Annotated in this window: 48 protein-coding genes and 1 pseudogene (2 of these 49 running past the window's edge); 28 read left to right on the top strand and 21 right to left on the bottom strand. The window is 67.6% G+C overall.

Going from position 1 to position 56,749, the window contains the following annotated elements; translation table 11 throughout:
* From ACFSCU_RS11205 to ACFSCU_RS11195, 3 genes are all read right to left on the bottom strand, one after another.
* On the bottom strand, positions 1 to 887 hold the 5' portion of the coding sequence (locus ACFSCU_RS11205) for a Bug family tripartite tricarboxylate transporter substrate binding protein (RefSeq protein ID WP_180551272.1). Its footprint begins 109 nt before the window's first position; 887 of the gene's 996 nt are visible here — the first part of the coding sequence; its start codon is at positions 885 to 887; the stop codon falls past the left edge of the window.
* A 39-nt stretch (positions 888 to 926) separates the two neighbouring features.
* Positions 927 to 2,135: a CaiB/BaiF CoA transferase family protein gene (locus ACFSCU_RS11200; protein ID WP_180551271.1), complete on the bottom strand. Its 1,209-nt coding sequence runs from the start codon at positions 2,133 to 2,135 to the stop codon at positions 927 to 929.
* Between the two features lie 125 nt (positions 2,136 to 2,260).
* On the bottom strand, positions 2,261 to 3,196 hold the full coding sequence (locus ACFSCU_RS11195; protein WP_377560707.1) for a hydroxymethylglutaryl-CoA lyase: 936 nt from the start codon (positions 3,194 to 3,196) through the stop codon (positions 2,261 to 2,263).
* Positions 3,197 to 3,299: 103 nt separating this feature from the next.
* Between ACFSCU_RS11195 and ACFSCU_RS11190 the strand changes: the two genes are divergently transcribed.
* A complete protein-coding gene (locus ACFSCU_RS11190; RefSeq protein ID WP_180551270.1) occupies positions 3,300 to 4,208 on the top strand; it encodes a LysR family transcriptional regulator in 909 nt (302 codons plus the stop codon).
* Between the two features lie 71 nt (positions 4,209 to 4,279).
* Here ACFSCU_RS11190 and ACFSCU_RS11185 read toward each other — a convergent pair whose 3' ends face one another.
* The 6 genes from ACFSCU_RS11185 to ACFSCU_RS11160 form a co-directional block, all read right to left on the bottom strand.
* Positions 4,280 to 5,263, bottom strand: coding sequence for a CobD/CbiB family protein (locus tag ACFSCU_RS11185; protein WP_180551269.1), 984 nt, complete (start codon positions 5,261 to 5,263; stop codon positions 4,280 to 4,282).
* Between the two features lie 194 nt (positions 5,264 to 5,457).
* Positions 5,458 to 6,201, bottom strand: coding sequence for an NUDIX hydrolase (locus ACFSCU_RS11180; RefSeq protein ID WP_180551268.1), 744 nt, complete (start codon positions 6,199 to 6,201; stop codon positions 5,458 to 5,460).
* Between the two features lie 153 nt (positions 6,202 to 6,354).
* Positions 6,355 to 6,750: a 50S ribosomal protein L19 gene (gene rplS / locus ACFSCU_RS11175; protein WP_180551267.1), complete on the bottom strand. Its 396-nt coding sequence runs from the start codon at positions 6,748 to 6,750 to the stop codon at positions 6,355 to 6,357.
* 110 nt (positions 6,751 to 6,860) lie between these two features.
* Positions 6,861 to 7,625 (bottom strand): tRNA (guanosine(37)-N1)-methyltransferase TrmD, encoded by a 765-nt coding sequence (gene trmD, locus ACFSCU_RS11170; RefSeq protein ID WP_180551860.1) that lies wholly within the window; start codon positions 7,623 to 7,625, stop codon positions 6,861 to 6,863.
* Between the two features lie 118 nt (positions 7,626 to 7,743).
* Positions 7,744 to 8,733 (bottom strand): Hsp33 family molecular chaperone HslO, encoded by a 990-nt coding sequence (gene hslO / locus ACFSCU_RS11165; RefSeq protein ID WP_180551266.1) that lies wholly within the window; start codon positions 8,731 to 8,733, stop codon positions 7,744 to 7,746.
* Positions 8,734 to 8,883: 150 nt separating this feature from the next.
* A complete protein-coding gene (locus ACFSCU_RS11160; RefSeq protein WP_180551859.1) occupies positions 8,884 to 9,405 on the bottom strand; it encodes a gamma carbonic anhydrase family protein in 522 nt (173 codons plus the stop codon).
* 48 nt (positions 9,406 to 9,453) lie between these two features.
* On the opposite strand from ACFSCU_RS11160, the gene ACFSCU_RS11155 reads away from it, so the two are divergent.
* Both ACFSCU_RS11155 and ACFSCU_RS11150 read left to right on the top strand, forming a co-directional pair.
* A complete protein-coding gene (locus tag ACFSCU_RS11155) occupies positions 9,454 to 10,263 on the top strand; it encodes a ferritin-like domain-containing protein (RefSeq protein WP_377560705.1) in 810 nt (269 codons plus the stop codon).
* Between the two features lie 99 nt (positions 10,264 to 10,362).
* Positions 10,363 to 10,851 carry a cupin domain-containing protein gene (locus ACFSCU_RS11150; protein ID WP_180551265.1) on the top strand — a complete coding sequence of 163 codons (489 nt, stop codon included), beginning with the start codon at positions 10,363 to 10,365 and terminating at the stop codon, positions 10,849 to 10,851.
* Between the two features lie 171 nt (positions 10,852 to 11,022).
* Here the strand turns inward: ACFSCU_RS11150 and ACFSCU_RS11145 are convergent, their stop codons facing one another.
* From ACFSCU_RS11145 to ACFSCU_RS11130, 4 genes are all read right to left on the bottom strand, one after another.
* Complete coding sequence (locus tag ACFSCU_RS11145) at positions 11,023 to 12,225, bottom strand: AAA family ATPase (RefSeq protein ID WP_333707200.1); 1,203 nt, start codon at positions 12,223 to 12,225, stop codon at positions 11,023 to 11,025.
* A 77-nt stretch (positions 12,226 to 12,302) separates the two neighbouring features.
* On the bottom strand, positions 12,303 to 13,289 hold the full coding sequence (locus ACFSCU_RS11140) for a Bug family tripartite tricarboxylate transporter substrate binding protein (protein ID WP_377560704.1): 987 nt from the start codon (positions 13,287 to 13,289) through the stop codon (positions 12,303 to 12,305).
* 412 nt (positions 13,290 to 13,701) lie between these two features.
* Entirely contained in the window at positions 13,702 to 14,616 is a 915-nt protein-coding gene (gene xerD, locus ACFSCU_RS11135) for a site-specific tyrosine recombinase XerD (RefSeq protein WP_308645880.1), read from the bottom strand.
* 230 nt (positions 14,617 to 14,846) lie between these two features.
* Positions 14,847 to 15,818, bottom strand: a complete 972-nt coding sequence (locus ACFSCU_RS11130; RefSeq protein ID WP_180551263.1) for a tripartite tricarboxylate transporter substrate binding protein BugE — start codon at positions 15,816 to 15,818, stop codon at positions 14,847 to 14,849.
* Between the two features lie 166 nt (positions 15,819 to 15,984).
* Between ACFSCU_RS11130 and ACFSCU_RS11125 the strand changes: the two genes are divergently transcribed.
* The 8 genes from ACFSCU_RS11125 to arsB all read left to right on the top strand — a co-directional run bounded on the left by ACFSCU_RS11125 (position 15,985) and on the right by arsB (position 26,686).
* Positions 15,985 to 17,535, top strand: coding sequence for an AbgT family transporter (locus ACFSCU_RS11125; protein ID WP_377560703.1), 1,551 nt, complete (start codon positions 15,985 to 15,987; stop codon positions 17,533 to 17,535).
* A 150-nt stretch (positions 17,536 to 17,685) separates the two neighbouring features.
* Positions 17,686 to 20,595, top strand: a complete 2,910-nt coding sequence (locus ACFSCU_RS11120) for a UvrD-helicase domain-containing protein (RefSeq protein WP_377560702.1) — start codon at positions 17,686 to 17,688, stop codon at positions 20,593 to 20,595.
* Between the two features lie 497 nt (positions 20,596 to 21,092).
* The gene (locus tag ACFSCU_RS11115) at positions 21,093 to 22,004 is read left to right on the top strand and encodes an AEC family transporter (RefSeq protein WP_180551856.1); all 912 of its coding nucleotides are present in this window, start codon (positions 21,093 to 21,095) and stop codon (positions 22,002 to 22,004) included.
* 71 nt (positions 22,005 to 22,075) lie between these two features.
* On the top strand, positions 22,076 to 22,444 hold the full coding sequence (locus tag ACFSCU_RS11110) for an ArsR/SmtB family transcription factor (RefSeq protein ID WP_180551259.1): 369 nt from the start codon (positions 22,076 to 22,078) through the stop codon (positions 22,442 to 22,444).
* Between the two features lie 42 nt (positions 22,445 to 22,486).
* On the top strand, positions 22,487 to 22,915 hold the full coding sequence (gene arsD, locus ACFSCU_RS11105) for an arsenite efflux transporter metallochaperone ArsD (protein WP_180551258.1): 429 nt from the start codon (positions 22,487 to 22,489) through the stop codon (positions 22,913 to 22,915).
* Positions 22,916 to 22,948: 33 nt separating this feature from the next.
* A complete protein-coding gene (gene arsA, locus ACFSCU_RS11100) occupies positions 22,949 to 24,736 on the top strand; it encodes an arsenical pump-driving ATPase (RefSeq protein ID WP_180551257.1) in 1,788 nt (595 codons plus the stop codon).
* A gap of 164 nt (positions 24,737 to 24,900) precedes the next feature.
* Complete coding sequence (locus tag ACFSCU_RS11095) at positions 24,901 to 25,398, top strand: arsenate reductase ArsC (RefSeq protein WP_180551256.1); 498 nt, start codon at positions 24,901 to 24,903, stop codon at positions 25,396 to 25,398.
* 223 nt (positions 25,399 to 25,621) lie between these two features.
* Complete coding sequence (gene arsB, locus ACFSCU_RS11090; protein WP_180551255.1) at positions 25,622 to 26,686, top strand: ACR3 family arsenite efflux transporter; 1,065 nt, start codon at positions 25,622 to 25,624, stop codon at positions 26,684 to 26,686.
* A gap of 221 nt (positions 26,687 to 26,907) precedes the next feature.
* Here the strand turns inward: arsB and ACFSCU_RS11085 are convergent, their stop codons facing one another.
* Together ACFSCU_RS11085 and queG are read right to left on the bottom strand one after the other, a co-directional pair.
* On the bottom strand, positions 26,908 to 27,873 hold the full coding sequence (locus ACFSCU_RS11085) for a hypothetical protein (protein WP_180551254.1): 966 nt from the start codon (positions 27,871 to 27,873) through the stop codon (positions 26,908 to 26,910).
* 239 nt (positions 27,874 to 28,112) lie between these two features.
* Positions 28,113 to 29,210: a tRNA epoxyqueuosine(34) reductase QueG gene (queG, locus tag ACFSCU_RS11080; protein WP_377560701.1), complete on the bottom strand. Its 1,098-nt coding sequence runs from the start codon at positions 29,208 to 29,210 to the stop codon at positions 28,113 to 28,115.
* Between queG and tsaE the strand changes: the two genes are divergently transcribed.
* Positions 29,190 to 29,696, top strand: a complete 507-nt coding sequence (gene tsaE, locus ACFSCU_RS11075) for a tRNA (adenosine(37)-N6)-threonylcarbamoyltransferase complex ATPase subunit type 1 TsaE (protein ID WP_180551253.1) — start codon at positions 29,190 to 29,192, stop codon at positions 29,694 to 29,696. The two genes, queG and tsaE, sit on opposite strands and share 21 nt — an antisense overlap.
* On the top strand, positions 29,693 to 31,165 hold the full coding sequence (locus tag ACFSCU_RS11070; RefSeq protein ID WP_377560700.1) for an N-acetylmuramoyl-L-alanine amidase: 1,473 nt from the start codon (positions 29,693 to 29,695) through the stop codon (positions 31,163 to 31,165). The genes tsaE and ACFSCU_RS11070 overlap by 4 nt, the downstream gene beginning before the upstream one ends.
* A 352-nt stretch (positions 31,166 to 31,517) precedes the next feature.
* On the opposite strand, the gene ACFSCU_RS11065 is transcribed toward ACFSCU_RS11070, so the two are convergent.
* Both ACFSCU_RS11065 and ACFSCU_RS11060 read right to left on the bottom strand, forming a co-directional pair.
* On the bottom strand, positions 31,518 to 32,177 hold the full coding sequence (locus ACFSCU_RS11065) for a DedA family protein (protein ID WP_377560699.1): 660 nt from the start codon (positions 32,175 to 32,177) through the stop codon (positions 31,518 to 31,520).
* A gap of 41 nt (positions 32,178 to 32,218) precedes the next feature.
* Entirely contained in the window at positions 32,219 to 32,860 is a 642-nt protein-coding gene (locus tag ACFSCU_RS11060; RefSeq protein WP_180551251.1) for a lysoplasmalogenase family protein, read from the bottom strand.
* 36 nt (positions 32,861 to 32,896) lie between these two features.
* Between ACFSCU_RS11060 and mutL the strand changes: the two genes are divergently transcribed.
* From mutL to ACFSCU_RS11030, 6 genes are all read left to right on the top strand, one after another.
* Positions 32,897 to 34,726, top strand: coding sequence for a DNA mismatch repair endonuclease MutL (mutL, locus tag ACFSCU_RS11055; RefSeq protein ID WP_377560697.1), 1,830 nt, complete (start codon positions 32,897 to 32,899; stop codon positions 34,724 to 34,726).
* A 141-nt stretch (positions 34,727 to 34,867) separates the two neighbouring features.
* Positions 34,868 to 35,389, top strand: a complete 522-nt coding sequence (locus tag ACFSCU_RS11050; RefSeq protein ID WP_180551250.1) for a pyridoxamine 5'-phosphate oxidase family protein — start codon at positions 34,868 to 34,870, stop codon at positions 35,387 to 35,389.
* 164 nt (positions 35,390 to 35,553) lie between these two features.
* On the top strand, positions 35,554 to 36,855 hold the full coding sequence (locus ACFSCU_RS11045) for a putative DNA modification/repair radical SAM protein (RefSeq protein WP_377560696.1): 1,302 nt from the start codon (positions 35,554 to 35,556) through the stop codon (positions 36,853 to 36,855).
* Positions 36,856 to 36,870: 15 nt separating this feature from the next.
* Complete coding sequence (locus tag ACFSCU_RS11040) at positions 36,871 to 38,454, top strand: UdgX family uracil-DNA binding protein (protein ID WP_377560695.1); 1,584 nt, start codon at positions 36,871 to 36,873, stop codon at positions 38,452 to 38,454.
* Positions 38,451 to 39,572, top strand: coding sequence for a ligase-associated DNA damage response exonuclease (locus ACFSCU_RS11035; RefSeq protein WP_377560694.1), 1,122 nt, complete (start codon positions 38,451 to 38,453; stop codon positions 39,570 to 39,572). Before ACFSCU_RS11040 ends, ACFSCU_RS11035 begins: the two co-directional genes overlap by 4 nt.
* Before the next feature lie 84 nt (positions 39,573 to 39,656).
* Entirely contained in the window at positions 39,657 to 41,459 is a 1,803-nt protein-coding gene (locus ACFSCU_RS11030; protein WP_180551249.1) for an ATP-dependent DNA ligase, read from the top strand.
* A gap of 12 nt (positions 41,460 to 41,471) precedes the next feature.
* On the opposite strand, the gene ACFSCU_RS11025 is transcribed toward ACFSCU_RS11030, so the two are convergent.
* Both ACFSCU_RS11025 and ACFSCU_RS11020 read right to left on the bottom strand, forming a co-directional pair.
* A complete protein-coding gene (locus ACFSCU_RS11025) occupies positions 41,472 to 41,783 on the bottom strand; it encodes a helix-turn-helix domain-containing protein (RefSeq protein ID WP_257645857.1) in 312 nt (103 codons plus the stop codon).
* A gap of 7 nt (positions 41,784 to 41,790) precedes the next feature.
* Positions 41,791 to 42,102: a type II toxin-antitoxin system RelE/ParE family toxin gene (locus ACFSCU_RS11020; protein WP_180551247.1), complete on the bottom strand. Its 312-nt coding sequence runs from the start codon at positions 42,100 to 42,102 to the stop codon at positions 41,791 to 41,793.
* A 50-nt stretch (positions 42,103 to 42,152) separates the two neighbouring features.
* Here ACFSCU_RS11020 and ACFSCU_RS11015 point away from each other — a divergent pair.
* Positions 42,153 to 42,462: pseudogene (locus ACFSCU_RS11015) on the top strand (ATP-dependent DNA ligase); the annotation flags it as partial.
* A gap of 164 nt (positions 42,463 to 42,626) precedes the next feature.
* Here ACFSCU_RS11015 and ACFSCU_RS11010 read toward each other — a convergent pair.
* Positions 42,627 to 44,597: an ATP-dependent nuclease gene (locus ACFSCU_RS11010; protein WP_377560693.1), complete on the bottom strand. Its 1,971-nt coding sequence runs from the start codon at positions 44,595 to 44,597 to the stop codon at positions 42,627 to 42,629.
* Positions 44,598 to 44,752: 155 nt separating this feature from the next.
* Between ACFSCU_RS11010 and ACFSCU_RS11005 the strand changes: the two genes are divergently transcribed.
* The 7 genes from ACFSCU_RS11005 to ACFSCU_RS10975 all read left to right on the top strand — a co-directional run bounded on the left by ACFSCU_RS11005 (position 44,753) and on the right by ACFSCU_RS10975 (position 55,213).
* On the top strand, positions 44,753 to 47,572 hold the full coding sequence (locus tag ACFSCU_RS11005) for a ligase-associated DNA damage response DEXH box helicase (protein WP_377560691.1): 2,820 nt from the start codon (positions 44,753 to 44,755) through the stop codon (positions 47,570 to 47,572).
* An 86-nt stretch (positions 47,573 to 47,658) separates the two neighbouring features.
* Positions 47,659 to 48,441, top strand: coding sequence for a ligase-associated DNA damage response endonuclease PdeM (gene pdeM / locus ACFSCU_RS11000; RefSeq protein WP_377560689.1), 783 nt, complete (start codon positions 47,659 to 47,661; stop codon positions 48,439 to 48,441).
* Positions 48,442 to 48,485: 44 nt separating this feature from the next.
* Positions 48,486 to 49,364 carry an alpha/beta hydrolase gene (locus ACFSCU_RS10995; protein ID WP_180551246.1) on the top strand — a complete coding sequence of 293 codons (879 nt, stop codon included), beginning with the start codon at positions 48,486 to 48,488 and terminating at the stop codon, positions 49,362 to 49,364.
* 92 nt (positions 49,365 to 49,456) lie between these two features.
* Positions 49,457 to 50,653 (top strand): multidrug effflux MFS transporter, encoded by a 1,197-nt coding sequence (locus tag ACFSCU_RS10990; protein WP_377560688.1) that lies wholly within the window; start codon positions 49,457 to 49,459, stop codon positions 50,651 to 50,653.
* A gap of 133 nt (positions 50,654 to 50,786) precedes the next feature.
* The gene (gene miaA / locus ACFSCU_RS10985) at positions 50,787 to 51,740 is read left to right on the top strand and encodes a tRNA (adenosine(37)-N6)-dimethylallyltransferase MiaA (protein WP_377560687.1); all 954 of its coding nucleotides are present in this window, start codon (positions 50,787 to 50,789) and stop codon (positions 51,738 to 51,740) included.
* A gap of 174 nt (positions 51,741 to 51,914) precedes the next feature.
* On the top strand, positions 51,915 to 53,798 hold the full coding sequence (locus tag ACFSCU_RS10980) for a DUF1800 domain-containing protein (RefSeq protein WP_377560686.1): 1,884 nt from the start codon (positions 51,915 to 51,917) through the stop codon (positions 53,796 to 53,798).
* Positions 53,799 to 53,809: 11 nt separating this feature from the next.
* The gene (locus tag ACFSCU_RS10975; protein WP_180551245.1) at positions 53,810 to 55,213 is read left to right on the top strand and encodes a DUF1501 domain-containing protein; all 1,404 of its coding nucleotides are present in this window, start codon (positions 53,810 to 53,812) and stop codon (positions 55,211 to 55,213) included.
* Between the two features lie 233 nt (positions 55,214 to 55,446).
* Here ACFSCU_RS10975 and ACFSCU_RS10970 read toward each other — a convergent pair whose 3' ends face one another.
* A complete protein-coding gene (locus ACFSCU_RS10970) occupies positions 55,447 to 55,875 on the bottom strand; it encodes an Hsp20/alpha crystallin family protein (RefSeq protein WP_180551244.1) in 429 nt (142 codons plus the stop codon).
* A gap of 192 nt (positions 55,876 to 56,067) precedes the next feature.
* On the opposite strand from ACFSCU_RS10970, the gene ACFSCU_RS10965 reads away from it, so the two are divergent.
* On the top strand, positions 56,068 to 56,749 hold the 5' portion of the coding sequence (locus ACFSCU_RS10965; RefSeq protein WP_377560684.1) for an inositol monophosphatase family protein. 281 nt of this gene lie beyond the right edge of the window; the window shows 682 of its 963 coding nt (coding positions 1-682); the start codon lies at positions 56,068 to 56,070; its stop codon lies beyond the right edge, outside the window.

The following is a 56,749-nucleotide window of genomic DNA, read 5'->3' as shown; positions in this document are numbered from 1 at the left end:
TGCTTGGCCATGGCTTCCTTCACCTCGGGCGCGTCGAAGGCGGCCACCAGCGCGTCGTGCATGCGCTTGACCTGCGCGGCGGGCAGGTTCTTCGGCCCCAGCACGGCGATCCAGCCGTCGACCACGTAGCCGGGCAGGCCCTGTTCGGCAAAGGTGGGCAGGTTGGGCGCGGCGGGGCTGCGCGCCGCGCTGGACACGCCGATCGCCTTCAGCGCGCCGGTCTGCATGTGCGGCAGTGCCACGTTGATGCCCAGCACGCCGAAGTCCACCTGCCCGCCCAGCAGGTCGGTCACCATCTGGCCCACGCCCTTGTAGGGGATGTGCCGGGCCTGCACCTTGGCTTCGTCCAGGAACATCTCGGCCGCCAGGTGCAGGATGGTGCCGGTGCCGCCGCTGGCAAAGTTGTAGCCGTCGGGCCTGGCCTTGAGCAGCGCGACGAACTCCTTGCTGTTGCTGGCCGCCACCTTGGCCGGGTTGGCCACCAGCACCAGCGGCGTGGCGCCGATCACGGCAATCGGCGTGAAGTCGTCCGGCATCCTGAACGGCACGCTTTTGAGCACGTGCGGCAGGATGACGACGTTGTTGCTGACGATGGAGAAGGTCTGCCCGTCGGGCGCGGCGCGGTTCAGCGCCTGCAGGCCGATCACGCCGCTGGCGCCGGGCTGGTTGTCGACCACCACCGACTGGCCCAGCGCCTTGGCCAGCGCGGCCTGGGCGGCGCGTGCGATGGTGTCGACGCCCGAGCCGGCCGCGTTGGGCAGCACCAGCTTGACGGTGTTGGCCTGCGCCTGCGCGGCCAGCGGCAGGCCGCCACCGGCCAGTGCGGCCAGCGCGGTCAGTGCGGACAGCGCGGCGCGGCGCGTGGGGTTTGAACGATGGGTGCTCATGTTCGGTGTCTCCAGGTGGTTATTTGAACGAAATCGGCCTCAGGCGACCGCGTGGCCGGCGCGAAGCGCTTCTATTTCTGAAGCAGCGTAGCCGATCTCGGCCAGCACCGCCGCCGTATCGGCACCCATGCGCGGCGGCTGCGCGCCGACGCCCAGGCGTTCGCCCGCCAGGGTGAAGGGCAGCAGCGTGGTCTGCGTGGTCTGGCCGGCGCGCGCACCGTCGGTCAGCGTGATGTCGGCCAGCCCGCCGGTGGCCTGCAGGTGCTCGTCGTCGAACAGTTCCTCGGGCTTGCGGATGGGTGCGAACGGCAGGCCGGCGCGCTCGAACAGCGCTGCCAGTTCGGCCGCGCTGCGCGTGGCCAGGCGCTCGCGCAGCACGGGCAGCAGCGTCGGCCGCTGGCGCACGCGCTCGTTGTTGGTGGCGTATTCGGGCCGGTCGCGCAGGTCGCCAAAGCCCAGCGCATCGCAGAAGGTGCGCCACTGCGCATCGCTCACCGCGGCCAGGAAGATCTGCTCGCCGTCCTTCACCGTGAACACGTCGTACACCGCCCAGGCGCTGATGCGCTCGGGCATGGGCGCGGCCGGCTGGCCGGTGATGGCGTATTGCAGCATGTGCTGGCCGACCAGGAACACGTTGTTCTCGAACAGCGCGCTCTGCACTTCCTGCCCCTTGCCGGTGATGCCGCGCTGCACCAGCGCGCCCAGCGCGCCGATGGCGCCGAACATGCCGCCCATGATGTCGTTCACGCTGGTCCCGGCGCGCAGCGGGTCACCCGGGCGGCCCGTCATGTAGGCCAGGCCGCCCATCATCTGCACCACCTCGTCGAGCGCGGTGCGGTGTTCGTAGGGGCCGGGCAGAAAGCCCTTCAGGCTGACGTAGATCAGGCGCTCGTTCACCTGCGACAGCGCGGCGTAGTCGAGCCCGTATTTCTTCATCGTGCCGGGCTTGAAGTTCTCGGCCACCACGTCGGCGCTGGCGGCCAGCCGGCGCGCCACGGCGGCGCCCTCGGGCTGGTGCAGGTCGATGGCAATGCTTTTCTTGCCGCGGTTGAACATCGGGAAGAAGCCCGCGCCCGCGCCCAGCAGGTGGCGCGTGCGGTCGCCCTCGATGGGCTCGACCTTGATGACCTCGGCCCCCAGATCGGCCAGCACCAGCCCGCAGGTGGGGCCCATGACCATGTGGGTGAATTCGACCACGCGCAGGCCTTCGAGGGGTCGGCGTGCCGTGTGCGGGGTGGATGGGTTCATGCGCTGGTCGGGTTCCGGGTGGTGGTCAAACTTGAAGAAAATGATAGCTGCTTGCGCCCTGCTCAAGCCATTTTCATATAAAAAACCATCTGAATTTCTTATATATCAAGCGCAAGCAGCTATCTTTATTGATGCGCCTGCAATGTCTTGGGCAAACCCGCGCGCCACAGCGTGCCGTGCAGCGCCTCGCCCTGCAGCCAGCCGGCCACCTGCTGGCGCAGCGCCAGCAGCGCGTCGATGTCCAGGCCCGTGTCGATGCCCATGCTGCGCAGCATCCAGGCCAGGTCTTCGGTGCTGACGTTGCCGCTGGCGCCCGGCGCGTGCGGGCAGCCGCCGATGCCGGCCAGGCAGGCGTCGAAGCGCGTGATGCCGGTCTGCAGCGCGGCGTACACGTTGGCCAGGCCCAGCCCGCGCGTGTCGTGGAAGTGCGCGGCCCACAGCCTGTCGCCCGCCAGCTTGCGCGCGGCCTCGAACAGGCGCGCCACCGCCGCCGGGTCGGCATAGCCCACGGTGTCGGCCAGGCTCACGCGGTCGCAGCCGGCATCGAGCAGGGCCTGCAGCAGGCGCAGCACTTCGCTGTGCTTCACCTCGCCCTGGATGGTGCAGCCGAAGGCCGTGCTCATGCCGCCTTCCAGCAGCGTCTTCGAGCCCGCCGCATCGCGCGCGGCGCGGATGCGCGCCACCTCGGCCACCACCTCGTCGGGTGTCTTGCGCAGGTTGGCCAGGCTGTGCGCGTGGCTGGCCGACAGCGGCAGCAGCATCAGGTCGGCCTGCGCGGCGATGGCCGCCTCGGCCCCGCGCAGGTTGGGCACCAGCACCGACACGAACAGGCCGGGCAGCGTCTTGCCGTAGGCCACCAGCTCGGTCGTGTCGGCCAGCTGCGGCAGGTATTTGGCCGGCACGAAGGAGCCGACCTCGATCTCGCGCTGGCCGGCGGCGTGCGCACCGTGCAGCCAGGCTTTCTTCTGCTCGGTCGGCAGCGTGCGGGCAATGGCCTGCAGGCCGTCGCGCAGGCCGACTTCGCGGATCACGGCGCGGGCGGGGAGCGTGGAGGCGCTCATGGTGTCTCCTTCATCTTCTGGTTTGCGCAGAGTCTAGGTATTCCCTGATCAATCACAAAATCTATTCTGGAAGCCTTAAAGTTCCGATCTGGAACATCACACCATGCGCGACCTCGACCTCACATCACTGCGCCTGTTCGTTGCGGTCTGCGAAGCGCGCAACATCGCCCGCGCGGCCGAGCAGCAGGCCATCGTCGGCTCGGCCATCAGCAAGCGGCTGGCGGCGCTGGAAGACACCGTGGGCACGCCGCTGCTGGTGCGCCGCCGCCACGGCGTGGCGCCCACGCCCGCCGGCGAAACACTGCTGGAGCACGCGCGCGCCCTGCTCGCCCGCGCGGCGCAGATCGAACGCGACATGGCCGGCTACGCGGCGGGCGTGCGCGGCCACGTGCGCGTGCTGGCCACGCAGTCGGCCATCGCCGAATCGCTGGCCGACGACGTGGCGGCCTTTCTGAAGGCGCCCGGCCACCAGCACATCCGCATCGACATGGAGGAGGCCGTGAGCACCCAGGTGCTGCGCGCGGTGCGCGAAGGCAGCGCGTCGCTCGGCATCTGCTGGGACGCCGCCGACCTGCGCGGCCTGCACCACTGGCCCTGGCGCGGCGACCGGCTGGCCGTGGTGATGCCGCCCGGCCACGCACTGGCGCGCCGCAAACGCCTGGCGCTGGCCGACACCCTGCCCTACGAACAGGTCAGCCTGCCGCCCGAAAGCGCGGTGCAGGTGATGCTGCAGCGCGCCGCCGCGCTGGCCGGGCAGCCGATCCGCTACCGCGTGGTGGCCGCCACCTTCGACGCCGCGCTGCGCGTGGTGCGCTCGCGCCTGGCCATCGCCATCCTGCCGGCCGAGCTGTCGGCACCGTATGCCGAGGCCTTCGAGCTGCGCGTGACCCCGCTCACCGACGCCTGGGCGCAGCGGCGCTTTGCCATCGCCTGCCGCGACCCCGAGGCGCTGACGCCGGCGGCGCGGCTGCTGGTGGAGCATCTGGTGGCGGCGGCCAAGGCCGCTGGATAGCTATTATTAACATAGCTGCTCGCGCTTTATGGACGGGCGCTGAAGCCCGATTTGACCCCAAGAACCGGCCATCAGGCCAGCACGCGCGCCAGCGTCAGCAGCACCAGCAGCAGCAGCCACAGCGCCACCGTGCGCCACACCAGCCCCACCACCTGGGTCAAGTGCGCGGTGCGGGCAGCCACGCCCGGCAGGCCCTCGCCGGCCGCGGCGCCGGGCGCCGACAGCGGCTGGCCCACGGCATCGGCCGACAGCGGCCGCAGCGACGCGCCGCCCAGCCGCACGCCGATGGCACCGGCCGTGGCGGCCAGGATCACGCCGTCGTTGCCGTCGGCAAAGCGCATGGCGTGGTTGCGCCACACGTCGATGGCGTCCTCGAAGCTGCCGACGATGGCAAAGCCCAGCGCCGTGGCGCGCGCCGGCAGCCAGTCGATGGCGTGCCAGGCGGCGTCGGCCACGGCGCGCAGCGCGGGGCTGGTGGGGTGGTCGGCCGCCTCGGACTTGCGGCGCCAGTAGCGCGCGCCGTACTCGGCATTGCGGTAGAACACCGCGCCCGCCGGCCCCAGGCCCAGCATGGCGCCGATGCAGTACCACACCAGCACGCCGAACACGTGGCGGTGCGCGGCCAGCACCGACACCTCGATCACGTGGCGCACGATCTCGCTGCGCGGCACGCTGCTGGCGTCCACCTGCTGCCAGCGCGCCAGCAGGGTGCGGGCACGCTCCTCGTCGCCCGCTTCCAGCGCGTCGCGGATGCCGGTGAAGTGGTGGCTGAACTGGCGGAACCCCAGCGTGAGGTACAGCACCGCCACGCTCCACAGCAGCACCAGCGGCCAGCCGCCCAGCCAGTTCAGCAACCCGTGCACGGCGATCACGCCCAGCGTGGGCACGCCCACCGCCAGCGCCCAGGCCAGCCAGCCGTGCTGCAGCCCGCCCGCGTCGACGTTGCGGCCCACCAGGCGCAGCCAGCGGCGCAGGCTCTGCACCGCCGGGTGGTCCTCGGCCAGCGGGCGCACCTGCTCGAGCAGCAGGGCGAGCGCTATGGCAAAGAAAGCCATGTCAGGCGCCCCCAAGCCGCTGCGCGGCCTCTTCCCGCAAGGGAGGGCAACGCCAGCCGCCAGCGCGCGTCGAGGTCACGGCGTTGGCTGGCGTGGCCAGGGGATGGGCGCAGCTCATGAAGATGCGAAAGCCGTGTGCGTCATGTCGGCCTTCATGATAGCCAGCGTGCCCCGCGCCGCCCCGCGGCGCGTGGTCACGCCGAGAGGAACCTGTAGAAGTTGCGCAACATGCCCGCCGTGGCGCCCCAGATGTAGCGCTCGATCTCGCTGTCGGGCGTGGGCGGCGATTCGCCGGTGCCGGGCTCGACACGCACGCGCTCGACGTAGGGCATCGAGTACCACTCGCGCACGTGGCCCTGCCATTCGAGCCGGTGGCGGCGGTGGTGCGCCGGGTTCATCAGAAAGGACAGCGGCACCTCGAACGCGTGCGCCACCTCGTCGGGGTTGGGGTGCAGCACGAAGCCCGGCCGCACCACCGCCACCACGGGCGTGATGATGAACTGCGTGCCCGTCACGTACACCGGCAGCTGGCCGATCACGTCGACGTGGCCGCGCGGCAGGTCCACCTCTTCCTGCGCCTCGCGCAGCGCGGCGTCGACCACGTCCACGTCTTCCGGGTCCACCCGCCCGCCCGGAAACGCCACCTGCCCGGAGTGCGTCGACAGCTTGTGCGAGCGCTCGGTCAGCAGCACCGACAGGCCCGACGGCCGGTTCACCAGCGGCACCAGCACGGCGGCGGCGGCCGGCGCGCGGTCGGCAAAGCGCGGCTCCTCGCGCAGCTCGGGCTGCCAGGCCGGCGGGTGCACGAAGCGCCGGCGCAGCGCGTCGGGCGTCAGGCGCTCGGTCGGCACGGCGGGCAGGTGCGTGTCGATGCCCGTCACCGGCACGTCGCGCGGGTTGAAGTTGGGCAACTGGGACAACAGGGTCTGGGTGTTCATGAAGCGCGAAGGCCGTGGGTGGCCGCAACCGGGCTTATTGTGCGCAAACGGCCGGGCAACACGCGCCGGGCCATGAAAAAACCGCCTGGGGAAAGGGCCGCAGGCGGTTTTTTGGGCCGGGCTGGCGGCCCCAGGGCCGCCGGCGCGCCGGGCTTACTCGGCAGCAGCGGCTTCGCCGATCTGCTTGGCCACGCGGCCGGGCAGCTTTTCCTTGATGCGGGCCTTCTTGCCCGACAGGCCGCGCAGGTAGTACAGCTTGGCACGGCGCACGTCGCCGCGGCGCTTGACCTCGATCTTGGCGATCAGCGGGCTGTAGGTCTGGAAGGTGCGCTCCACGCCTTCGCCGCTGGAGATCTTGCGCACGGTGAAGCCGCTGTTGAGGCCACGGTTGCGCTTGGCGATCACCACGCCTTCATAGGCCTGCACGCGCTTGCGGCTGCCTTCGACGACGTTGACGCTGACGATGACGGTGTCGCCAGGGGCGAATTCGGGCACGTTCTTGCCCAGGCGCTCGATTTCTTCTTTTTCGAGCTGTTCGATCAGGTTCATGGTTTCCTCATCTCTCGATCATGCGCGCGCTACGCTAGGGGCGGCAGCCTTGAAACCCGTTCAAGACCTTGTTCTGGGCCGCGGCCGGCAGAGGATCGAAAAGCCTTTGATTATAGCCCGGCGGCGCCAGCCTTGGCCAGCACGGCCTCGTCGGCGCGGTTCAGGCGCCCGGCAGCGCGGGCGGCGGCGATCAGCTCGGGCCGCTGGCGCGCGGTGAGCGCCAGGCGCTGGTCGCGCCGCCAGCGCTCGATCTGCGCGTGGTGGCCGCTCAGCAGCTCGGGCGGCACGCGCTGGCCTTGCCATTCTTCCGGGCGGGTGTAGTGCGGGCAGTCCAGCAGGCCGTCGACGGCGGGGTTGAAGCTGTCTTCAAGGTGGCTGCCCTCGTCGTTCAGCACGCCGGGCTGCAGGCGCGCCACGGCATCCAGCAGCGCCAGCGCAGCGATCTCGCCGCCCGAGAGCACGAAATCGCCCAGGCTGATCTGGTGCGTGACGTGGGCATCGATGAAGCGCTGGTCGATGCCCTCATAGCGGCCGCAGATCAGGATGGCGCCCTGCCCCGCCGACCAGTGTTCGACGGCGGCGTGGTTCAGCGGCTGGCCGATGGGCGAGAACAGCACCACCGGCCCCGGGTCGTTGTCAGCGCGGTCGGCCTGCACCGCCGCCAGGCAACGCGCCAGCGGCTCGGCCAGCATCACCATGCCGGGGCCGCCGCCGAAGGGGCGGTCGTCGACGCGGCGGTAGTTGCCTTCCGCGTAATCGCGCGGGTTCCACAGCTTCAGCACGATCTGGCCGCTGGCATAGGCGCGGCGGGTGATGCCGGCCTCGACGAAGGGTGCGAACAGCTCGGGGAACAGCGTCAGCACGTCGAAGCGCAGCGGCGCGCGGGCGGGCGCCGCTGGCGTGCTCTCGGATTCAGGGCTGTTTATCACATACTCCCCCTACATATGGCCGCCAGCGCCCGATCAGCAAGCGCTGAGACCATATACTCCCCCTCTATTGAACCGATCCCGGCTGAGGCGATTGCTGCGCGGCGGGCGTGAACAGGCGCCCCACGTCCACCGCGTCGAAGCGCTCCTGCTGGCCGCAGAAGTCGCAGCTCACCTCGATCTGGCCCTGCTCGGCAATGATCGAGTCGGCCTCTTGCTGGCCCAGCCCCTTCAGCATGGCGGCCACGCGCTCGCGGCTGCACGAGCAGGCAAAGCGCGGCCCGCTGGCGCCGGCCTGCGGCTCGAAGCGCATCAGGTTCTCTTCCCAGAACAGGCGGCGCAGGATGGTGTCGGCGTCCAGGCCCAGCAGTTCCTCGCGCTTCAGGCTCTTGGCCAGGATGGCGATGCGCTGGTAGTCGTCCTCGGCCGCTTCGCCGGCATCGTCTTCGCGCGCCACGCTGCTTTGCGACAGGTTGTCCTGCCCCTGCACCGGCAGCCGCTGGATCAACAGGCCGGCGGCCACCTGCTCGTCGGCGGCCAGCACCAGCGTGGTGTCGAGCTGCTCGGACTGGCGCATGTAGTGCTCCACCACGGCGGCCAGGTCCATCAGCGGCGCGCCGCCTTCGTCGGCCAGCGGCACCACGCCCTGGTAGGGCTGCTGGCCATCCTGGCGGTTCTTGGGGTCGAGCGTGATGGCGCAGCGGCCCTGGCCGTGCGCGTTCACCATCTCCGGCAGGCGCGCGCCGGGCGGCACGGCGCCGACGATGGAGGCCGTGGCACGCAGCCGCATGTCGGGCTGCACCTCGGCCACGGCCACCTTCACCGGGCCGTCGCCGAAGATCTGCATGATCAGCGCGCCGTCGAACTTGATGTTGCTCTGCATCAGCACCGCGGCGGCGGTCATCTCGCCCAGCATCTCGGCCACCGGCGGCGGGTAGGCGCCGGTCTGGGTGTTGGCGGCGCGGCGGCGCAGCACCTCTTGCCAGGCGTCGGTCAGGCGCACCAGTTGGCCGCGCACCGGCAGGCCGTCGAAGATGAATTTGTGCAGTTCGGACATCCGGGGTATTTTGGGGCAGGCCCGGGTTTGTCAACCGGGCGTGCAAGCTGTGGGAGCGGGCTTGCCCGCGATGACAGCGCCTCGCGTTGGGCTGGCGCCCCATCGCGGGCAAGCCCGCTCCCACACCAAAAAACGGGACTACCAGCCGATTTACAGCTTCTTCAGCGTCGCGCGGAACTTGCGCGCGTTGTCGATGTAGTGCTGCGCGCTCTGGCGCAGGCCCTCGATCTGCTCGGGCGTGAGCTGGCGCACCACCTTGGCCGGTGTGCCCATGATCATGCTGCCGTCCGGGAACTCCTTGCCCTCCGTCACCAGCGAGCCCGCGCCCACCAGGCAGTTCTTGCCGATCCTGGCGCCGTTCAGCACCACCGCGCCGATGCCGATCAGCGACTCGTCGCCGATGGTGCAACCGTGCAGCATCACCTTGTGCCCCACCGTCACGTGCTTGCCGATGGTCAGCGGCAGGCCAAGGTCGGCGTGCATCACCGTCAGGTCCTGGATGTTGCTGCCCTCGCCGATCGACATGCTCTCGGTGTCGCCGCGCAGCACGCAGCCGAACCACACGCTGGCATCGGGGCCGATCGTCACGTTGCCCATCACCTGGGCCGAATCGGCAATCCACGCCGTCGCGTCCACCTGCGGCGTCATGCCGTCCACTTCATACACCGCCATCGCTTCGTCTCCTGGGTTGTTCGGGTTGGGGTTCATAGAATTCTACGAATGGACCTGCGCCCCCTTGCCCTTCAAGCCCTTTGCGAAGCCGATCTTGAACAGAAACTGGCCCAAGTCGCCGCCCTCAAAGCGCAGGCAGCTGCGCTTTCGATAGCTCCCGAGTCGCTGCTGCCAGAGCCTGCCGCCCTGCCCGGCCGCCCCGCCCGGCCCGCACTGATCGACCCCGCCAAGGTGCCCCAGCGCAGCGTGCACACGCCCGAAGGCCGCGCGGCGCTCATCCACGCCATCTGCCACATCGAGTTCAACGCCATCAACCTGGCGCTCGACGCGATCTGCCGCTTTGCCGACATGCCCGAGGATTTCTACCGCGACTGGCTGCGCGTGGCCATCGAAGAGGCGTATCACTTCAAGCTGCTGCACGAGCACCTGCGCATGCAGCTGGGCCACGCGTATGGCGACTTCCCCGCGCACGACGGCCTGTGGGCCATGTGCGAAAAGACGAAGGATGACATCACCGCCCGCATGGCGCTGGTGCCCCGCACGCTGGAGGCGCGCGGCCTCGACGCCACGCCGCTCATCCAGAACAAGCTGCGCGCCGTCGGCACGCCCGACGCGCTGGCCGCCTGCGACATCCTCGACGTCATCCTGCGCGACGAGATCGGCCACGTCGCCATCGGCAACCGCTGGTACGGCTGGCTGTGCGAACGGCAAAGCCTGGAGCCGGTGGCGCACTACCGCGCGCTGGTGCGGCAGTACGGCGCGCCGCGGCTCAAGGGGCCGTTCAACACCGCGGCGCGGCAGCAGGCGGGCTTCAGCGCTGAAGAACTCGCCGCGCTGACCGAACCCGCGGCCTCTTGACCACCCTCATGCCCCACCAGCGCCACCAGCGGCTAAGATGACCGCTGGCCGCCGGTGCCCTGCACCGGCATTCTTCTCACCCCGCCAACGGAGCCCCGCATGAGCCAGAAACCCGTCGTCACTGACATCGGCCCCAAGCCGAACGCCTTCGACATCGAAAACGCCACCAAGGACAACGCCAACTACCGCACCGTGGCCTGGAGCGGCAAGTACCTGCAGGTCACGCTGATGTCCATCGAGCCCGGCCAGTCGATCGGCCTCGAGACGCACCCCGACACCGACCAGTTCCTGCGCATCGACGCCGGCCGGGGCGTGTGCAAGATGGGCCCGGCCAAGGACCAGCTGAATTTCGAGCAGGCCGTGGAAGACGGCTGGTGCATCACCGTGCCCGCCGGCACCTGGCACGACGTCGTCAACACCGGCAGCGAGCCGCTGCGCCTGTACGCCATCTATGCGCCGGTGCACCACGCCGCGGGCAAGGTGCATGGCACGTTCGACGATGCCGAGAAGGACGAGGAAAGCGGTGGCGACGAGCCGCCAGCTTGGTCGGTGCAGCCGCCGCAGACGCGGCCGGACAGGCACGGGTAAGCCAGCCCCTCACGCCTGAGCAGAAGCCGCCGCAGCACGGGCCATGCGGCGGCTTTTTTCTGGACCTCATTTTCTCAAAATGAGGGGGTATATATCTCGATGGCTTGAATACAAGGCGCTATCGGACTGCATTGAAGGGAGTATGCACAACCACGGCGCACTGGCACGGGCTCACGGGGGCGTGGCCCCGAACCGCCGCATCAACTCGCCCTGCACCGCCGCCGGCGCCAGGTTCTGCCCCGCCTTCTCGCGCGCGAAGGCTTCCGCCGCCGCCGCGTCGTCGTGGAACTTGCGGTACAGCCGCCGCAACTGCTCTTCGTCCGCATAGCCCAGTTCCACCCGCTCGTCGATGCGGCCGGCGCGAATGAGCGCCGGGTCGAGCCGCTCGACGTGGTTGGTCGTCATGAACAGCACCGTGCCCTCCTGCGTGGCCACGCCGTCGAGCGCGTTGAGGAAGCCGCTGAACGACAGCTTGACCTGCGCGTGCGCGGCGTCGCGTTCGCGGAAGAAGGCGTCGACGTCCTCGATCAGCAGCAGCGAGCGCTGCGGCACCGAGGCCAGCAGCGTGTGGATCTTCTCGTCGGTGACGATGGGGCTGGCCAGGCTGAGGGTGCACACGTTCAGGTGCAGCTCGCTCGCCAGCGCGGTGACCAGCGAGGTCTTGCCGGTGCCGGGCGGGCCGTACAGCAGGTAGCCGCGCCGCCACGGAATGCCCAGTTGCGCATAGCGCTCGCGGCTGTCGAAGAAGCGTTCCAGGTCGGCCAGCAGCGCCTCGCCCTGCCCGGCTTTCAGCACCACCGACGCCAGCGGCCGCCGCGAGCCGAGGCGCGCGCGCATCCAGTCGCCACCGTGGAACGGGTTGGGGATGTAGACCGAGAGCGTGTCGGTCTCGCGCGCGGCGCGGGTGTCGATCGCGGCCTGCAGAAAGGCCTGCAGGCGCGCGGGCGAGCGGCCGAACTGAGACAGGCTGATCTTCTCGAACACGGCCTGCGCCACCTGCACGTCGCGCCGGATCCACAACCAGCGCCCATCCAGCCGCAGGATGTGCAGGCCCTCGCCGGGCGACAGGTAGGCGCGCGGCGGCTGGCCGTTGCGCAGGTCGTCGTCCAGGCTCTGGTAGGCCGTGCCGCGCCGCACGCTGCGCGCGGTGAACTGGTTGACGCCGCGCAGCCTGGGGTGCGTGTCCATGTACTCGACCAGCGCGCTGAACAGGAACTCGTCGCGCGAATCGACGGTGAGCGTGCTGATGAAGAAGCGCCTGGCCCAACTGACGACCAGGCCCGGCACGTCCTTCAGCCAATACGCCAACGCGCCTGCGGCGGCCAGCAGCGCGGCCTGCAGGGCGGGTTGGGAGAGCAGGCCGGTGCCGTTCATGAATGCCTTTTTCTAGGTCAAATCGGGCTGCAGCACTTTATGGGTAAGCGCCACCAGCTATCAATATGAAATCAAACTCAACCCGCCGTGATGCCCGCCGCCTTGATGATGCGCGCGTTGTTGGCCGATTCGTTGGCGATGAACTTGCCGAAGTCGGCCGCGCTGCCGCCGGTGGGCAGGTTGTCGGCGGCGTCGATCTTGGCCAGCACGTCCTTGTCCTTCAGCAGTTTGTTGACCTCGGCGTTGAGGCGCTCTATCACGGCAACCGGCGTGCCGGCAGGCGCGAACAGGCCGAACACCGAGGCCACGTTGGCCGCCGGCAGGCCCAGCTCGGCCAGCGTGGGCACGTTCGGCAACTGCTCCAGCCGCGCGGGCGAGCCCACGGCCAGCGACGTGAGCTTGCCGGCCTTGATGCGGCCCATCACGGCCGGGCCGGCGTTCACGCTCAGCACCTCGAACTGGCCGCCCAGCGCATCGTTGATCTGCTGGCCGCCGCCCTTGTAGGGGATGTGGGTGATGTCGGCGCCGGTGCCGGCCTTCACCTGCTCCAGCACGATGTGGCCGAGCGAGGCGGGGCCGGACGTCGCCCAGCGCACGGCGCCGGGCCTGGCCTTGGCGGCGTCGATCAGCGCCTTGAAATCCCTGGCCGCCAGCGCCGAGGTGCCCAGCAGCAGCACGGGCGAGGCGATGACGCTGACCACCGGCACGATGTCCTTGACCGGGTCGAACGGCGACTTGCCCAGGTGCGGGTTGAGCACCAGCGGGCTGATGGCCGCAAAGCCCAGGCTGTGGCCATCGGGCGCGGCCTTGGCCACGGCGTCCAAGCCGATGCTGCCGCTGGCGCCGGCCTTGTTGTCGACCACCACGCTCTGGCCCAGCACGGGCGCCAGGCGGTCGGCCAGCAGGCGGGCCACGCTGTCGGCCACGCCGCCCGGCGGGTAGGCGACGGTGATCTTGACGGGTTTGGCGGGCCAGGGCTGGGCGAAGGCGGCGGGTGATGCGGCGAGCGCGGCGAGGGTGGCCAAGGCCGCGCGGCGGTTGGCGATGAAGGTGGTGGAGTTCATGGCGGCGATTGTGCGACAGCGGGTGGCGCGGCCCGGCGGTGGGCGGCCGGATGCCGGGGGCTGGGGGAAGCCTGGGCCGCGTGGCGCGCGTCGGCCACGGGCAGCGGTCATCGCGGGCAAGCCCGCGCCCGCATCAGGGCATGGGCCACATACTCCCCATAACGCAATCCACTAGCGCCCTATTCACGGTATTCAATATCACATACTCCCTATTTTTTGCATCCATGATCGTGAAATCTCAGCCGTCGACGCTATGCCGGCCTTTGTGGGAGCGGCCTTGGCCGCGATGGCAGCGCGTCGCTTGATCCGGCTCAGCCATCGCGGCCACGGCCGCTCCCACAAGCCCGTGGATACTTCGATATCGATAGCTGTCAGCGCTTGCTGCACAAGGGCCTGCAGCCCAAAAAGACTCTCAACCGCGCGGATGGTGCTGCGCGTGCAAATCCTTCAGCCGCTCGCGCGCGATGTGGGTGTAGATGGTGGTGGTGCTGATGTCGGCGTGGCCCAGCAGCATCTGCACGGCGCGCAGGTCGGCGCCGTGGTTGAGCAGGTGCGTGGCGAAGGCGTGACGCAGCGTGTGGGGCGACAGCGGCGCGGTCACGCCGGCCTGCAGCGCGTAGCGCTTGACGAGGCCCCAGAACATCACGCGCGACATCGCCGTGCCGGGCGTGCGGCCGGCGCTGGTGACGAACAGATCATCGGTCTGGCGCGGGCCCAGCAGGGCCGGTCGGCTTTCAGAAACATAGCGCTGCAGCCAGTCGCCCGCCTCTTCGCCGAAGGGCACCAGGCGCTCCTTGCTGCCTTTGCCCATCACGCGCAGCACGCCTTCGTTGAAGGCGACGTTGAAGGTCTTGAGCGTGGTCAGCTCGCTCACACGCAGGCCGCTGGCGTACATCAGCTCCAGCATGGTGCGGTCGCGCAGGCCCAGGGGCGTGTCGGTGTCGGGCGCGTTCAGCAGCGCCTCGACCTGCGCCTCGCTCAGCGTCTTGGGCACGCGCAAGGGTTGTTTGGCGGTCAGCAGTTTCAGCGTCGGGTCGGCGTCGATCAGGCGCTCGCGCAGCGCCCAGCGGAAGTAGCGCTTGAACACGGTCAGGCGCCGGTTGGCCGATGTGGCCTTGCCACGCGCGCGGGCGGCCATGTAGCCGTTCAGGTGCTGCTCGCGCGTCTGCGGCAGCGTGGCGCCGTGCTCGGCGGCCAGCCATTCGGCGTACAGCCGCAGGTCTCGCCGGTAGGCCTCCAGCGTGTTCTTCGACAGGCCGTCCTCCAGCCACAGGGCGTCGGTGAAGGCGTCGATGGTCGGGTCGGCGGCGGGCGGAGGGGCGGTCACGCGGGGGACGATACCAAAGGCACGTACGGCACTGTGGGAGCGGGCTTGCCCGCGATGGGGGCTGTGAACATCGGCGGCGTTGCCATCGCGGGCAAGCCCGCTCCCACAAGGCCCCGATCAGCCGCCAGCGCCCGGCTGGCAAGCGCTGACAGCTCCTCTGTTCATAGCAAGCACAAAAAAACCCGCCGGGGCATGGCCCGCGGCGGGTGATGGTGGTCAACCGGGTTGGCTTATTGCAGCGTGAGCTTCTGCTTGGTCACGACCTGCTTGTACACGGCCAGTTCGTCCTTGATCTGCTGGGCGAACTGCTCGGGCGTGTTGGCGATGACGAAGGAGCCGGTGTCCTCGATGCGCTTCTTCACCGCCGGGTCTTCCAGCACCTTGCGGGTGGCGGCGTTGAGCCGGTCGACGATCTCCTTGGGCGTGCCCTTGGAGGCCAGCAGGCCGTAGTAGGCCATGCGGTTCACCGGCTCCAGGCCCACCTCCTTGAAGGTGGGGGTGTTGGGCAGGTCCTTCAGGCGCTCGGGCGCGGCCACCACCACGGGCACCAGCTTGCCGCTCTTGATGAAGGGCAGCGACGAGGGCACGTTGTCGAAGATGATCGGCACCTGGCCGGCCACCACGTCGTTCAGCGCCGGGCCGGCGCCGCGGTAGGGGATGTGGGTGACGAACACGCCGGTCAGGCTTTTCCACAGCTCGGTCTGCAGGTGGCCGATGCCGCCGGTGCCCGACGAGGCGTAGCTGAACTTGCCCGGCTGGCTTTTCAGCAGCTCGACCAGGGCCTTGTGGTCCTTGGCGGCAAAGCTGGGGTGCACCGCGATCAGGTTGGGCGTGGCGGCGATGTTGATGATGGGCACGAAGTCGGCCACCGGGTCGTAGCCGGTCTTGGGGTTGATGGCCGGGTTGGCCGCGGTGGTGGACACCGTGGCCATGCTGATGGTGTAGCCGTCCGGCGCGGCGCGCGCGGCCTCCTGCGCACCGATGACGCCGCCGGCGCCGCCCTTGTTGTCGACCACCACGGGCTGGCCCAGGGCCTTGCCCAGCGGCTCGGAGATCACGCGCGCGATGATGTCGGTGGTGCCGCCGGCAGCAAAGGGCACGATCAGGCGAATCGGCTTGTTGGGATAGGCCTGGGCAAAGGCGGTGCCGGCTGTCAGGCTGGCGACGGCGGCAGCCAATGCGATCACGTGGCGACGTTGCATAAGGGCAAAACTCCTGAGAAATTGAATGAACCTCTTGATTCCGTGCAAAGCGGCTGAGGTGGTGAATCAACAAGAATACACACATCCAACGTCGGTTCACGACCTGGAGCGACGGGGATTTTCCCTAGCCCGCGTGGGCCATCGAATCAACAAGAAGAGAGCTTTCATGACCACTCCAACCGCCCCGGCACCGCGCCGCACCCTGGTGGACCGCTTTCTCGACGGCGTCGAGAAGATCGGCAACAAGCTGCCCGATCCGGTGATGATCTTCATCGCCATCTGCGCGCTGGTATTGATCGCCTCGTGGCTGGCGGCGGCGGCGGGCGTGTCGGTCACCAACCCGGCCACGGGCAAGACGGTGGCTGCGGTCAACCTGCTCAGCGCCGACGGGCTGCGCCGCATCCTGTCGGAGGCGGTGAAGAACTTCGGCGCCTTCCCGGCGCTGGGCCTGGTGCTGGTGGTGATGCTGGGCATCGGCGTGGCCGAGAAGACGGGCTACTTCGAAGTGGCCATGCGCCGTGTGATCGAACGCGCGCCGCAGGCTTTCATCATTCCGGTGATCATCTTCGTGGCCATCCTGGGCAACGTGGCCGGCGACGCCGCGCCCATCGTGCTGCCGCCGCTGGCCGCCATGGTGTTCCTGCGGCTGGGGCTGCACCCGGTGGCCGGCGTGGCCATGGCCTATGCGGCGGCGCTGGGGGGCTTTGCGGCCAACCTGATCCTGGGCATGTCGGACGCGCTGGTGCTGGCCTTCACCGCACCGGCGGCGGCGCTGGTGGATCCGAGCGTGGAGACCAACACGGCGATGAACTACTACTTCGTCGCCGCCTCCACCTTCATGCTGACGGCCGTGGTGTGGGTGGTGGCCACGCGAGTGGGCATCCCGCGCCTGGGGCGTTACGACAACCCCGAGTTCGTGTCGCAAGAGCAGGCCGCGCTGACGCCGCAGGAGATCAAGGCGCTGCGCGCGGCCAACTGGTCGCTGCTGGCGGTGGTGGGCGTGCTGCTGGCGCTCAGCACTCCGTCCAACGGCCTGCTGCGCAACGCCACCACCGGCAGCCTGATCCAGGATTCGCCACTGATGAACGGCATCGGCCTGATCATCACGCTGTTCTTCTTCGTGCCGGGGCTGGTGTACGGCCTGGTGGCCGGCAAGATCAGGAGCGGCGGCGACCTGGCGGGGATGATGACCAGTTCGATGGCGTCGATGGGCGGCTTCATCGTCATCGTGTTCTTCGCCGCGCAGATGCTGGCCTTCTTCAACTGGAGCAACCTGGGCACCATCATCGCGGTGAAGGGCGCCGAACTGCTGCAGAACCAGCACGGCATGGTGCTGATCGTCGGCGTGGTCATCCTGTCGTCCATCGTCAACATCTTCATCGGCAGCGCCTCGGCCAAGTGGGCCATCCTGGCGCCGATCTTCGTGCCCATGATGATGCTGCTGGGCTTTCACCCGGCGTTCACGCAGATGATCTACCGCGTGGGCGATTCCATCACCAACCCCATCACGCCGATGCTGCCGTACTTTCCGCTGGTGCTGGGGCTGGCGCAGAAGTACGACAAGAAGATGGGCATCGGCACGCTGATCGCCGCGCTGCTGCCCTACTCCATCGCCATCGGCGTGTGCTGGACGATCTTCCTGCTGGTGTGGTTCTGGCTCGGCTGGCCGGTCGGCCCCGGCGGCCCGATCTACCTGAACACGCCCGTGGGCGGCTGAGCGGCGATCTTCGACCCCGGTGCGGAGAAACCTATGCCGTTGTGGCGTGGGCATGGAATGCATGTGCGTTTCACCGGGTTGGAATCTCAGGGTTTCTTTACTCGCTCCTAGAGTTTACAGATAAGCATAAACGTAAATCGTTTGAAAAAAATGCTGCGTGCAGACCACAAACTATCGCTTCTCGAAAGAATTGACCGCCAAATGGTTGTTGGCGATATCGTGCTCCATGAAGCGTACGGAAGTGGAGTCCTGCGCTCAGGATGGGAAGGATTCCTTCAAGTGGATTTTCCATCAGGAACAGTGAACTTCACTGACAAGGATGGTTTGTGCCTTCTCCCTGGAAAGCTTGAAAAAAGCTGGAAGCTCTTCCCAAGTGATGAAATTGAGAAACGATATAAAGTAGCGATCGCAGCAATTAGGGATGCTTTTCAATACGACTTTGTCAATGCTGATGAAGTGTATGAGGGGGAGCCATCTAACTATATTGGGCGCAAAGAGTATGAGGAAGAGAAGATTGTCTTTGTTAGATCGTGGCTGAAAGACAACCTACCTAAGTCAAACGCCGGATCACAGCAACTGCCTGATGCAGAGCAACTCCATGCGATTGCTGCCGTAAATGGACACGTGCAGGTAATTGCTCGTGCAGGTAGCGGCAAAACCGCGACGCTCGTTATTCGCGCGTATTTCATGATGAAGCACTGCCGTGTGGCCCCAAGCACCATGCTGTTGCTTGCATTTAACAGGAAAGCTGCTAATGAGATTCGGCGCCGAATTTTGCTACTCCTAGAGCCTAGGGCAGAAATTTCTATCAAGGAAGAAATCGAGAAGCGTGGGAAAAGAGTTCAAGCAGGACGTCGAGTGGACTGGGGGGAGATGGAAGCTGAAGCTGTCGATGCGGTGGCCAAGACACTTCAAGTGGCGTTGCCGTATGTGATGACGTTTCATGCTCTGGCTTATGCCATTGTTCATCCGGAAGAAAGTTTGCTTTACAACGGTGCCGAGGGTGAGTCACAGGGGCTTAGCAAGGCATTTCAGCAGGTTATTGATGACTTCCTGCAAGATGCGGAATTCAAAGGCCGCATTCGAGAGCTAATGCTCGCTCACTTCAGGGAGGACTGGGATCGGATCGTTGCCGGTCGTTACGATCAGACAAAAGAAGAGCTTCTAAAATATCGACGCTCCCTGCCGCGAGAGAGTATTGGTGGAGATTACGTTAAGTCATATGGCGAAAAGGTGATCGCGGACTTTCTTTTTGAACACGATATTGCCTATAAATATGAGAGAAATCATTGGTGGGGAGAGGTTAACTATCGACCTGACTTCACAATATTTAAGACGCCAAAAAGTGGCGTCATTATTGAATATTTCGGCTTAGCGGGCGATCCTGATTATGATGAGATGTCTAGTGACAAACGCAGGTACTGGCGCTCGAAGCCGGACTGGGATCTTATTGAGTTTTCTCCTGCAGATTTTCGTATAAATGGGGTTGAAGGGTTCATTGATCAATTAAGAGGGGCATTACGAGAGCAAGGTTTGGTCTTTAACCGATTAAGTGAAGATGAGATTTGGTTGCGAGTCCGAGACCGAGCGATTGATCGATTTACCAATGCAGCAGTCGGGTTTGTTGGAAGATGCAGAAAGCAGTCTCTTTCGCCGCAAGACCTAGGCTCACTGATAGACGCATACAAGCCGCTTTCACCAGTCGAAAGCATGTTTCTCGATCTGGTTCATGATTTATACGCTGCTTACCTAGACCGTCTTGTGTCAACGGGCGAAGAGGACTTCGATGGACTCCTGCAACGTGCCGCGAGCGCTGTTTCGTCTGGTCGAACAAGGTTTGAGAGGAAAACCGGTAGCGGCGATTTGCGAAAAATCTGTTACGTATTTGTTGATGAATTTCAAGACTTCTCAGATCTGTTCTATCGACTCCTGCAATCTATTCGAAAAGAAAATCCTGGGGTTCAACTTTTTTGTGTTGGTGATGACTGGCAGGCAATAAACGGATTCGCAGGATCGGATTTGCGTTTCTTTTCCGATTTTGAGAGGTGGATCGGAAAATCTAGAAAACTGCATATTTCTACCAACTATCGATCGTTTAGATCTATCGTCGACGTTGGCAATGCGTTGATGCGCGGACACGGAAAACCTGCCGTTGCAAACTCGAAAGATGCCGGATCTGTTTTCTTGGTCGATGTCGCTCAGTTTGAACCTGCTCTGATTGAAAAGCAGCGGCATCCAGGAGATGTGATTACGCCAATCGCGTCTCGGATTGTCAGTAAAGCGCTTGCAGAAGGTAAGGAGGTAGTCCTGCTCTGTCGAAGAAATGGAATGCCGTGGTTTATAAATTTTCGAGAACATGGGCAAGGGGGCAAAGGATTGTCTGGCTATCTTGAGCTTGTCCGCTCATTTTTTTCTAAAGGCCTCGCTGAAGGTATTTCGATCTCGACTTCGCACAAATATAAGGGGCTCGAGAAACCCGTTGTCATCGTTATGGATGCTGTGGCTCGCAGTTATCCATTAATTCATCCAGATTGGGCATTTTCAAGAATATTGGGAGATAGCCCGGATAGGATTGCAAAAGAGGAGCGTCGTCTGTTCTATGTCGCGTTGACTCGTGCAATCGATAAATTATTCATCGTCACGGAGCGTCAAAGCTACTCTCCATTTATTGAGGAAGTAGCTAAAACCATGAGGTTGGCTAAGATCGACTGGAGTGAATTTCCAGCGGTGAAGAGCAAGTCAATGAGGTTGTTGGTCCAAGTAGGAAATCAAGAAGGACGGGGAATTTCACCTACATTCGCGATTAAAGATCAACTTAAGGCGTCAGGCTATCAGTGGCAGAGTACCGGCTCTACCGGATGGACCAAGGGTTTTCAGGCCAATGGCTTTGATATTTCGCGAGTACAAGGGGAAGTCTGGGCCAGTGCGGCTGATGGCATTGAAGTTCGGATATTGGATGAGTCGGAAGGCGTTGTGGCGAGATTCGTCGTTGATGCTGGAACTTGGGTTTGTACGCTTGATAACTTGGCATCTGTTCAAGCGGCGGACGACGTTGCATGAGTCGCGCAGTCACGATTGTCTAGGTAAGGAGTGTTAATGGCTAAACCTGTAGAGATCGGCACGGGGCGCCCGCGGGCGGCCCCGGTGCGGGTTCAAGCAAGATAAAGGGGGGACCTTGCCTGTTTTTTGCATGGTCAAAAACGCCTTCAGCGCCTGAATAACGGGCGCAAGCAGCTATTTTTTTCAAACTGCCGTGTGGCGCCAAATGGCTATCGCCTGTTTTGGCCGGCCGGGGCGTTGATACGAACCCGCTTTCAAGAAATGACGAATGACGAATGACTTCGCTGCGCTTCAATGACAAATGGCGCCTTGGTCATTCGTCATGCGGCGCCAGGCGCGGTCATTGGTCTTTGCCTTGAACGCCAAACCCGTATGAAACCGCGCTTAACGGCCCGCCTCCCGCCCGCGCCAGACCTTGCCATCCCCCATAATCGCCGCGCCCGGGCGCAGCGCGCCTTTCCTCGCCGCACCCGCGGCCCAGCCAGCCCGTCACCCGCGTGTACTACGCCCAGCTTCTCTTCCCCGATTTCTCGCTGATCGTCATCGGCTACCTGCTGTGCCGGCACACGGCGCTCAACCGGCCGGTGTGGCAGGTGGTGGAGGGGCTGGTGTATTACTTCCTGTTCCCGGTGCTGCTGTTCCAGTCCATCGTGCGCACGCCGCTGGATCTGCAGGCCGCCTCGGGCCTGATGGGCGCCGGCCTGGCGCTGGGCATCACCGGCATCGCGCTGGCGTATGCGCTGCCCCATGTGCCGCTGCTGGGCCGCTGGATCGACCGGCGCGACCACGCGGCCAGCGCGCAGGTCGCCTTCCGCTTCAACTCCTTCATCGGCCTGGCGCTGGCCGAGCGGCTGCTGGGTGCGCAAGGCCTGCAGCTGATCGCGGTGCTGATCGGCGTGTGCGTGCCACTGTTCAACGTGGGCGCCGTGTGGCCGATGACGCGGCACGCGCAGCGCGGCTTCATGGGCGAGATCGTGCGCAACCCGCTCATCATCGCCACCGCGTCGGGGCTGGTGGCCAATCTGCTGGGCTTTTCGATCCCCGAATTCCTGGCGCCCACGGTCACGCGCATCGGCGCGGCCTCGATCGCGCTGGGGCTGATGGCCGCCGGCGCGGGCATGCAGTTCCAGAGCCTGGCGCGCGGCAAGCTGCTGGGCGCGAGCGTGCTGACCATCCGGCACCTGCTGTCGCCCGTCATCGCCTGGCTGCTGGCGCGCGCCTTCCGCCTGGGCGCGGCCGAGACCACCATCCTGCTCACCTTCGCCGCGCTGCCCACAGCATCGAGCTGCTACGTGCTGGCCGCGCGCATGGGCTACAACGGGCCGTATGTGGCGGGGCTGGTCACGCTGTCCACCGCGCTGGGCGTGGCCAGCCTGCCGTTGGCGCTGGCGGTGCTGGGGCGCTGGTGACGACCGGCGCGGCACGCGCAGCGGGTTGGCGCCGCATTGCATCATTTCAAGAGTGGTTGTAATATCAACCCATGGAACGCGCGGCCGCCCTGCTCACGCTCGAATCGCTGTCTTCGGGCATCCGGCTCGACATCTTCCGCCTGCTGGTGCGCCAGGGGCCGGAAGGCCTGGTGGCGGGCGAGATCGCCACGGCGCTGGAGCTGGCGCCCAGCAACCTGTCCTTCCACCTCAAGGCGCTCACGCAATCCGGATTGCTGTCGGTCGAGCAGGAAGGCCGCTATCAGCGCTACCGCGCCAACATGCCGCTGATGCTCGACCTCATCGCCTACCTCACCGAAGAGTGCTGCGCCGGGCACCCCGAACTGTGCGGCGACCTGCCAACGGCCTCGTCGTGCGCGCCCGCCCGGCGCGCCGCGCTGGCCGATGCGACGGGAGCATGACTTTTTTTGCGCATTCATTTCAACTTGTATTGGAGTATCAAAATGACCACAGCCATCCAGATCTTCGACCCCGCCCTGTGCTGCGCCAGCGGCGTGTGCGGCACTGATGTGGACCAGGCGCTGGTGAGCTTTGCCGCCGACGCCGCCTGGGCCACCGGGCAAGGCGCGCAGATCACGCGCTTCAACCTGTCGCAGCAGCCGCTGGAGTTCGCGAACAACGCCACGGTGAAAGGCTTTCTGCAGCGTTCGGGCGCCGAGGCCCTGCCGCTGGTGCTGGTGGATGGCGAAGTGGCGCTGGCCGGCCGTTACCCGCAGCGGGCCGAACTGGCGCGCTGGGCGGGGCTGAAGCTGGATGCGCCGCAGGCCGCGGGCTGCTGCGGGCCGAGCGCGACGCCGGCCGCTGCAGGCTGCTGCGCGCCCAAGGCCGAATCGGCCGCCAGCGCCCAGCCGACAAGCGGCAAGTGCTGCTGATTCGATAGCTTTCAGTCTTCACCGCGCCCGACCATGAACTTCCTTCAGCAACCCCCGCGCTTCCTGTTCTTCACCGGCAAGGGCGGCGTCGGCAAGACCTCCATCGCCTGCGCCGCCGCCGTGCAACTGGCCGACGCGGGCAAACAGGTGCTGCTGGTCAGCACCGATCCGGCCTCCAACGTCGGCCAGGTGTTCGGCCTCGCCATCGGCAACCGCATCGTCGCCGTGCCTGCCGTGCCCAACCTGAGCGCCATGGAAATCGACCCGCAGGCAGCGGCGCAGGCCTACCGCGACCGCATCGTCGGCCCGGTGCGCGGCGTGCTGCCGGACAACGTGGTGAAGGGCATCGAAGAACAACTCTCCGGCGCCTGCACCACCGAGATCGCCGCCTTCGACGAATTCACCGGTCTGCTGGCCGATGACGCAGCCACGCGCGGGTTCGACCATGTCCTCTTCGACACCGCGCCCACCGGCCACACCATCCGCCTGCTCAGCCTGCCGGGCGCGTGGAGCGGCTTTCTGGAGGCCGGCCAGGGCGATGCCTCGTGCCTCGGCCCGCTGGCCGGGCTGGACAAGCAGCGCGCCCAGTACAAGGCCGCCGTCGAAGCCTTGCAGGACGGCGCCCGCACCCGCCTGGTACTGGTGGCGCGCGGCCAGGGTGCCACGCTGCGCGAGGCCGCGCGCACGCACGAGGAGCTGGCCGCCATCGGCCTGACGCGCCAGCACCTCGTCATCAACGGCCTGCTGCCCGAAAGCGAGGCCGCGCACGATCCGCTGGCCGCCGCCGTGGTGCGGCGCGAACTGGCGGCGCTGGCGCACCTGCCGCCCGCGCTGGCGGCACTGCCCACCGACCACATCGCGCTGAAAGCCTTCAACCTGGTCGGGCTGGATGCGCTGCGCGCGCTGCTGCAGCCCGAGGCGCGCGGTGCCACGCCCGACGCCGGCGAGCCCCACATCGCCCTGCCCGACGCGCCCACGCTCTCCGCGCTGGTTGACGAAATTGCCGCTCAGGGCCATGGCCTGGTGATGCTGATGGGCAAGGGCGGCGTCGGCAAGACCACGCTGGCCGCCGCCGTGGCGGTGGAGCTGGCCACGCGCGGCCTGCCCGTGCACCTGACCACCTCCGACCCGGCGGCGCACCTGGCCGAGACGCTGGCCGGTGAGCTGGAGCACCTGGAAGTCAGCCGCATCGACCCCCACGCCGCCACCGAGGCCTACCGCGCCCACGTCATGGCGACCAAGGGCGCGGCGCTGGACGGGGCCGGCCGCGTTCTGCTGGCCGAAGACCTGCGCTCGCCCTGCACCGAGGAGATCGCCGTCTTTCAGGCCTTCTCGCGCGCCATCCGCGAAGCGGGCCGGAAGTTCGTGGTGATGGACACCGCGCCTACCGGCCACACCCTGTTGCTGCTGGACGCCACCGGCGCCTACCACCGCGACGTGGCGCGCCAGATGGCCGCCGGCAGCCACTTCACCACGCCCATGATGCAGTTGCAGGATCCGGCGCGCACCAAGGTGCTGATCGTCACCCTGGCCGAGACCACGCCCGTGCTGGAAGCCGCGCAACTGCAGGACGACCTGCGCCGCGCCGGCATCGAGCCCTGGGCCTGGGTGGTGAACAACAGCGTGGCCGCCGCGCCCGTTGCCTCGCCCCTGCTGCGCCGCCGTGCCGAAGGCGAGTTGAAGGAGGTCGAGGCCATCCGCACCCGGCACGCGAAACGCTGGGCGCTGGTGCCACTGCTGCAGGACGAGCCGGTGGGCGTGGCGCGGCTGCGTGCGCTGGCGGGCGCGCAAGCCACCGAAGCCGCTGAACCTGCGCGCTGAGCCATGCCCCCAGCCGCCAACCTGGCCCCCGACCCCCTTTTGGGAGCGGGCTTGCCCACGATGCAGCGCCACGCCGCACCCCGCCGCCCATCGCGGGCAAGCCCGCTCCCACACACCTCCAGATCCCGCCCTGAAAACCACCCTTCCCACCACCGGACAAGCCCATGACCCACCAGCCCCTGAACGTGCTGTTTCTCTGCACCCACAACTCCGCCCGCTCCATCCTGGCCGAGGCGCTGCTCAACCACATCGGCGGCACGCGCTTCAAGGCCTACAGCGCCGGCAGCCAGCCCGGCACGGCGCCCAAGCCGCTGGCGCTGGAAGTGCTGAAGCACGCCGGCGTGGACACCGACGGCCTGCGCAGCAAGAGCTGGGACGACTTCGCGGGCGAGGCCTCGCCGAAGATGGACCTGGTCATCACCGTGTGCGACAACGCCGCCGGCGAAACCTGCCCCTACTGGCCCGGCCAACCGGCGACGGCGCACTGGGGCTATCCCGACCCCTCCGACGTGCAGGGCACGCCCGAGCAGCAGCGCGAAGCCTTCCGCCACACCATGCTGGCCATCAAGCGCCGGCTGGAACTGCTGATCGCCCTGCCACCCGAGAAGCTGGCCAGGACCATGCTGCAAGACAGCGCGCGGGCACTGGCCCAGGCGGGTTGATGCCACGGCGTCCCCCTCTGTCTTGTGTGGGAGCGGGCTTGCCCGCGATACGGCGTCCCCGGTCAAGGCGAGGCCCCATCGCGGCCAAGGCCGCTCCCACAGGGCCGGGTTGCTGGGGTCGGCCAGGGCACCTCAACCTCGTCCCTGAACAAAAAACTCCTTTATTCATAGCTGCCCGCGTTTACCCCGCCTGCGCCAAAGCCTGATTTGACTTGAAAACATCATGGGACTCTTCGAACGCTACCTGACCCTGTGGGTCGCCCTGGGCATCGCCGCCGGTGTGGCGCTGGGCGTGGTCATGCCGGGCTTCTTCCAGACCATCGCCGGCATCGAGATCGCGCACGTCAACCTGATCGTCGCGGTGCTGATCTGGGTGATGATCTACCCGATGATGATCCAGATCGACTGGTCATCCATCAAGGACGTGGGCAAGAAGCCGCGCGGGCTGGTGCTGACGCTGGTGGTGAACTGGCTCATCAAGCCCTTCACCATGGCGGCGCTGGGCGTGCTGTTCTTCAAGGTCGTGTTCGCGCCCTGGGTCGATCCGCAATCGGCCAGCGAATACATCGCCGGCATGATCCTGCTGGGCGTTGCGCCTTGCACCGCCATGGTGTTCGTCTGGAGCCAGCTGGTGAAGGGCGACGCCAGCTACACGCTGGTGCAGGTGTCGGTGAACGACCTGATCATGATCTTCGCCTTTGCACCCATTGCCGCCTTCCTGCTGGGCGTGACGGACGTGACGGTGCCGTGGCAGACGCTGCTGCTCTCGACCATCCTCTACGTGGTGCTGCCGCTGGTGGCCGGCGTGCTCACGCGGCATGCATTGCAACAGCGCTCGCCCACGGCGGTGGGCGACTTCGTGGCGCGGCTCAAGCCCTGGTCCATCACCGGGCTGATCGCCACCGTGGTGCTGCTGTTCGGCTTTCAGGCGCAGACCATTCTGGACAAGCCACTGGTCATCGCCATGATCGCCGTGCCGCTGCTGCTGCAGACCTACGGCATCTTTTTGCTCAGCTGGGTGGGCGCACGCCTGCTGAAGCTGCCGCACGACATTGCCGGCCCGGCCTGCCTGATCGGCACCTCGAACTTCTTCGAGCTGGCGGTGGCCGTCGCCATTTCGCTGTTCGGCCTGCACTCGGGCGCGGCGCTGGCCACCGTGGTGGGCGTGCTGGTCGAGGTGCCGGTGATGCTGTCGCTGGTGGCGCTGGTCAACCGCTGGGGCAAGCAGGCACCAGCAGCACGGCTGGCACAGGCCACGGGCCACGGGCCGCAAGGCCCTTTAGCCTGATTCCAATTCCAGATCAAAGTCCAATATCTCGTGATTCCGGCGCAAGCCGGAATCCAGACGGCGTGTGCGGAGAAACATGGATCCCGGCCTTCGCCGGGATGACGGTGATTGACGCATTGAATTTGAAATGGAATGAGTGCAGCGCCGATGCGCCGCCCCGGGCGCGCAGCGGCCTTGCGTGCGCGCCGCAACCGGCGTGACCGGCCCGACGCCGCCTGCCCTCAGCGCGCGTCGCGCTTGCCCTCGAACGTCTTCTTGCGACCGCGCGCGGAGGCGTGGATCTTCTTATTGATCGGCTCGGCCTTCAGCGGGTTCAGGCGCTGCGCCTTGGCCGGCATGTTGGTGGGCACGGCGCCCTGCGCGTTGGCGCTGGACGTGCCGCCGACCTGGGTGCGGATGGCACGGCGCGCGGTGGGCTGGCCCTCGGTCGGGGCGGTAGCGGCTTTATTGGCGACGGCCTTGCGCACCTGCTTGACCAGCTTTTCAGCCGGCTTGGCGGCGCCGGTGATGGCTTTCTTGGCCGCGATCTTCTTGGCGGGTGCTTTCTTGGCGGTGGTTTTCTTCGGTTCTGCTTTCTTGGCTGCGGCTTTCTTGACCGCCGGGCGCACCGACGAGCCGCCGGCGCGGGTGGACTTGGCGCCGCGCGCGCTCACCACTTCGTAGCCCAGGTCCTCGGCGGCGCGCTTCTTGCGTGCCACCTGGCGCGGCTTGGTGGTGGTGGCACCGCGCATCGCCAGTTGCGCGCCTTCGCCGGGGGCGGCGTTGCCGGTGCTGCGGCGGCTGCGCTGCGCGGCCTTGGGGTTGGTCCTGGTGGTGGGTGCGCCGGGGGCGTTGTGCGCGCGGGCGGTCTTGGTCTTGCGGGCGGCCTGCTTGTCGAGCTTCGCCTGCGCCTTGGCGTGCTGCGCCTCGAAGCGCGTCAGCACCTCCTGCATGATCTCGGCCTTGACCTCGGTGCGGTTGTTTTCGCCGCCCATCTGCTTGCGATCCTTGGCCGGGCCGGTGCGCGTGGCCACGGTCTGGCGGCGGTAGGTGTCGCGGTACTTGTCGCGCAGGGCGCGGGCGCGGGTCAGCTTGGCGGCCAGCTGGCGCGGGTTCAGTTCCTTGATGGCGCCGGCGCGGCTGGCCTGGAACAGTTCGAGTTCGGGCTTGGTCAGCAGGGGTTGGACTTGTCGCAGGCTGTAGGTCATTGGGTCTCCTTCAAAAGGGGTTTCTTGGGGCACGCCTTGGCGCAAAGCGACAACACGAACGCGCATGCTACGCAATTCGATAGCAGCCCTTTGTCGGACAAGACGCTCTTGCGCTGCCCCAGCGTGCCACCGCATGACAGGCCGGATTGACGCATGGCCTAGAATGCTATGAAAATGGCAGCGTGCCGCGCATCACCAGCGCGGCCACCCCATCCAAAAACACTAGCAACGCCGTGACTTCACCGCTTCAAGGCCCATTGCACGTGCTCGCGCACCAGCGCGTGGGGGTGCTCGGCGCGGGCCTGCAGCGAAGCCAGCAGCGGCGCGCGGCGCGCATCGCCGGGCGGCAGCGCGGCCAGGGCGTTGCCCAGCGCCACGGCGATGTTGCGCAGCCAGCGCACGTGGCCAATGCGGCGGATCGGCCCGCCTTCGGTGCGGCGCAGGAACTCTGCTTCGCTCCAGCCGAACAGCGTCACCAAGTTGGCATCGGCCAGGCCGTCGCGCGCGTCGAAGTCGGGCAGGCTGCTGCGCTGCGCGTACTTGTTCCACGGGCAGATGAGCTGGCAGTCGTCGCAGCCGTAGATGCGGTTGCCCATCAGCGGGCGCAGCGCTTCGTCGATGGGGCCGTCGTGCTCGATGGTCAGGTACGAGATGCAGCGCCGCGCGTCCAACCGGTACGGGGCCACGATGGCCTGCGTGGGGCAGATGTCGATGCAGGCGCGGCATTGCCCGCAGTGCGCGCCGGTGGCTTCAGTGCGCGGCAGGTGCAGGTCGACGTAGATCTCGCCCAAGAAGAACATCGAGCCGCCCTCGCGCGACAGCACCAGCGTGTGCTTGCCGCGCCAGCCCTGGCCGCTGCGCGCAGCCAGCTCGGCCTCCAGCACGGGTGCCGAATCGGTGAACACGCGGTGGCCGAAGGGGCCGATGGCGGTGGCGATGCGGTCCTGCAGCTTCTGCAACCGCGCGCGCAGCACCTTGTGGTAGTCGCGGCCGCGGGAGTAGACCGACACAATGGCCTCGCCGGGCCGCTGCAGGCGCGCCAGCTCGGCGGCCTGCCAATCGTCGGGCGTGTCCTGCGGCAGATAATCCATGCGCGCGGTGATCACGCTCACCGTGCCCGGCACCAGTTCGGCCGGGCGGGCGCGCTTCAGGCCGTGCGCGGCCATGTAATCCATGCGGCCATGGAACCCGGCCTGCAGCCACTGCATCAAACCCGGCTCGGCGGCGGACAAATCCACGCCGGCCACGCCGACCTGCGAAAACCCCAGCGCCTGCGCCCAGCCGCGCACCTGCGTCCACAGATCAAGGGAATCGATTTGAGCGCCACTCTCAGCCACGCCCAAATTGTAGAAAGCGCGCCACTGCATCTGCACTGGCGCACCGAAGACGACACCGCCGCCTTCGCCCGGCGCCTGGCCGTTCTGCCCGGCCTGCGCCATGCCTTCATCGAACTGCACGGCGACCTGGGCGCGGGCAAGACCAGCTTCGTGCGCCACCTGCTGCGCGCGCTGGGCGTGGAAGGCCGCCTCAAGAGCCCGACCTACGCCGTGGTCGAGCCGCACGCCACGCCCGATGGCCTGGCCGTGTCGCACTTCGACTTCTACCGCTTCAACGACCCGCGCGAGTGGGAGGACGCCGGCTTTCGCGACCTGTTTGCCGCGCCCGGCCTGAAGCTGGCCGAATGGCCCGAGAAGGCCGCCGCCCTGCTGCCGCCGGCCGACCTGGTGCTGCAGATCGAGGCGCAGGCCGACGACTCGCGCCAGGTCGCGCTCGGTGCCGGCACGGCCCTGGGCGCCCAACTGCTGCAGGAGCTGCGCGCATGAGCCGCCCGCCGCTGCCCCTGCCGCCCCAGCCCGCGCGCCGGCGCGCCCTGCTGCAGGGCGGCTCGCTGGTGCTGCTGCTGACCACGCACCACATCGCGCGCGGCGCCGGCATCGTGGCCGTGCGCGTGTGGCCGGCCGACGACTACACCCGCGTCACCATCGAATCCGACACGCCGCTGAAGACCACGCACCGCATGATCGGCCAGCCGCCGCGGCTGGCGGTGGACGTGGACGGGCTCGACCTGAGCCCCACGCTGCGCGAGCTGGTGGCCAAGGTGCGCGCCGACGACCCCAACATCGCCGGCCTTCGCGTGGGGCAGAACGCGCCCGGCGTGGTGCGGCTGGTGTTCGACCTCAAGCACGACATCAAGCCCCAGGTGTTCACGCTGGCGCCGGTGGCGGCCTACCAGCACCGGCTGGTGTTCGACCTGTACCCCGCCAACCCGCCCGACCCGCTGGAGCAGCTGATCGCCGAGCGCATGAAGGAGCTGGGCAGCGGCGCCACGGCGCCCACCGGCATGGCCGCCACCACGCCCGAGGCCACCGACTCGCTGGGCGACCTGATCGCGCGCCAGATCGAGCGCGCCAACGAGATGACGCGGCGCGATACCGCCGTGGCCCGCGCGCCCGCGCCGCCAGCCGCCCCGGCGCCGCCGCGCCTGACCATGCGCCCGCAGCCGCCCGCACCGCCGCCCCCCGCGCCCGCGCCGCGCGCCACGGCCCGCGCACCCGCGGCCGAGCGCACCGACCGCCTGATCATCGTCGCGCTCGACCCCGGCCATGGCGGCGAGGACCCGGGCGCCATCGGCCCCGGCGGTACCTACGAGAAGGACGTGGTGCTGCAGGTGGCGCTGAAGCTGCGCGACCGCATCAACAACACCACCGTGGGCGGCAACCCCATGCGCGCCTTCATGACGCGCGACGGCGACTTCTTCGTGCCGCTGGCCACGCGGGTCGAGAAGGCGCGCCGCGTGGGGGCCGACCTGTTCATCAGCATCCACGCCGACGCCTTCATGCGGCCCGAGGCGCGCGGCGCCAGCGTGTATGCGCTGTCCGAGCGCGGCGCCTCCAGCGCCGCCGCGCGCTGGCTGGCCAGCAAGGAGAACGACGCCGACCGCATCGGCGGCGTGAACCTGGGCGTCAAGGATTCGCTGGTACAGCGCGCGCTGCTCGACATGAGCACCACCGCGCAGATCAAGGACAGCCTGACACTGGGCAGCGCCATCGTGCGCGAGATCGGCGGCGTGGGCCGCCTGCACAAGCGCAACGTGGAGCGCGCCAACTTCGCCGTGCTGCGCGCGCCCGACATCCCCAGCGTGCTGGTCGAGACGGCCTTCATCAGCAACCCCGAGGAAGAGCGCAAGCTGCGCAGCGAGGCCTACCAGAACGACCTGGCCAACGCGCTGATCAACGGCATCCAGAAGTACTTCGCGGCCAACCCGCCGCTGGCGCGCAACCGGCAGGTGTGACGCCGGCCACTTCATTATTGATAGTGGCCTGCGCCTGTCCATCAACGATTTCAAGCCAAAAGAATTTGAAATCGTTTATCAACGGGCGCCGGCAGCTATTTTTATTGAAGCACTCGGGCCGGTCAGGCGTGCGTTTTGTCACACCAGCGCCGCCTGTGGCCGCTGGCTGACGCCTCGGGTCAGCCCCGTCTGACAACCCCGGGCCGCCATCGCGCGTTGAATGAACACTGGCGCCAGCGGCACGGGCCGAAACGCTAGGTTTCTTGCAAGTTCTCCTCCAAAGCTTGGCGGGCGATTCCACCACCGGATCGCCCGCTTTTTTCTTGGAGGAACAGACGCCGTGCGCGCGCCGTCAGGACGCGGCCGCGCCCTGCTTTTCGGCACGGCCAGCCTTCCAGCCGCCATAGATGGCGATCAGGCCCGGCACGATGATCAGCGCCCAGATGATCTTGCTCAGGTTGGCCTGCACCCACGGCAGGTTGCCGAACAGGTAGCCGGCGGTGACGATGCCCAGCACCCAGATCAGCGCGCCGGTGACGTTGAAGAAGGTGAACTTGCTGCGCGTCATCTCAGCCACGCCCGCCACGAAGGGCACGAAGGTGCGGATGAAAGGCATGAAGCGCGCCAGGATCACCGTCACGCCGCCGTAGCGCTCGTAGAACTGGTGCGCGCGGTCGAACGCCTTGCGATTGAAGAAACGCGAGTCCTCCCACTGGAACACCTTGGGCCCGAAGTAGCGCCCGATGCTGTAGTTGCACTGGTCGCCCAGAATCGCCGCCACCAGCAGCACCGCCACCGCCAGCGGATAGCTCATCAGCCCCGCGCCGCACATGGCGCCCACCACGAACAGCAGCGAATCGCCGGGCAGGAAGGGCATCACCACCACGCCCGTCTCGACGAAGACGATGATGAACAGCAGCGCGTAGACCCACGGGCCGTACTGCGTCACGAAGGCGCCCAGGTATTTGTCGACGTGGAGGATGAAGTCCACGAGTTGCATCACGATGTCCATGGGGCGCGATTATCCGTGCGGCGCCGCAGCAGCGCCGCGCCTCACGCAGCGCCGGCCACCGACCACGCCATCAGCAACTGCGCCACGTAGTACGCCGGCAGGCCCCAGGCCTTGTTCAGGAAGGTCCTGGCCACGAAGGCCTGCCGCGCCACCGCCAGGTCCGACGCCGCGAACAGCAGCGCCCCCACCGCCGGCAGCCAGCGCCCCGTGGCCCCGGCGAACGCGATGGCCAGCGCGCACATCACCATGATCGCCACAATGTAGGCCAGCACCGGCCCCTTGAACCCCGCGCCCAGATGCGGCCACAGCCAGCGCAGGCTCAAAGCGCCCACCACCGCCATGGCCGCTGCTGCGGTGGCCAGAGCGCCCCAAGACCACGGCGCCTGCGCGAAGGCCGCCGAGAACGCGATGTGCGCCAGTAGAAAGAAGCCCAGTCCCGCCATGAAGGCCGCCGGCCGGTCGGACGCCAGTGCCACATCGCCCAGCGCGCTCAGCACCAGCGCCACCAGCACGATGGTTCCGTACGTCGTGGACAAGGCCCCCAGCACGAGCGCCAACGCGATGAAGCACAAGCTCGCCATCGTCTTGACCGTGCCCGCCAGCACCGGGCGCCCCACGCGCTCGGCCGCCAGCAGGGCGCCGACGAGAACGAGGCAGCTCACGGTGAACAGGATGGGCAGCATGGGTGGGTGTGTCGGTGCGGTTCCTAGAATCATGGCATGAGCACCCCACCCCGCCGCCCCATCCGCGAACTGCCCGACGAGCTGATCAGCCAGATCGCCGCCGGCGAGGTGGTGGAGCGCCCGGCCTCGGTGGTGCGCGAACTGCTCGACAACGCGCTCGACGCCGGCGCCACGCAAATCACCTTGCGGCTGCTGGCCGGCGGCGTGCGCCTGATCAGCGTGGAGGACGACGGCGCCGGCATCCTGCCCGAGGAAATGCCGGTGGCCCTGAAGCGCCACGCCACCAGCAAGATCGCCAGCCTGCCCGAGCTGGAATCCGTGGGCACCATGGGCTTTCGGGGCGAGGCCCTGGCTGCTATCAATTCGATTGCTGAAGTCGCCCTGTTGTCGCGCGCTGGCGGCCAAGATCGTGCTTATCTGCTGGACGGCCGCACCGGCGAACTGAAGCCCGTGGCGCGCGCGCAGGGCACCACGGTGGAGGTCAAGGAGCTGTTCTACAGCGTGCCGGCGCGCCGCAAGTTTCTCAAGACCGACGCCACCGAGCTGGCGCACTGTATCGACGCCGTGCGCCGCCACGCGCTGGCGCGGCCCGACGTGGGCTTCGCCATCTGGCACGAGGGCAAGCTGATCGAGCAATGGCGCGCCCACCCCGGCGATGCTGGCCGCGCCCAGCGCCTGGCCGACGTGCTGGGCGAGGATTTCCTGGCCGATTCCGTCGCCATCGACCATCGTGCGGGGTCGGTGCATGTCAGCGGCCGCGCGGGCCTGCCGGACGTGGCGCGTTCGCGCGCCGACCAGCAGTTCGCCTATGTCAACGGCCGCTTCGTGCGCGACAAGGTCATCACCCACGCCGCGCGTGCCGCCTATGAAGACGTGCTGCACGGCCAGCGTCAGCCGGTGTACGTGCTGCACGTGGCCATCGACCCGGCGCGCGTGGATGTGAACGTGCACCCGACCAAGATCGAGGTGCGTTTTCGCGACAGCCGCGAGGTGCACCAGGCGGTGCGCCACGCGATCGAAAACGCGCTGGCCGCGCCGCGCGCCGCGCTGGCCGGGACGCTGTCGAGCGATGCCGCGGGCCCGGATACCGGCGTCGCCTGGCCGGCTGGAAATTTCAGGTCTTTTAGGCCGCCCGCGCTTGATGGACAAGCGCAGGCAGCTATTCATTTTGAAGCAAGCGCGGCGCGCGCGGTGCATGAAGCGCAAGTGCTCTGGTCGGCCCGCGCGGCCGATGCGGCACCCGCCCCTGCCGCCGCGCCCGGCCACGACGCGCACGTGGCCGACTGGCCGCTTGGCCGCGCCATCGCGCAGCTGCACGGCGTCTACATCCTGGCGGAAAACCACGCCGGCCTGGTGCTGGTCGACATGCACGCGGCGCACGAGCGCATCGTGTACGAGCGGCTGAAAGGCCAGCTCGACGGCGCGCAGATCGCGCGCCAGCCGCTGCTGATCCCCGCCACCTTCGCCGCCACGCCGGCCGAAGTGGCCACCGCCGAAAGCGCCGCCGAGGTGCTGGCGCGGCTGGGGTTGGAGATCACCCCCTTCTCACCCAAGACGCTGGCCGTGCGCGCCGTGCCCACCACGCTGGCGGCGGGCGATGCGGTCGAGCTGGCGCGCAGCGTGCTGGCCGAGCTGGCCCAGCACGAGGCCGCCACGGTGGTGGAGCGCGCACAGCACGAACTGCTGGCCACCATGGCCTGCCACGGCGCCGTGCGCGCCAACCGCCGCCTGACGCACGAGGAGATGAACGCCCTGCTGCGCCAGATGGAAGCCACCGAGCGCTCAGACCAGTGCAACCACGGCCGCCCGACCTGGCGCCAGTTGTCGATGAAAGAGCTGGACGCGCTGTTCCTGCGCGGGCGTTGACCGCCATGGCGCCGATGCGCGTGGCCCATTGGTCGCGCACATGCGCACTTGTCCTACGCCCTTGCGCGACAGGGCCCGGCCCGGTGCGCGCCAGCGGTACGGCCCAATGGATGTTCGCCTCAAACAACAAGGAACACCGACATGGCCGATATTGAGCAACAACCCCGGCAAGACCTGAACGGCGCCGCGGCAGGCAAGAAGATTCACGAGATCGCCAAGGACGCGCGCATGTGCATGTTCGCCACCGACGTCACCAACTTTCCCGGCGACGTGCGCCCGATGGCGATCCAGAAGGTGGACGAGGACGGCACCTTCTGGTTCCTCAGCTCCAGCGCCAGCGAGAAGAACCGCGACATCGCCAAGGACCCGCGCGTGATCGTCACTTGCCAGAACGACGACAAGTACGAGTACCTGGCCGTCTCGGGCACCGCCACGGTGCACACCGACCGCGCCACCATCGACAAATACTGGACCGCCCTGGCCAGCGCCTGGTTCGATGGCAAGGACGACCCGCGCGTGACCGTGCTGCGCGTGACGCCCAACGCAGGCCACTATTGGCAAACCACCTCGGGCAAGATCGTCTCATTCGTCAAGATGAGCTTTGCCGCGGTCACCGGCAGCAAGACCAGCGACGGCGGGGTGGACGGCGAGCTGAACGTGTGAGCCGCACGCGCGGCGGGCGGATCGCCGTCGCGCCGGGAAGGCCTGTCGCAACCGCGCCACTGCCCTCGCATCGGTAGCGGCCAGCGTTTTGCGGGGTGAGTCGCGCGTACGCCATGCTGCCCCGCCCTCATGCAGCGAATCCGCGAATGCTGTATTCTTATCCAGTGGATTTACCGACCAAACTCGCCATCCTGGCCGACGCGGCCAAATACGATGCCTCGTGCGCGTCCAGCGGCGGCACGCGGCGCGATTCATCGCAGGGGCGTGGCCTGGGTTCGAACGAGGGCATGGGGATTTGCCACAGCTTCGCGCCGGATGGCCGCTGCATCTCGCTGCTCAAGATCCTGTTGACGAATTTCTGCCTGTACGACTGCGCATACTGCATCAACCGACGGGGCAGCGATGTGCCACGCGCCCGCTTCACGGTGGAAGAAGTGGTGGCGCTGACGCTCGACTTCTACCGCCGCAACTGCATCGAAGGCCTGTTCCTGTCCAGCGGCGTCATCCGCGATCCGGACTACACGATGGAGCAACTGGTGCGCGTGGCGCGCACGCTGCGCGAGGTGCACGACTTTCGTGGCTACATCCACCTGAAGACGATTCCCGACGCCGCGCCCGAGCTGCTGGCGCAGGCCGGGCGCTGGGCCGATCGGCTGTCGGTCAACATCGAGCTGCCCACGCAGCAGGGGCTGGACCGCCTGGCGCCCGAAAAGAGCAGTACCAGCATCCGGCGCAGCATGGCCCGGCTGACGCTGGCGATCGAAGACGCTCAAGCCGAGCGCCGCGCCGTGCGCGCCCAGCCCGTGCGCCTGCTGCCCGGCGCGGGGCGGCGCAAGGCCGCGCCGCCGGCATTTGCCGCCGCGGGCCAAAGCACGCAGATGATCGTCGGCGCCGACGGCGCCAGCGACGCCACCATCCTGGCCACCAGCGCGCAGCTGTATGGCGCCTATCGGTTGCGGCGCGTGTATTACTCCGCCTTCAGCCCCATACCGCACGCCGCCGCTGCCCTGCCCGCGCAGGCGCCGCCGCTGCTGCGCGAGCACCGGCTGTACCAGGCCGACTGGCTGATGCGTTTTTACGGCTTTGGCGCCGATGAAATCACGCCGTCCGGCCAGACCGGCATGCTGGCGCTGGATGTGGACCCCAAGCTGGCTTGGGCGCTGGCGCATCCGGAGCGCTTCCCGGTCGACCTGAATACCGCCCCGCGCGCGCTGCTGCTGCGTGTTCCGGGCCTCGGGGTGCGATCGGTCGACAAGCTGCTGCTCGCGCGGCGCGCCCGCCGGCTGCGCGCCGCCGATCTGCGCGCGCTGCGCGTCAGCCCGGCCAAGGTGCTGCCGTTCGTGGTGCTGGCGGATCACCGGCCGCGCGCGGGTGGCGTAGAGCGTTCAGCGCTGGCCGAGCCGCGTTCGCTGGCGTCGCCGGCGGCGCCGGTACACCCATCCTCCCTTCAAGCGGCCTTGTTCTGACGCCCGGGTACGCCCATGCCCACACTCGCGCCCGAACGGACACCCGGTCGCCCCCCGGAGGAAGACGGAGCTGAAGGCGACTTCAGCCTCTCATCTCAAGGCGCCGGGTCGCCGCCTCCCATCGCCGAGCCCGACCTCATCCCCCCCACGCGCGCCTTCGACCGCTTTCGTGCCCAAGCCCTGGCGCTGCTCGCCGCCGGCATCGCGCCCGCCGACGCCGCGCCGCGCTGGGCCGCTTTCGCCGCCGCTGAAAACCCCTCGCCCGACCTGCTGGCCGAAGCCGCCGCGCCGCCGGCCCACCCTGCGCCCGCAAGCTTTGCCGCCGCCTTGCAGTTGCCCCGCGCCTTCGTGGCCGCCGCGCGCCGCGTGGTGCTGCATCGCGACCCGGCGCGCTTCGAGCTGCTGTACCGCGTGCTGTGGCGCCTGCGTCACGAACCCGCCTTGCGCCACGACGTGCTGGATGCCGACGTGCAGCGGCTGGCGCGCCTGGCCAAGGCGGTGCAGCGCGATGCGTACAAGATGCGCGCCTTCGTGCGCTTTCGGCCCCTGGCTGCCGATGACGGCGGCGAGCCGATGCACGTGGCCTGGTTCGAGCCCGAGCACGACGTGCTGCCCGCCGTCGCGCCCTGGTTCGCGCGGCGCTTTGCCGGCATGCGCTGGGCCATCCTCACGCCGCACCGCAGCGTGCGCTGGTGCCCTGACACCCGCCAGCTGACCGACGGACCCCCCGCGCAGCGCGCCGACGCCCCGCCGGCCGACGCGGGCGAGGCACTGTGGCTGACCTACTACCGGCACATCTTCAATCCGGCGCGGCTCAACGTGCCGCTGATGCGCCAGCACATGCCGGCCAAGTACTGGCGCAACCTGCCCGAGGCGGCCGAGATCGCCGCCCTGGTGGCCGCCGCGCCCACGCGCACGGCGCGCATGATCGAGCAGGCGCCGGGCGCGCGCGTGGTCGCCCCGCGCGGCCCGCGCCGCAACCCGGACCACGTTGACGATGTCGACCAGCCGTTGCGCACGCTGGCCGAGCTGTCCGCCGCCGTGCAGCATTGCACCGCCTGCCCGCTGGCGCAGCACGCCACGCAGGGCGTGTCAGGCTCCGGCCCGCTGCGGCCGCCGCTGATGCTGGTCGGCGAGCAACCCGGCGACCGCGAGGACCTGGCCGGCCTGCCTTTCGTCGGCCCCGCCGGCCAATTGCTCGACCAGGCCCTGGCGCTGGCCGGCATCGACCGCGCCCAGCTCTATCTGACCAACGCCGTGCGCCACTTCAAGCACGAGCTGCGCGGCAAGCGCCGCCTGCACAAGACACCGGCGCAGCGCGAAGTGATGGCCTGCCGCCCTTGGCTGCTGCGCGAGATAGAGCTGGTGCAGCCGCAGGCCATCGTCGCCCTTGGCGCCACCGCCGCGCGGGCGCTGCTGGGGCCCGGCGTCAAGCTGGCTGCGCTGCGCGGCCAGCCGTGGCCGGGGCCGGGTGGGCGGCCGGTGTGGGTCACCTGGCACCCCGCGGCGCTGCTGCGCCTGCCGGCTGACGAACGCCAGCGCACCTGGCCGATGTGGATCGCCGACCTGGCGCACGCCAGCAACGCCGCAGCGCCATGACGGCTGGTGACCTCGTCATCGCCACCCCGCGCGGCCTGTATTGCCCGCCCGGCGACTTCTACATCGACCCGTGGCGGCCGGTCGATCGAGCCGTCATCACCCACGCGCATGGCGACCACGCGCGGCGCGGGCACGGCGCCTATCTGGCGCACAGGCAGAGTGAACACGTGATGCGCGCACGCCTTGGCGACGACATCGCGCTGCAAACCCTGGCCTATGGCGAGCCTGTCACGTTGAACGGCGTGCGCGTTTCGCTGCACCCCGCCGGCCACGTGCTGGGTTCGGCGCAGGTCCGCATCGAGCATGCCGGCCGCGTGTGGGTGGCCTCGGGCGACTACAAGCTGGACGCCGACCCCACCTGCGCGCCGTTCGAGCCCGTGCGCTGCGACGTGTTCATCACCGAATCGACCTTCGGCCTGCCCATCTACCGCTGGCCCGCGCCCGCCGCGCTGTTCGCCGATCTGAACGCCTGGTGGCGCGCCAACGCCGAGGCCGGGCGCGCCAGCATCGTCTATGCCTACGCCTTCGGCAAGGCGCAGCGGCTGCTGGCGGGCGTGGATGCGTCCATTGGCCCCATCGTCTGCCACGGCGCCGTCGAGGCCCTGAACGACGCCTACCGCGCCAGCGCCGTGGCGCTGCCCGCCACGCACCGCGTCACCGATGCGGCGATCGACAAGGCGGCCTTGAAGCGCGCGCTGGTGATCGCCCCGCCCTCGGCCGGCGGCACGCCCTGGCTGCGCCGCTTCGGCGAGCATGCCGACGCATTTGCCAGCGGCTGGATGCGAATCCGCGGCGCGAGGCGGCGGCGCGGGGTCGACCGCGGCTTCGTGCTGAGCGACCACGCCGACTGGCCCAGCCTGCAGCGCGCCATCGCCGCCACCGGCGCGCCGCGCGTCATCGTCACCCACGGCAGCGTGCCGGTGATGGTGCGCTGGCTGGCCGAGCAGGGCCTGCAGGCCGGCGCGTTCGACACCGACTACGGCGGCGAGGACGACGACGCGCAGCCCGAAGCGCCCGCCACCACCGACCCGGACCGCGCCACGGGTGCGGAGCCCGGCAATGACCCCGGCGCGGACCCGGGCGCGGATTCCGGCGCGCACCCAGCGTACCCACGATGACTATCCTTTTGATAGCTGAAAGCGCTTACCCATCAAGCGGTGGCAGCATTTTTTGCGCTGAATCACGCGCCTGAGGCACAAGCGATGCACGCCTTCGCCGCCCTCTACCGCGCCCTCGACGCCAGCACGTCCAGCCTTGCCAAGCAGGCCGCGCTGCAAGACTACCTGCGCGCCGCGCCGCCGGCCGATGCGGCCTGGGCCGTCTACTTTCTCGCTGGCGGCAAGCCGCGCCAGCTGGTGCCCACGCGCGTGCTGCGCGAGCAGGCGCGCGCGGCGGCCGGCCTGCCCGAATGGCTGTTCGACGAAAGCTACGAAGCCGTCGGCGACCTGGCCGAAACCATCAGCCTGCTGCTGCCCGAACCTGCCGCGCCCGTGCAACGCCCGTTGGCCGACTGGCTGCAGCACCACCTGCTGCCCCTGCGCGGCCAGCCGCCCGAGGCGCTGCACGCGCGGCTCGCCGAGCAGTGGCGCGAACTGGCCGCCGATGACCGGCTGGTGTACTTCAAGCTCATCACCGGCGCGTTTCGCGTCGGCGTGTCGAAGCTGCAGGTCACGCAGGCGCTGGCCGCCGTGAGCGGCGTCGACTCAAAAATAGTCGCCCAGCGCCTGATGGGCTACACGCAACCCGGCGCCCGGCCCACGGCGGCCGACTTCAGCGCCCTCACCGCGCCGGCCGACGCGCCCACGCTGCTCGGCGCGCGCGGCGGCCAGCCCTATCCGTTCTACCTGGCGCACCCGTTCAACGAGCCTCTGGCGCGCTTCGACGAACTGCTGGGCGCGCCCGCGCAGTGGCAAATCGAGTGGAAGTGGGACGGCATTCGCGCGCAACTGGTGGTGCGCGATGGCCAGGTCTTCATCTGGTCGCGCGGCGAAGACCTGGTGACCGACCGCTTCCCCGAACTGGCCGCCCTGGGCGCCACGCTGCCCGAAGGCACGGTGCTCGACGGCGAGATCGTGGTCTGGAAGACTACTGATTTGATAGCTGCTCGCGCACGCCAGACAAGCGCTGGCGGCCAAATCGATTCAGAAACCGCCGACACCCACGCCGTCTACGCCGGCAGCGTGCAACCCTTTGCCGCCCTGCAGCGCCGCATCGGCCGCAAGACGCTTGGCGCCAAACTGCTGGCCGAAGTGCCGGTCGTGCTGCTGGCCTACGACCTGCTGGAGCTGGACGGCCACGACCTGCGCGCCCAGCCGCAACACGCCCGCCGCACCGCGCTCGAAGCGCTGGTCGCCGCGCACCCGCACCCCGCGCTGCACCTGTCGCCGCTGCTGCATGGCGAAACGTGGGCCGACCTCGCGCGCCAGCGCGAAGCGGCGCGGCGCTTAGGGACAGAAGGCTTCATGCTCAAGCACCGCGACGCGCGCTACGGCGTCGGCCGCACCAAGACCGCGCTGGCGGGCAGTGTCGATGCCGACGCGCCCGATGCACCGGCCACGCGCCCCGCGCTCGGCCAGTGGTGGAAGTGGAAGATCGACCCCATGAGCGTCGACGCCGTCCTCATCTACGCCCAGCGCGGCCACGGCCGCCGCGCCAGCCTGTACAGCGACTACACCTTCGCCGTCTGGAGCGGCCCGCCCGAAGACCCCGACCGCACGCTGGTGCCCTTTGCCAAGGCGTATTCGGGCCTCACCGACGAAGAAATGCGCCAGGTCGACGCCATCGTCCGCAAAACCACCCGCGAAAGCTTCGGCCCCGTGCGCAGCGTGGAGCCGACGCTGGTGTTCGAGCTGGGCTTTGAGGGCATCGCCCGCTCGGCGCGGCACAAGAGCGGGATTGCGGTACGGTTTCCGAGGATGCTCAGGTGGCGGGTGGACAAGCCGGTGAACGAAGCGGATAGCTTGCAGACGCTGATGGGGTTGTTGCCTGCACGCGGCGATCATTGAATCGGCCGGCTTTCACTCCGGCCGCAAGTTCGCCCCACCCGCCAGCGCCAGAACCGCCTGCGGGTTCATCGCAGCGATCGTCAGCAGCGTGCGCGCCGCGCCGCTCGGCTCCTTGCGCCCCTGCTCCCAGCCCTGCAAGGTACGCACCGAAACGCCGATCAACTTGGCAAACTGCGATTGCGACAAGCCGGTTTTCCGCCGCGCTTCCACGGCCGGCGTGTGCACCACATGCACTTGGCCGGCCTTCATTTCGCGCACCGCCTGCAACAAATCCGCCGCCAGGTCACGGCCTGCTTCGTACTGCTCCAGTTCAGCAGGCGACAAAGGTTTCTTAACTTTCGAGGACACGACGAATCTCCTTCAGTTGCGGGCCAGTCAAGTTGTCGGTCGCCGACTTGGCATACAAGGTCAGCAGCACCAACTGGCCCGAAGCCAGACGCGAAAAATAGATCACGCGCACACCGCCCGACTTGCCCAAGCCCGAGCGCGCCCAACGCACCTTGCGGATGCCGCCCGACTGCGGCACCACATCGCCCGCCTCTGGGTTGTCGGCAAGAAAGGCTGCAAATTGACCCCGCTCCTCCTCCGTCCAGTACATCGGCCATTGCCGCTGGAACAGCGTTGTCTCGACGATGGTCAACATGATCCAATTGTACGCCTTAGGCGCATAGATGCAGCGCGCTCGAAGCCGAACGCACGCTGGTGCCCTTCGCCAAGGCGTACTCCGGCCTGACCGACGAAGAAATGCGCCAAGTCGACGCCATCGTCCGCAAAACCACCCGCGAAAGCTTCGGCCCCGTGCGCAGCGTGGAGCGGACGCTGGTGTTCGAGCTGGGCTTTGGCATCGCCCGCTCAGCGCGCCACAAAAAGCGGGATTGCGGGGCGGCTTCCGAGGATGCTCAGGTAGCGGCAGGATAAACCCATTGCCAAGGCGGATACTGTGCAGGCGTTGATGGCGATATTGCCTAATCACGGTCAGAAGTCCAGCAGCGAGCCAGGCTAACGAACGGGTCGATTCATCCATTTTGAAAAGTTGTCGTCGGATGGCGAGTTAACAACATGGACTCCACTGGTGCTGCGCGCTTTTATCGCGCAGTACTCCATTATAAAGCGCTACCCAAAATATGCAGATCAGTGTGTATGCCAACGTTCAGTGACAGTCCTTCGTTAACTGGCCACAAGTGCATTGAAGGTCTTAAAAACCTCTTCAAAACTGTCAAGGGTCGCTTGAACTGCGGGCGAATCCGCATCCAATACAGAAGGGTTCTCCAAGAGCCAACGCGCCGCACCGAAGTGGTCAAACTCTGCGACCGTTGTAGGCATGAGTTTGAATAGGGCCTCAGCTTTTTTTACGATGCGCGCGGTTGGCGCTGCAGCCATCAATGCTTCCTTCGTGACCACATTGGTTACAGGCGGATTGTATGCTCCATTGAGCATCTCAACAAACAGGTCAATATCGAACAGGTCCTCTACATCCGATTCGGACTGATTGGTGAAGTCTGAGCAGGTGTAAAAATGCCCGGCCTTCAGGATGTCAGCCTTCTTCAAATTCTCAATCTTGGTCTTGTCCCCATTGGCAATGTCGGATAAAACCGCTACATTAATTCTATTACCGCCAAATAGCCTGACGAACGGCGCAATTTTGTCAATGCCGCCCGATGGGCATAGCGTCCATTTAGGATCGAGCGCAGTGCGTCGGCGCTTGGCTAACGCCTGCGAAACAACCTGCAAGTATAGAATGTCCGATGGACCTTCGACAAGCCAAGTATTTGCGCCGATGAACAGAGATTGAGTCACTTCATAACCCAACGCACCTTGAAGAGGGAAGAGCGTGTCGTTATTTACCTCCAACACGTCTGATCGCACCTTCGTCCCCTGGACCTCAGGACGCTTGCCCTGCTTCTCTATAACCACGTCCTCTACGATGCGCACATCAGCTAGGCGATCCATAGGAACCATAAAGGGCGAATGAGTGGTAAAAATAACTTGGTGGTCTGGCAGTAGTCGCTCGACGACGTATCGAAGGAGATCCCCCTGCGCCTTGCCATGCAAAGTCAGACCGGGTTCATCCAACAAAACGATCGCATTGGAATTACCCGGAGTCTTCCTTAATTGCTTGAACTGAGCGAGGAAAGAGAAGAACCACACGAAGCCTGCGCTACGCTCCGACAACGGGAGCGTTGCTTTGTGATTATTATTTTTGATACGAATCTCCGCCACCGTTCCCGTATTGAATGGAGCGGGATCCTTAGCCTTTCCGCTGTCAATGTCGATAATAACTTCGAGTGCGTTGTTTTGACTCCAAAACTGGAAAATCTCCTCCGTAATTTCATTGCTGGCGGCCTCGCAAGTGGCTTTCAAAGTTTCCCGACGATCCACTTCCAACAGTTCTTCAAGCGTCGTCCCCGCATACTCCAAGAATGCTAAGAAAATCTGATCGCCAACAGACACGGCTTTGTTCTGCTTGTCCTGCTGGAGTTTCTGAATCGACACCATGCCCGACATACGTTCGAAGTGTGACGTGAAGAAGAACTTAGGCTGCCTAGCAGACAGCACGTCGATCACACCTACGGTAAAACTTGATCCCCTGCATTGTTTGATTTCCTGTAACAGCGCCTCTTGCTTTGGTGTTCTCTGCGCTACCGCGGACAGAGCCGTATCAGCTCCTAAACCATTGGTCACTCCATGCAAAGCGTTACGTTCGGTTGCATCAAGAGCATGCTTGCTGAGCATATTTTCAAGCACCTTTTCGCTATCTACGTCGATATCCCAAATACGCTTATTCTCATCGTATCGAAATCCAAAATGAATCTGGAAAGTATCGCTCCTCAAAACTCCTTTTCCGAACTTTCTTTCCACAGCGGCTATATCCGAAGAATCAAGTCGCCACCATGTTCGGATCACCTCTGCTGTCCCATCCTCATGACGGTCGTCGAAGCGAGTAGCGAAGCGCCTTGGATAATCAATAGCTTCGTCGAATTCAAAGGGTTGCGAGGGGCGGAGGCCACGAATGGCGCTCAGCAGCGCGGTCTTACCCGCTTCATTCTTACCAACAAGGCACGTAAGATCGCCAACCTCGAACTCGCCGCTGTCCTCCACGGACCTATAGTTTTGGACGCGAACTTTGACTAGTTTCATGGTTTATTAGCTTTAACTGGGTATTTAATGAAACCGCGGAGCTGGATCGCGGGACACTCCTTACACGGGTAAGGATATGCAACCGATATGTGCAATGCAAGCCATCAGCGGCTTCGTCCGACCCGTAGCCGACGAATCGGCCCTGACAATACTCCATGGCCCGCCCCTCCCCCAGCTCACCCGAGCGCGTTGACGCCACCTTCGGCCGGGCCGAAGACTGGCTCGCCACGCGCGGCCATCGCCCCTTTCCGTTCCAGTTCGAAGTCTGGCAAGCCATTGCCGAAGGCCGCAGCGGCCTGCTGCATGCCACCACGGGCGCGGGCAAGACGCTGGCGGTTTGGCTCGGCGCCTTGAAGCGTTTTGTGCCGCCAGCGCTTGCCAGACAAGCGCAACCAGCTATCGAATCCGAAGCAATCGCCGACCCGGCCAAAGCCCCGCCGCTCACGGTGCTGTGGCTGACCCCCATGCGCGCGCTGGCGGCCGACACGTTGCGGGCGCTGCGCGGGCCGCTGGCCGATCTGGCGCCGCACTGGACGAGCGGGCTGCGCACGGGCGACACGGCCAGTGGCGAGCGCGCGGCGCAAAGCCGGCGCTTGCCGACGGTGCTGGTGACCACGCCCGAAAGCCTGTCGCTGCTGCTGGCGCGCGCCGATGCGCGCGAGGCGCTGCAATCGGTGCAGCTGGTGGTGGCCGACGAATGGCACGAGCTGCTGGGCAGCAAGCGCGGCGTGCAGGTGCAGTTGGCGCTGGCGCGCCTGTCGGGCTGGAACCCGCAGCTCATGGTGTGGGGCATGTCGGCCACGCTGGGCAATCTGCAAGAGGCGCTGCAGGCGTTGCTGCCGCAGCCGCCGGATACTACTGAATCGATAGCTGCTCGCGCACGTCCGGCAAGCGCCAGAGGCCAAAAACGCTCAGAATCCACAGCCCCACCCAGCCCCGCCCTGATCCAGGGCCGCATCGACAAAGCGCTGGTCATCGACACCCTGCTGCCCGCGCGCGCCGAGCGCTTTGCGTGGGCCGGACACATGGGCTTGCAGATGCTGCCGCAGGTGGCCGAGGTGATCGAGGGCAGCGGCTCCACGCTGGTGTTCACCAACACGCGCTCGCAGGCCGAGCGCTGGTTTCAGGCGCTGCTGGAGGCGCGCCCGCACCTGGCGGGCGTGCTGGCGCTGCACCACGGCTCGCTGGACAAGGCGGTGCGCGAGTGGGTGGAGCTGGGCCTGAAAAGCGGCGCGCTGAAAGCGGTGGTGGCCACCAGCAGCCTGGACCTGGGGGTGGACTTTCTGCCGGTCGAACGGGTGCTTCAGATCGGCAGTTGCAAGGGCGTTGCGCGGCTGTTGCAGCGCGCCGGCCGCAGCGGCCACGCTCCTGGGCGGCCGTCGCGCATCACGCTGGTACCGACGCACAGCCTGGAACTCGTCGAGGCGGCCGCCGCGCGCGATGCCGTGCAGGCCGGCCAGATCGAAGAACGCCACACCCCCCGCGAGCCGCTGGATGTGCTGGTTCAGCACCTGGTCACCGTGGCGCTGGGCGGCGGCTTCGTGCCCGATGCGCTGTACGCGGAAGTTCGGCGCACCGCGGCGTACCGCGGTTTGAGTCGCGACCACTGGCAGTGGGCGCTGGACTTCGTGCGCCAGGGCGGCGCGTCGCTGGCCGCGTACCCGGACTTTCACCGCGTGGTGCCGGACGAGCATGGCGTGTGGCGCATGACCGACGCGCGGCTGGCGCGAAGGCACCGCGCCAACATCGGCACCATCGTCAGCGACGCGGCGGTGCGCGTGCAATACGTGAGCGGCGGCCAGCTGGGCACGGTGGAAGAGAGCTTCATCGCGCGGCTGAAACCGGGCGACGTGTTCATGTTCGCGGGCAAGCTGCTGGAGCTGGTGCGCGTGCACGAGATGACGGCGCAGGTGCGCCGCGCCGCCGCCGGCAGCGCCGCGCTGCCGCGCTGGAACGGCGGCCGCATGCCGCTGTCCAGCACGCTGGCCGATGCCGTGGTGCGCAACTTCGCCGATTACGAGGCCGGCCGCGCCGACAGCCCCGAGATGCGCTGCGTGGCACCGCTGCTGGAACTGCAGCGCCGCTGGTCGCACCTGCCCGCGCCCGACACGCTGTTGGCGGAGGTGCTGAAGACGCGTGAAGGCTGGCACCTGTTTCTGTACCCTTTCGCGGGTCGGCAGGTGCACCTGGGGCTGGCCGGCTTGCTGGCATGGCGCGCGGCGCGGCACGAGGCGGGCACGTTTTCGCTGGCGTTCAACGACTATGGCCTGGAACTGCTGTCTGCCAAGCCGATCGATTGGGCGGCGCGGCTGCCGGCCATGTTGCACGGCCCCGGGAAAGCTATTGATTCAGTAGCTTTCAGCGCTTGCCCAGTAAGCGCTGAAGGCCAATTTGATCAATTTTTTCTGGATGAGGTGCTGCAAAGCCTGAACGCGACCGAGCTGGCACGCCGGCGCTTTCGCGAGATCGCGCGCATCGCGGGCCTGATCTTTCAGAGCCATCCGGGCGAGCGCCGCTCGGCACGCCAGCTGCAGGCGTCGGCATCGCTCTACTACGAGGTGTTTCGGCAATACGACCCGGATAACCGCCTGCTGGCGCAGGCCGAGCAGGAGTTGCTGCAACAGGAGTTGGACGTGGATCGACTGGCGGCCGCGCTGACGCGCATGCGGGCGCAGACGCTGCGCGTGGCGCCGCTCCAGCGACCGACGCCGCTGGCGTTTCCGCTGATGGTCGAGCGCTTTCGAGAGAAACTGAGCAATGAGCCGCTGGCCGATCGCATCGCCCGCCTGGTGGCCGATCTGGAGCACGCTGCCGGCGGCGTGCTGGTGGGTACCCAGCACGCGAGCGCCGACAGCGTGCGCCAGACAGCGCAAGACGTGCGCGCGGCGCTCGGCCTGGCCGAAGGCAGTGCCGCTGATCGCCCCACCGGCGCCGACGGCAGCCGGGCGCGACGCCCGCGCCGCGCTGGCCGCTGAGAAGCCATGCAACGCCGTTGGCCTGACCCAGCGCCGCGCTGCAGCGCGGCCACCAGTCGTCGGTCGCCAACGGGCATGATCGGCCTGTGACCCCAGCCCCGCCTGAGCCCCCGAATCCGCCGACCCGCCCACCAGCACCGCAGCCGCTGGCCGACGGCGCCTGCGCCATCGCGCTGCACGGCGAGCGCATCGATCTGCTGCCCGAGCGCGCCGCCTGGTGGCCGGCAGCGCGCACCCTGTTCGTGGCGGACGCGCACCTCGGCAAGGCCGCCGTGTTCCGCGCCCGCGGCCTGCCTGTGCCGGAAGCCACCACCGGCGCCACGCTGGCGCAGCTCGGCGCCTTGATCGCGCGCTGCGGCGCGCACGAGGTCGTGTTTCTGGGCGATCTGCTGCACGCCCGCGAAAGCCATCACCCTGCCGTGCTGACGGCGCTGCGCGACCTGCGCACCCGAACCGCCCAGGTGCGCATGCGCCTGGTGCGTGGCAACCACGACAGCCACGCGGGCAATCCGCCGGACGCGCTGGACATCGAAGTGGTGGACGAACCGCTGCTGCTGGGCCCGTGGGCCGCCTGCCACCACCCTGAGACCGACCCCGCGCGGCTGGGGGGCGCCACCGTGCTGGCAGGGCATTGGCACCCCGTGGTTCATCTGCACGGCGCGGGGCGCGACAGCCTTCGGCTGCCCTGCTTCGTGCAGCAGCCGGGACGGCTGGTGCTGCCGGCTTTCGGCGCCTTCACTGGCGGTCACACCGTCAGCGCACGCGCCGATGTGCGCTGCTACGCCGTGGGCGCGGGGCGTGTGTGGGCGCTGCCGGGCCCAGCGGCTCAGCGCATCACGGCCGCCCGGCGCAGCGACAGCGTTCGCTGAGATCCCCCGCGAAACTTTGCGCCGGCGCGGCGCTCCATCTCCGCATGACACGCAAACTCTGGCGTCCTGCCTTGGCGGCCTTGGCCCTTGGTGCCGTCCTGGCAGGCTGCGCCGCGCTGAACGAAAGGCAGCGCGCCTGGATCTTCCAGCCCTCCGACCGCGCCTGGGGCCATTCGGCCGGCATGGCCGAAGGCATGCAGGCGCAGTGGATCGACTACACCTCGCACATCACCGGCCAGCCGGTGCGGCTGCACGCGTTGTGGCACGCCGCCGACCCGCAGACGCCCGGCTGCGGTCCGGTGCTGCTGTACCTGCACGGCGCGCGCTGGGACGTGCGCGGTTCGGCCAGCCGCATCCGCCGCATGCAGGCGTTGGGCTTCTCGGTGCTGGCGATCGATTACCGCGGCTTCGGTCAGACATCGCGCGAGCTGCCGTCCGAGGCCATGGCGGTCGAGGACGCACGCGCCGCCTGGGACTGGCTGGCCCGTCAGCACCCGCAGGCGCCGCGCTTCATCTTTGGCCATTCGCTGGGCGGCGGCATTGCGGTGGCGCTGGCCGAGCAGGTGCAGGACCAGCGCGGTCTGATCCTGGAAGGCACGTTCACCTCGATCCGCGACGTGGCCGGCACCATGAAATGGGGCTGGCTGCCGGTGGGTCCGCTGATCACGCAGCGCTTCGATTCGGCACGGCGCATTGGGCGCGTCGGCTCGCCGGTGCTGGTGGTGCATGGGGCCGAAGACCGCCTGATCCAGCCCGAGCTGGGCCGGCGCCTGTTCGACGCCGCGGCCGAGCCCAAGGCCTTCGTGCTGGTCGAAGGCGGCTCGCACCACAGCACCAACGCGGTCGGGCAGGAGCAGTACCGCGCCGCGCTGCCCCGGCTGTTTGGCGCGCAGTGCTTTGCAGCCACCGTGGCCACTTCGTAAGCCCCGGCAGCGCACAGGCGATCTGATACGCTCGCCGCGTGCCGCCTTCCGCCGCCTCCATCCGACCCGCCGCAGAGGCGCCGCTACCCGGCATGTCGCCAGCGCTCGTCGTCGTGCTGCTGGCCCTGCTGCTGGGCATCCAGCCCATCACCACCGACGTCTACCTGCCCGCCCTGCCCTCCTTGCAGCAGGATCTGGGCGCGTCGATGGCGCAGGTGCAGATGACGTTTGCGGCGCTGCTGCTGTCCTTTGGCATCTCGCAGTTGGTGTGGGGACCGCTGTCGGACCGCTTTGGCCGCAAGCCGATTCTGCTGTGGGGCATGGGCGCGTATGTGCTGGCCTCGGTGGCCTGCGTGCTGGCCCCCAGCATGGCGCTGCTGATTGCCGCGCGCATCGCCCAGGGCGCGGCCATGGGCGCGGCCGTGATGGGCGCGCGCGCCGTGGTGCGCGACCTGTATGCGCCGCTGGAAGGCGCCAAGGTGATGTCGCGCGGCCTCTCGGGCCTGGGCGTGATCGCCATTCTGTGCACGCCGCTGGGTGGCCTGCTGACCGACTGGGTGCACTGGCGCGCGGCCATGGCGGTGCTGGCGGTGTTCGGTGTCGGCACGCTGGCGCTGCTGATGCTGCGTTTTCAGGAGACGATTCCGGCACGCAACCCGCAGGCGCTGGCGCCGCGCACGCTGTGGCGCTCGTGGGCGCAGATCGCCCGGCACCCCACCTTCGCCAGCTACTGCGTGCTGTCGTCGGCGTCGTATGTGGCGCTGTTCACCTTTCTCGCCAGTTCGTCCTTCGTGCTGATCCAGGGGGTGGGCATGAGCAAGCTGGCCTACGGCGGCGCCATGGCGTTCGGCTCGGTGCTCTACATCCTGGGCACCATCGCCTGCCGGCGGCTGCTGGTGCGCTGGGGCATCCGGCGCACGGTGTTCGCGGCAGGCTGCGTCACCTTCACGGCCGGCGCGCTGATGGCGGCGCTGGCCTGGCTGGGCTGGGGCCAGCCGTGGTATGGCGCCTGGGCCGTGCTGCTGCCGCAGTACCTGTTCATCATGGCGCACGGCGTGCACCAGCCGGTGGGGCAAAGCGGCGCTGTGGCGCCGTTTCCGCAGATGGCGGGTGCGGCGTCGGCGCTGAACGGCTTCGTCATGATGGCCTCGGCCTTCCCCATGGGCCTGTGGCTGGGCCGCGCCATGGACGGCACGGCGCGCCCCATGGCACTGGGCTTTGCGCTGTGGTGCACGGTGATCGCCCTCACCGCCTGGACCCTGGTACAAAAACATGGCGATCCCCGCTGAGCCGCTGACGGGGCTTGCCCCCTTCTGCTGCGCAAGAGGGGACAACGCCCATGCCCGGCGCAGGCACGGGCATGGCGTTCGCTGGCACGGCCAGCTGCGCAGCCGCTCGATCCATTGACCAACGCTCAACGACATGCCGGACACCCCAGCCATTTGCATCGCCGGCCCCACGGCTAGCGGCAAGAGCGCCGTGGCGCTGGCCCTGGCCGGGCTGGTGCCGGCGGAGATCGTCAGCGTCGATTCGGCCCTGGTGTACCGCGGCATGGACATCGGCACCGCCAAGCCCACGCCGGCCGAGCGCGCCGCCGTGCCGCACCACCTGATCGACATCCGCGACCCGCGCGAGGCCTACAGCGCCGCCGAGTTCGTGCGCGACGCGCAGCGGCTGATCGGCGAGATACATGCCCGCGGCCGCGTGCCGCTGCTGGTAGGCGGCACCATGCTGTACTTCAAGGCGCTGTTCGAGGGGCTCGACGCGCTGCCGCCCGCCGACCCTGCGGTGCGGCGCCAGATCGAGGAACGCGCCGCGCGCGACGGCTGGCCCGCGCTGCACGCAGAGCTGGCACGCGTCGACCCCGTCACCGCCGTCCGCCTGGCGCCGGCCGACAGCCAGCGCATCCAGCGGGCGCTGGAAGTGTGGCAGCTGACGGGGCAGCCGCTGTCGGCGCTGCACACTACCAAATCAATAGCTATCAGCGCTTGTCCATCAAGCTCAGGAGCCCTTTTTTCCTTGGAACCCGTGGACCGTGCCTGGCTGCACGAACGCATCGCGCGCCGCTTCGACGACATGCTGTCCGCCGGCTTCATCGACGAAGTGGCTGCGCTACGCGCGCGCGGCGACCTGCACCCCGACCTGCCTTCGATGCGCTGCGTGGGCTACCGCCAGGTGTGGGAGACGCTGGACGGCCGCGCGCCCCTGGCCACCCTGCGTGATCGCGGCATCGCCGCCACGCGCCAGCTGGCGAAGCGGCAGCTCACCTGGCTGCGCGGCATGCCCGGGCGCCAGGTGCTGCCGGTGGACGACGAAAAACGTCCGGACGAGCTGGCACGCGAGTTGCTGAAACTGGCGGGAATCGACAATTTCTGACGAATTCCGGCATTTTTTGTGGCCGGTTTCGTGAAATAGGCAGCGCTTACCCAGTTTTACGTCAAGCGCTTTCGTGGTAGGCGCGCCGCGCGTTCCAATGCGCACCGTCACCGGCCACGCCCTGCCGAGTCGGTCGATATTTGACAAGCAGCCCCGCCCGGAGGAAGAAACAACATGAGCACCGAGATCAGCGAACCGATCGCTGAAGGCACCGGCGTGCCCGCCGCCAGTCAGCCACCGTCCGCTGACATCACCGCGGCAGCGGCCAGCCGCCCGACAGCTTCGCCACCAGATCGCCTGGCCCGCGTTGCGGGGCTGTCGGCCCTGATGTCCGCCGTGCTGGCGGCTTGCGGCGGTGGCAGTGAGGACATCAACCCACCCATCGCCAGCCCGGAACCGCAGCCGCTTCCGGGCACAGGGCAAGTGCCCGTGCCCGCGCCCGGTTCGTCGCCCCCGCCTGCGCCAGCCACCCCCGCACCCGGTGCGTCGCCGGCACCAGCCACGCCCGCGCCCGCCACGCCGACCAACATCACCATGGCCGAGGCCGCGCGCTTTCTGCAGCAGGCCCAGTTCTCCTCCACCGACGCCGACATCGCCGCCGTGCAGGCCAAGGGCTATGCCGCCTGGCTGGACGAGCAGATGTCGGCGCGCAGTTACACCAGCGGCTGGGACTGGCTGGTGAGCCAGGGTTACAGGCAGTACGGCATCCGCTTCAACCAGAACTACGCCGACCACATGATCTGGAACCAGCTCATCGCCGCGCCCGACGCGGTGCGCAAGCGCGTGGCGCTGGCCTGGTCCGAGATCTTCGTGGTGTCCACCAGCACCATCGAGGGCCACTGGCCCTCGTTCGCCATGGCCGCCTACTGGGACTTGCTGAACCAGCACGCGTTCGGCAACTACCGCCAGCTGCTGGAGGCCATCACGCTCAACCCGGCCATGGGCGCCTACCTGAACACGCGCGGCAACAAGAAGGCCGACGGCAGCGGCCGCGTGCCCGACGAGAACTACGCGCGCGAGGTGATGCAGCTGTTCTCCATCGGCCTGTACGACCTGAACGCCGACGGCACGCTGCGCGGTGGCGCGCCGCGCGAAACCTACGGCCCGTCCGACGTCAGCAACCTGGCGCGCATCTTCACCGGCTACAACCTCAATTCGCCCAACAGGCAGCACGAGACCGACCCCCAGCCGTTCCGCGTGCCCATGGTGCTGAACGCCAGCGACCATTCACCCGAGCCAGCCAGCTTTCTGGGCCAGACGGTGGGCAGCGGCGACGGCGCGTCGCGCCTGCGGTTGGCGCTCGACATCCTGTTCAACCACCCCAACGTCGGCCCCTTCATCGGTCGCCAGCTGATCCAGCGCCTGGTCACCAGCGACCCGAGCCCGGCCTATGTGGGCCGCGTGGCAGCGGCCTTCAACAACAACGGCGCCGGCCAGCGCGGCGACCTGCGCGCCGTCACGCGCGCCGTGCTGCTGGACCCGGAGGCGCGGCAGGATCCTTCGCTCAAGGGCACCACCTGGGGCAAGCTGCGCGAACCCATGATCCGCTTCGTGCAATGGGCACGCACTTTCGGTGCCACCTCGGCCGACGGCAAGTGGATCCTGTGGGACATGTCGGACCCGTCCCGGCATCTCGGCCAGAGCCCGCTGCGCAGCCCGTCGGTGTTCAACTTCTTCCGCCCCGGCTACGTGCCGCCCGGCACCGCGCTGGCCACGCACGGGCAGACAGCGCCCGAGTTCCAGCTCACCAACGAGAACTCAGTGGCCGGCTACCTCAACTTCATGCAGGGCGTGATCGCCTGGGGCTACGGCGCGCAGGCCAGCCGCATTGCGGTGACCAGCTACCCGCGCGAGCTGGCGCTGGTGGACGACCCGGACGCGCTGGTCCAGCGCGTCAACCTGCTGCTGGCCGCCGGCCAGCTGTCGACCACCACGCTGACCACCATCCGCAACGCCATCGCCAGCATCCGCATCTGGGGCGACAACGAGCGCAAGGTGCGCGTGTGGGCCACCATCGCGCTGGTCATGGCCAGCCCCGAGTACCTGGTGCAGAAATGAAAGACACGCGCATGACTTCCACCGACACCCTGGCGCGCCGCGCCTTCCTGCGCCGCCTGGGCCACCTGGGCATCGCCGGCACGGCCGCGCCCTGGGCCATCAACCTGGCCGCCATGGGCGAGGCCGCGGCGTTCACCGCCAACGATGGCTACAAGGCACTGGTCTGCATCTTCCTGTATGGGGGCAACGACAACGGCAACACGCTCATCCCTTACGACAGCGCGGGCCATGCCGAATACGTGCAGGCGCGCGGCACGCTGGCCATCGCCCGCGCCAGCCTGGGCGCCACGGCGCTGACCGGCAACGGCCTGCCCGCGGGGCGCGAATACGCCCTGGCCCCCACGCTGGCGCCGCTCAAGGGCCTGTTCGACCGGCGGCAGCTGGCGGTACAGCTCAACGTCGGCCCGCTGCGGCAGCCGACCACGCTGGCGCAGTACCAGGCCCGTTCGGTGCCGCTGCCGCCCAAGCTGTTCTCGCACAACGACCAGCAGTCGGTGTGGCAAAGCTCGCTGGCGGAAGGCTCGGTCACCGGCTGGGGCGGCAACCTGGGCGACCTGGCCCTCTCCAGCAACGGCGGCAACGGCCTGTTCACCTGCATGTCGGTCACCGGCAACGCGGTGTTCCTGTCGGGCGACCAGGCGCTCGCCTACCAGATCGGCCCCGGCGGCGCCGTGGCCATCAACGGCGTGACACGGGACGACGGCATGTACAACCAGCAGGCCTGCCGCCAAGCGCTGCAGACGCTGATCACGCAAGGCCGCACCCATGTGCTGGAGAACGAGCTGAACCGCGTCGTCGCGCGCTCCATCAGCTCGCACGCCACGCTGGCGGGCGCGCTGGCCGGCAGCGATGGCCAGTTCGATGCCCTGCTGCCCACCACGGCCGAGCGGCCCGCCACGCTCAACGGCCAGCTGAAGATGGTCGCGCGCCTGATCGCGGCGCGCAACCAGCTGGGCCTGAAGCGCCAGGTGTTCCTGGTGTCGCTGGGCGGCTTCGACACGCACGACAACCTGATGACCAACCACCCCAAACTGCTCGAGCAGGTGGCCCAGGCGATGGCGGGGTTTCAGGGCGCGCTCGACGCCATGGGCGTGGGCCCGCAGGTCACCACCTTCACCGCCAGCGACTTCGGCCGCACCATGACCTCCAACGGCGACGGCTCGGACCACGGCTGGGGCAGCCACCACCTGGTGATGGGTGGTGCGGTGAAGGGCGGCGCCTTCTACGGCACCGCACCGACGGCCCTGCTGAAGGGTCCGGAAGACGTGGGCCAGGGCCGCCTGCTGCCCAGCACCTCGGTCGACCAGTACGCGGCCACGCTGGCGCGCTGGTTCGGTGTCAACGATGGCGAGATGCGGGAGGTGGCGCCCAGCATCGGCAACTTCGATCAGAAGAACCTGGGCTTTCTGGGCTGAAGGCGACGCACCGCAGGTCAGCCGCGGATGCGTGGGCTGGCGCTGCTTCGGCCCCTGGCGCTGCGCCCTTCGCGGCAGAAGGCGCGCAGCGCCGTGGGCCTCATACCCATGCGCTTTCAAAAATGACGAATGACAAATGACTTCGCTGCGCTTCAATGACAAAAAAGGCATTCGTCATTTGTCATGCGGCGCCAGCCGCGGTCATTCGTCATCAATTTGAACGCGAAACGGTATCACTCGATGGTCAACCGCTGCGAGCCGCTGGCCTGCTTCTTGGGCAGGGTCAGTATCAGCACGCCGTTGTCGTACTTGGCCTTGGCGGCGCTCTGGTCAATGTCCTGCGGCAGCTGGAAGCTGCGCGACACGGCGCCGTAGTAGCGCTCGCTGCGCAGCACCTTCTCGCCCTCGGCCCGCTTGTCCTGCTGCTTCACCTCGGCACGCAGGGTGACCACGCTGCCGTCGATGGACACGTGGATGTCTTCCTTGCCGACGCCCGGCACTTCGGCCAGCACGGTGTAGGCGGCGTCGGATTCGCTCACGTCGATCCTGATCTGCGACGCGCTGGGCAGCGGGTCGCCGTGCAGCGGCTTGATGAAGAAGCCGGGGGCGAACTCCTTGAAGAAGTCGTCGAACAGGTTGCTGCGGCTGGGTACGTTGGCCATGGGGTCTCCTTTGTCGTTACATCGTCGGGGGGATGACAGGCAACCCTTGCCTGCCACTGATGCTCAGTTGCGGATGGCCGGCTCCGATTTCAAGCCTGCCCCCGCACCGGCAAAGCATGGGAAAATACGCGTTTGCCGCCGCCATCGCGCGTGCCGGCCCTGCCCCTTGCGGCCCACTGCTCTTCACAAAACATGTCGTCCTCCCTGCACCCCATGCTCAACGTGGCCATTCGGGCCGCGCGCGCCGCTGGCGCCATCATCAACCGCGCCGCGCTCGACGTCGAGGCCGTGCGCATCTCGCAGAAGCAAGTGAATGATTTCGTCACCGAAGTCGACCACGCCAGCGAGGACGCCATCATCGACACCCTGCTCACCGCCTACCCCAGCCACGGCATCTTGGCCGAGGAATCGGGCAGTTCGCGCGGCAACCCGCGCGCCGACCACGTGTGGATCATCGACCCGCTGGACGGCACCACCAACTTCATCCACGGCTTTCCGGTCTACTGCATCAGCATCGCGCTCAGCGTGAAGGGCCGCATCGAGCAGGCCGTGGTGTACGACCCGACGCGCAACGACCTCTTCACCGCCACGCGCGGCCGCGGTGCATACCTGAACGACCGCCGCATCCGCGTCAGCAAGCGCACGCGCCTGGTCGAAAGCCTGGTCTCCACCGGCTTTCCGTTCCGCAAGGGCGACGACTTTCCGACCTACCTGGCCATGATGGGCGACGTGATGCAGCGCACCGCCGGCCTGCGCCGCCCCGGCGCCGCCGCGCTGGACCTGGCCTACGTGGCCGCCGGCTTCACCGACGGCTTCTTCGAGACCGGCCTGAAACCCTGGGACATCGCCGCCGGCAGCCTGCTGGTGACCGAGG

The sequence above is a fragment of the Ottowia beijingensis genome (genome assembly GCF_042680925.1).
Taxonomy (GTDB): domain Bacteria; phylum Pseudomonadota; class Gammaproteobacteria; order Burkholderiales; family Burkholderiaceae_C; genus Ottowia; species Ottowia beijingensis.
The sequence above is the reverse complement of the archived record's forward strand: the minus strand, read 5'-3'. Positions and strand labels throughout refer to the sequence as shown.

Excerpts from the sequence above, each read along its gene's own strand:
- ACFSCU_RS10975 (WP_180551245.1), top strand. The coding sequence starts at position 53,810 with ATGACTTCCACCGACACCCTGGCGCGCCGCGCCTTCCTGCGCCGCCTG.
- ACFSCU_RS11040 (WP_377560695.1), top strand. The coding sequence starts at position 36,871 with ATGCCCACACTCGCGCCCGAACGGACACCCGGTCGCCCCCCGGAGGAA.
- ACFSCU_RS11160 (WP_180551859.1), bottom strand. The coding sequence starts at position 9,405 with ATGGCGGTGTATGAAGTGGACGGCATGACGCCGCAGGTGGACGCGACG.
- ACFSCU_RS11005 (WP_377560691.1), top strand. The coding sequence starts at position 44,753 with ATGGCCCGCCCCTCCCCCAGCTCACCCGAGCGCGTTGACGCCACCTTC.
- ACFSCU_RS11095 (WP_180551256.1), top strand. The coding sequence starts at position 24,901 with ATGACCCACCAGCCCCTGAACGTGCTGTTTCTCTGCACCCACAACTCC.
- ACFSCU_RS10995 (WP_180551246.1), top strand. The coding sequence starts at position 48,486 with ATGACACGCAAACTCTGGCGTCCTGCCTTGGCGGCCTTGGCCCTTGGT.
- ACFSCU_RS10980 (WP_377560686.1), top strand. The coding sequence starts at position 51,915 with ATGAGCACCGAGATCAGCGAACCGATCGCTGAAGGCACCGGCGTGCCC.
- ACFSCU_RS10990 (WP_377560688.1), top strand. The coding sequence starts at position 49,457 with ATGTCGCCAGCGCTCGTCGTCGTGCTGCTGGCCCTGCTGCTGGGCATC.
- ACFSCU_RS11200 (WP_180551271.1), bottom strand. The coding sequence starts at position 2,135 with ATGAACCCATCCACCCCGCACACGGCACGCCGACCCCTCGAAGGCCTG.
- ACFSCU_RS11185 (WP_180551269.1), bottom strand. The coding sequence starts at position 5,263 with ATGGCTTTCTTTGCCATAGCGCTCGCCCTGCTGCTCGAGCAGGTGCGC.
- ACFSCU_RS11050 (WP_180551250.1), top strand. The coding sequence starts at position 34,868 with ATGGCCGATATTGAGCAACAACCCCGGCAAGACCTGAACGGCGCCGCG.
- ACFSCU_RS11190 (WP_180551270.1), top strand. The coding sequence starts at position 3,300 with ATGCGCGACCTCGACCTCACATCACTGCGCCTGTTCGTTGCGGTCTGC.
- ACFSCU_RS11195 (WP_377560707.1), bottom strand. The coding sequence starts at position 3,196 with ATGAGCGCCTCCACGCTCCCCGCCCGCGCCGTGATCCGCGAAGTCGGC.
- hslO (WP_180551266.1), bottom strand. The coding sequence starts at position 8,733 with ATGTCCGAACTGCACAAATTCATCTTCGACGGCCTGCCGGTGCGCGGC.
- arsB (WP_180551255.1), top strand. The coding sequence starts at position 25,622 with ATGGGACTCTTCGAACGCTACCTGACCCTGTGGGTCGCCCTGGGCATC.
- ACFSCU_RS11125 (WP_377560703.1), top strand. The coding sequence starts at position 15,985 with ATGACCACTCCAACCGCCCCGGCACCGCGCCGCACCCTGGTGGACCGC.
- ACFSCU_RS11180 (WP_180551268.1), bottom strand. The coding sequence starts at position 6,201 with ATGAACACCCAGACCCTGTTGTCCCAGTTGCCCAACTTCAACCCGCGC.
- ACFSCU_RS11130 (WP_180551263.1), bottom strand. The coding sequence starts at position 15,818 with ATGCAACGTCGCCACGTGATCGCATTGGCTGCCGCCGTCGCCAGCCTG.
- miaA (WP_377560687.1), top strand. The coding sequence starts at position 50,787 with ATGCCGGACACCCCAGCCATTTGCATCGCCGGCCCCACGGCTAGCGGC.
- ACFSCU_RS11010 (WP_377560693.1), bottom strand. The coding sequence starts at position 44,597 with ATGAAACTAGTCAAAGTTCGCGTCCAAAACTATAGGTCCGTGGAGGAC.
- arsD (WP_180551258.1), top strand. The coding sequence starts at position 22,487 with ATGACCACAGCCATCCAGATCTTCGACCCCGCCCTGTGCTGCGCCAGC.
- ACFSCU_RS11085 (WP_180551254.1), bottom strand. The coding sequence starts at position 27,873 with ATGACCTACAGCCTGCGACAAGTCCAACCCCTGCTGACCAAGCCCGAA.
- ACFSCU_RS11150 (WP_180551265.1), top strand. The coding sequence starts at position 10,363 with ATGAGCCAGAAACCCGTCGTCACTGACATCGGCCCCAAGCCGAACGCC.
- ACFSCU_RS11030 (WP_180551249.1), top strand. The coding sequence starts at position 39,657 with ATGCACGCCTTCGCCGCCCTCTACCGCGCCCTCGACGCCAGCACGTCC.
- ACFSCU_RS11020 (WP_180551247.1), bottom strand. The coding sequence starts at position 42,102 with ATGTTGACCATCGTCGAGACAACGCTGTTCCAGCGGCAATGGCCGATG.
- ACFSCU_RS11110 (WP_180551259.1), top strand. The coding sequence starts at position 22,076 with ATGGAACGCGCGGCCGCCCTGCTCACGCTCGAATCGCTGTCTTCGGGC.
- mutL (WP_377560697.1), top strand. The coding sequence starts at position 32,897 with ATGAGCACCCCACCCCGCCGCCCCATCCGCGAACTGCCCGACGAGCTG.
- rplS (WP_180551267.1), bottom strand. The coding sequence starts at position 6,750 with ATGAACCTGATCGAACAGCTCGAAAAAGAAGAAATCGAGCGCCTGGGC.
- arsA (WP_180551257.1), top strand. The coding sequence starts at position 22,949 with ATGAACTTCCTTCAGCAACCCCCGCGCTTCCTGTTCTTCACCGGCAAG.
- ACFSCU_RS11145 (WP_333707200.1), bottom strand. The coding sequence starts at position 12,225 with ATGAACGGCACCGGCCTGCTCTCCCAACCCGCCCTGCAGGCCGCGCTG.
- ACFSCU_RS11035 (WP_377560694.1), top strand. The coding sequence starts at position 38,451 with ATGACGGCTGGTGACCTCGTCATCGCCACCCCGCGCGGCCTGTATTGC.
- ACFSCU_RS11070 (WP_377560700.1), top strand. The coding sequence starts at position 29,693 with ATGAGCCGCCCGCCGCTGCCCCTGCCGCCCCAGCCCGCGCGCCGGCGC.
- ACFSCU_RS10970 (WP_180551244.1), bottom strand. The coding sequence starts at position 55,875 with ATGGCCAACGTACCCAGCCGCAGCAACCTGTTCGACGACTTCTTCAAG.
- ACFSCU_RS11065 (WP_377560699.1), bottom strand. The coding sequence starts at position 32,177 with ATGGACATCGTGATGCAACTCGTGGACTTCATCCTCCACGTCGACAAA.
- ACFSCU_RS11140 (WP_377560704.1), bottom strand. The coding sequence starts at position 13,289 with ATGAACTCCACCACCTTCATCGCCAACCGCCGCGCGGCCTTGGCCACC.
- ACFSCU_RS11155 (WP_377560705.1), top strand. The coding sequence starts at position 9,454 with ATGGACCTGCGCCCCCTTGCCCTTCAAGCCCTTTGCGAAGCCGATCTT.
- ACFSCU_RS11120 (WP_377560702.1), top strand. The coding sequence starts at position 17,686 with ATGCTGCGTGCAGACCACAAACTATCGCTTCTCGAAAGAATTGACCGC.
- ACFSCU_RS11060 (WP_180551251.1), bottom strand. The coding sequence starts at position 32,860 with ATGCTGCCCATCCTGTTCACCGTGAGCTGCCTCGTTCTCGTCGGCGCC.